Source organism: Pectobacterium atrosepticum, from assembly GCF_000740965.1.
GTDB lineage: Bacteria > Pseudomonadota > Gammaproteobacteria > Enterobacterales > Enterobacteriaceae > Pectobacterium > Pectobacterium atrosepticum.
Genome location: NZ_CP009125.1, coordinates 576,714 through 633,776 on the forward strand (window position 1 = coordinate 576,714; position 57,063 = coordinate 633,776).

Sequence of the window (57,063 nt, forward strand, 5' to 3'; positions counted from 1 at the left end):
TACTGCTGACCGCGTTGATCCTGTTTACCGGCTTGTTCTGCACGCTTGCGGCGCTATTGACGCTATACATGATTAAGTCTGCCTTGGGTATTGATATTTTCCCACATTTCCACTTAGGAATTTGGGATTGGTGGCTCAGCCTGAAGGATCACTGACCCCCGGTTTCTACTGATGTGGAAATAAGGAGTCATAAGTGAATTTTAAAATTATCGCCGTAGGAGGTTTGCTATTTTCTGTATTGGGTGTGGCCGAGGGCGCGATGACGACCGTCACCCCCAGAGGACTAACTGGCCCGCTAACGAACCCGGGCAATGGCGTTGCCAGCTTTAACAAGGGTAATGGCACAACGTTGTCACTGGCGAATTATCCGGATACTGGCATTGAATATGACCGCTTTTACTGGAGTGAACTGGAACCGGTAGAAGGCCAATATAATTTTCAAGCCGTGGACGCTATTTTCGAACTGGCTAGCCAGCATCAACCGCCGATGAACGTGGGGTTGCGCTTTATGACGCTTGATGAGCCAGCCAGTGGTTCGAAGATTCCTGACTGGCTCATCCAAAAAGGCATCAAGGGCGAGTGGACGCCGGACAAAAAAACCTTTGTGCCGGATCTGGACGACCTGGTGTTTATCGAATACAGCCAGCGTTTGCTTAATGCTTTTGGGCAGCGCTATGACGGTAATTCGAATTTGGCGTATATCGATATTGGGTTGGTAGGGTCATGGGGTGAATGGCACAACACCAATTTCCCAACCATTAAGCCGCTGCTTGAACGCTACACATCAGCCCAGTTGGATAAGTACGTGAAAATGTATTTTGCCGCGTTTCCCAACAGCCCAAAAATTATGCTCATTAGCGGCGGCGATGCTTTGGTCAGCGCAGTGAAGCAAGGTGCTGGATGGCGCGCGGACTGCTGGGGAGACTGGCATAATTTTTCGACCACATGGAGCCACATGCAAGGTGATTATCCGCAGCGACTGCAAAACGCGGAGGCTCTTTATCCAAATTTTAGCTCTGCGTGGCAACGCGCGCCGGTGAGCCTGGAAATCTGTGGTTATATGTCGGAGTGGCAGAGCGTGCAGCACTATACTCGTGCGCAAGTGCAGGCGACCTTTGACTGGGCGCTGGCACAGCACGCCAGCACCATTAATCTGAAATCGCGCAGCGTGCCGACGGAATATCGGGACATTGTGGATAACGCGCTGACCAAACTCGGCTATCGTTTCCGCCTGGCCTCTCTAACTCATGAGTCTGAACTGGCACAAGGGCAGAGCCTGACGTTAAACCAGCAGTGGTTTAACGACGGCGTAGCGCCCATTTATCTGAAATATGATGTGGCCTATCGGGTGGTGAATGATGCCAACACCGTAATGAGTATGGGAAAAACGCCTTATGACATCCGCACCTGGTTGCCGGGGCCGCATACCTCCGCCTACCAATTGACGATGCCGGAAGCGCTGCCAGCCGGGCAGTATCATATTGAAATGGCGATGCTGGATGCAAAGGGAGTATCGCGAATTAATCTCGCCAACGAGGGCAAGCAGGCCGACGGTTGGTATCGAATTTCCACGGTAACGGTGCGCTGAGCACGGAATTAAGAATAGATATTCATATGCTGAAAAATATCGGACATGTATGGTGTGAAATAAAAGCGGCGGGCAGTATTAAAGCTAAACTGGTAATACTGCTATTTCGCCTTTCAACCATTTACCAGTCACCAAATGTGCTGCTGAAAATGATCAGCGTTCCTTTTGTTGTCCTGAATAAAGTGATTAATGAGTGGCTGTTCTGTGTGGAAATTCCGCACAGAACTCAAATCGGTTTTGGGCTGAAAATATATCATCCGCACTGTATTGTGGTGAATTACGATGTAATCATCGGGGCGAACTGTACATTACGGCAGGGGGTCACCATTGGTAGCGTGATAAACCATGAAGGTCATGTCACCAAAAGCCCGGTGCTGGGCAATCAGGTGGAGCTTGGCGCCAATGCCATTCTGCTAGGCGACATTACATTAGGTGATAACGTAAAAGTCGGCGCTGGAACCGTGGTAACAAAAAGCCTTGCAGCCGGAAAAGTGGTCGTGGGGTATGGAATCAGGGAATTGAATTGAGTGTGTATGCTCATTTCTGTGCGAATGTAATGTGACAGCGGGTTGCCATTCTTGCTGTCTACTAAAATGATGGAGCCACACTCGCGAAAAAACGGCCAGTTCGTTCCTTCGGTTCGATTCCCATGCTATCTGTAAATCGTAATGAGATAAGCTTTATGCGAACGGTATAATTACTCTTCAGAGGGAACCGAGGGGGATAACATTATGCCGACAGCAAAAGACGTTTCTGCTAAACATGTGACATTAAATTTACGTATCAAACCCGCCGAACGCGACAAAACCATGCAAACACTCGCATGGTGGGAACAGAAAAAATGATATCTGCTCCAGAGCTTATCTAGGTCAAACATGCATTATCCTCATTCTATTGTGGCGTGGAGTCTAGCTACTATGATGTCAATGTGCTGGCGTATTACAGATCAACAATAAATTACACGATCACCCGTTTCTGTTTTCATCAGCAAAAAAAACATTCTTTGCGATAAATCTGGCGATGTCTTCCATCCTTTCACGGTTTTCCTTCTTCCATTCCTCAGCCTTTATACGGCGGGCTTTTCTGCCAATAGCATCATTCACCAAATCAGAAATATTGACTCCGGCAGCACTCAGAACCTGATAATCGTCTTTGTCCACGGCAATGCTAATTTGGTGTTTCATTGCAGTGTTCCTCTTCATTACCCAAGAGCGTTATATTTTGTAGGGATCTTAGCAATAATGCTGGCGGGGTCTAGAGAAAGTAAGTGGGCGATATGGATAAACTCTACGATGTCTAACCTTCTTTCTCCGTTTTCAACCTTGGCGATAAACGATTGAGGACGATCTAGCGCTAGGCTTCCCTGTGTGATCCCTTTGGCAATACGTGCTTCACGTAATGCCTTGATAACGATTTGATATTCATCAGAGTAAACAGAAGTCATCGATTCAACCCCATAAAATTTGGGATCAAATATCAGTCGCTCACTGATTTATCCAAAAACGGGATAATTTGGATTAATTCATCACAGGGAGAGGTAGATAAATGGATAAGCAAGATTGGTATCCGGCAGATGTTATTGCTGGCTTAAGGAAGAAGGGCACAACACTGGCAGCGGTATCAAGGGCGTCTGGATTAGCGTCTTCAACACTCGCTAACGCATTGACAAGACATTGGCCGAAAGGGGAGAGGTTAATTGCCAGTGCATTGGGAAAGCTGCCGGAAGAGATCTGGCCGTCGCGCTATCAGGGTATGACCCCGAATCATGGGGAAGGGGAGGCGGAATAGCACTCCCGTAGAGAATCGAACGTGCTTCGATAGAAAATCATAATCCCCAAAAGCAAAAAACCAGCCGTTAGGCTGGTTTCTTTAAATTAGTGGTGCCCGGACTCGGGATCATGTCATAAAATAACCTGCTGTTTACCAACGTTTTTATTGGTATTTCTCGCAAAAAGAGCCCCCTATAAAGCCCCCATAAAAAATTTCTTTTTTTTTGTTATGGTTGTCACGATGAATTGGTGTTTTGCGGTTAACGGCGCTAAAAACGTGGTTTCATCTCCCATGCAGGCAATGGTCTATTTCTCTCTGCATTGAAGATCTTTTAAACGTAGATTTGATATGTTGGATTTGTGACTTTTGAGATAGTAAAAAATGGTGTTATCTGTAATTTATGGATTATATTGGTATTTTCTCTATACTTTTGAGATGTCGTCATGCTCCATTTGAGATAACTACATATCATGGCTCAATTTAATCACTTTGAACTTTTGCTTCTGAACCCCAGCTTTGACTCCCCTTTGGTCGATGCGCTGACGGAACTGGAGTTACTCCGGCACCTGCGGCTGGAAACTGATGTTCACCCTATCCTGTTTGCGCAGTTGAAAGCCATTTTCCACATGCTGGAGAGCCTTGGCTCCGCAAGGATTGAAGGAAACCACACGACGCTTGCCGACTATGTTGAAAGCAAAGTTGAAGGAACACAGAGTTCAACGGATCAGCTCAAAGAAATCAACAATATTGAAGCTGCGATGGAATTCATCGACGAGTATCTAAATAATGGTGATGAGATAACGGAATATTTTATCCGCGAGCTACATAGTCTGGCGGTTGTCGGATTGCAACAGGAAGGTGATAAAACGCCCGGTGCCTATCGGCAACATAACGTCAGCATCGCTCAATCTGACCATTTACCGCCGGATCACATCCACGTTCCTGACTATATGTCAGAACTGACCGCCTTTATTAACCGTGCTGATAAACCAAAATATGATCTGATGAAGATTGCACTGGTGCATCACCGTTTTGGCTGGATACATCCATTTGGCAACGGTAATGGCAGAACGGTCAGACTGCTGACCTATGCGTTATTGATCAAGTATGGTTTTAATGTGCAGGCAGGTGGCCGTGTTCTTAATCCGACAGCGGTATTCTGTAATGATCGTGAGCGTTATTACTCCATGCTTTCGTTAGCGGATAAGGGAACAGAGCGGGGCTTAGAAGAATGGTGTTTATATGTACTTTCGGGAATTTCATCTGAGTTGAAGAAAGTCGATCAACTGACAAACCATGCTTTTTTGAGTACGAAAATACTGTATCCGGCGATCGACTTTTCATCTGAAAGAGGGCTAATAAACCCGTTGGAATCTAAAGTTCTGAAACGCGCTGTCGAGCTAGGGACAATAAAAGCGGGTGATCTACGCACAGCTTTACCTGACATGAAACCAGCGCAGGTGACTTATCAGCTCGGTAAATTGATTGACCGGGGACTGCTCCAACCAGTGGAAGAAGGAGCTCGTTCCTATACGGCGAAGTTTTCTAACTCATATCTGATTCGTGGGGTGATTAAGGTACTGCGTGAAGAAGGGTTTATTCCTGATTTGTGATGTGTTCTTACTCATTTGTCGTTCGATGGACATCCCATAATCCGAAAAGCAAAAAACCAGCCGTTAGGCTGGTTTCTTTAAATTAGTGGTGCCCGGACTCGGACAAACGCCGGAGGCGTTGAACAGCGCGCTTGTCGCGCTGGCCCTGAAAGGGTGAGTCGCTTGCGGCGAATAATCGAACGGTGTTCGATGAAGAGTCCACACGCCAGAAACGAAAAACCCCCGCCAAAGGCGAGGGTTAAGAATTAGTGGTGCCCGGACTCGGAATCGAACCAAGGACACGAGGATTTTCAATCCTCTGCTCTACCGACTGAGCTATCCGGGCAACGGGGCGCATTAAACCTTAATCCCGCATGATCGTCAACTCCATATTAGGGAAAAGCTGTTCAACTGCTTAACTTTACGGCAATCTGATAGCGGGACGTCGATTTTGCACAAATCTTCCAGATAGATGCGTATGAAGTGGTAATGCTGATAGTGAAAAGAGGGGGAGCAATATGGCGAACGACTGGCTTGAGCTACGTCAGCATGCAGATACGGGAATTGAAACGATCAAGGCGCACTTTGAGGGGCACGCCTACGATCCACATTGGCACGACAGCTACCTCGTGGGGTTGACCCTTTCCGGCACGCAGCAGTTTCACTGCCGCCGTGAGCGGCATCGTAGTCGCCCAGGTGACGCATTTTTGCTGGAACCGGGTGAAATCCACGACGGCGATGCGCCGGTAGATGGCGGGTTTACCTATCTGACATTTTACCTCGACGAGCAGTGGCTGACCAATGCGCTGCACGGCTTGTATGAATCCACTCCCGGAAGTTACTCGCTCCATTTTGCGCAAACACTAACGCGCGAGCCACAACTGGTTCGTTCGATTAGCGACTCGTTCACCACGCTTCACAACGATGAAATGAAAATCGTGCAGCAGAGCTCCATGGATAAGCTGCTCTCGCAGATTACCGCGCATTGTCACTGGCGAAAAAGGTTACCATCGCAACTGCAAAGTACTGCGGTAGCCCATCGCGCACGCGATTATCTTTATGCTCACATGGGCGAAAACATCGGCCTGTCTGACCTCGCTCGGGAGACAGGCACCGATCGCTTCACGCTGACACGTTGCTTTAAACGTGAATTTCATCTGGCTCCGCACGCCTGGTTTATCCAGCTTCGTTTGGCGAAAGCTCGGCAATTACTGGCGTACGGCGATCAGCCTGCCGACGTGGCTGCGGCCTTGGGTTTCTCCGATCAAAGCCATCTTGGTCGCTGGTTTCAGCGGGCATACCGGATCTCGCCTGCCCATTACCGTCGGTTATGCACAAACCTTCCAGACGTTTCCAGAAGATAGCGGCACAGTCAGGGCTCTTAAAAAAGGAGTGCCCTGTGAATTTAATGCCGTTTTTGCTGTTTGCGTTTGTCGCCTCGATAACACCGGGGCCAACTAATATCCTGATTCTGACCAACAGCCAGCGCTATGGCGTGAGAAACACGCTACCCGCTGTAGTCGGTGCCTGTATGGCAGCAAGCGCTATCGTGTTGATTTCGGGTGCCGGTGCGGGGGAGATGCTGCGTCAGTATCCGGTCGTACGTCAGGTGATGGGCTGGGCAGGAGTGTTGTGGCTAAGCTGGATGAGCTGGCAGTTATTCAGGGCGCCAGCGGTTAATCTCTCTGGCGAATCGCATAACCGTTTTACGGCTCGCGCAGCGGCGTTGTTACAGGTAATTAACCCGAAAACGTGGATGATGGCATTGGCCGTCGTCAGCCTGTTCGCCCCTGCGGGTGAGCAGGTATTGCGGGATGTATCGATAATGGCTCTGTGGTTTTTTATTATCTCGATTGCATGTTTGGTGTGCTGGGCATGGCTGGGGAAGGCTGTGAACAGGGTGTTTCGCACCAGCGTTGCGATGGTGCGATTTCAGCGCCTGATGGCGCTGTGTCTGTTCGTTTCCGCTTGGGGAGGAATGCTCGCTTAGGTCAACGCCCCACCCTTGCGGCACAACGCGAAGCGTAATACATCCTCTGCTAGCCGTTGTGCGGTGGCGATGCTGGCGGCCTGATGCTTGACAAGCAGGTTGCTCAGGCAGCCTTCCAGAATCAGTTCCATCTGTTGTGCGACCATCTCGGGATCGTCGGTTTCTAGCTCTTCCAGCAAATCGCGGGTGTAGCTGTAGGAAGCCAGCTTCTGTTGTTCCGCGATCTGGTGGATAGGGTGATTGATATCAGGGAAGAAGCTGCACGCTGCGATAAACAAGCAACCCGGATAACGCTGTTTGTTCACAGACTCATGCAGCACCTGATAGCGTGCCAGCAGCTTTTGTTCGATACTTTTCTCATCGTCCAGTAGCAACTGACGCCGCCAAGTATCGACCTGTTGGCTGTGGTGACGCAGGCCGTCGTACAGCAGCGCCTCCCGATCCGGCCAGAACGGTGTCAGTTCCTCGACAGGAACCCCCAGTTTCTCCGCCAGCATATCCAGCGTCGTCATGGCGAATCCGTGCTGCTCCAGCAGAGTAAGCGCATGTTCAAGAACATCTTCCCGTTGCATTATGTCTCCTCCAGAAGCGCAAAATCAGATAGAAAGTGTCGTTTATGGGCTGAACTTCTGCAAATGTGCCTGAAATTGTTCAGCGTTCATAAAGCCGGTGACGCGCGAGCCGGGGATCTCTTTCCCCTGAGTGTCAAAAAACACGATGGTCGGCAACCCTAAAACCTGTAGCTTTTTCAGCAGTGCGTTCTGTTCTTCGCGGTTAGCGGTAACGTCTGCCTGTAGCAGTGTTATGCGTGACAGATGGTTTTGCACCGCTGGGTCGCTGAATGTGTATTTCTCAAACTCTTTGCAGGCCACGCACCAGTCTGCGTAAAGGTCGAGCATAACAGGCTGAGGGCTCTTTGCCAGCGCGCTGTTGAGATCGGCAATATTAGCGACTGGAGCGAAGTTCAGTGCCGAGGTGTGGGTCTGCGCCGTGCCAGTTGGGGGGAATACCCAGTCTTGCAGCGGTTTGGCGCTGATCACCACGCCTGCCAGTAACAGCAACTGCACGCCACGCATCCAGCCTTTTTTGCTGCTCAGCGTCAGCATGAGCGCCCAGCCGAAGAAGGCGATGCCCAATGCGCTCCACAGGCGTATTCCCCAAGCCTCACCGAGAATGCGTTCGAGTAGGAAGACAGGCAGCGCCAGAATGATGAAGCCAAAGGCTTCTTTAACGTACTGCATCCACGGGCCGCTACGCGGTAGCAGTTTATTGCCAAACAGCGTGACCAGAATCAGCGGTAAGCCCATGCCCAGCGCGTAGAGATAAAGCGTGCCGCCGCCTGCCAGCATGTTACCGCTCTGCGCGATGTAAAGCAGGATGGCGCTGAGTGGGGCAGTGGTGCAGGGTGAACAAATCAGACCGGCCAGCGCGCCCATGCAGAATACGCCGGTGACCGAGCCGCCCTGCTGGCGGTTGCTCCACTCAGTCAGCCGGGTTTGTACCGATGACGGGAGCTGGAGCGTATAGAGGCCAAACATCGACAGTGCCAATGCGATAAACATCACCGACAGACCAATCAGAATGTATGGATGCTGGAGCGCTGCCTGAAAGCGTAATCCCGCGGCAGCGACAATCAGCCCGAGCAGCGTGTAGGTCAGCGCCATGCCCTGAACATAAGTCATCGACAGCAGCAGCGTGCGGCGCGGCGTCAGCTGTTCTTTTCTGCCCAGCACCAGACTGGCAATCAGCGGATACATCGGCAGGACGCAGGGGGTAAAGGCGACGCCGATGCCAATCAGTAACGCCCACCACGGTGAGAACGGCATGGGCGTAGTCTGCGGCGGTGCGGTCTGGCCTGATAACGTATTGATTGGTGAATCCGTGTTTGCGGTAGCAAGCACTTGGCTGAGAGGAACGGTTCGCGTTTCTGGCGGATAGCAGAAACCCGCATCGGCGCAGCCTTGATAGGTCACTTTGACGGTCGCACCGCTTTCGGCTTGTTCAATCGGAACCGCTAGCGCCAATCGATCCCGTAGAATAAAGACCTGACCGAAAAACTCGTCGTTATGGCTTTCGCCCTGTGGCAACTCCACCTTACCAAGCGTAGCGCCGTTCCCTTCGATCTTGATTTGCGCGCGGTACAGATAGTAATCGGGATGGATGTCCCAGCGCAGATTGAGCTGGTTTCCTTGCTGCTGAAACTCAAAGGCGAAAGCACCATCGACAGGTAGAAACCGTGATGTCGTGCTGTTGCCAAACAGTTTCTGACCAAAAGAAGAGGCGGCCACCTGGGGTGTGCCGACAGCTGTCCATAACAGGAAAATCAGCGTAAAGATGCGTTGAGCCATGTCAGATAATCGCTATCGCCCCCAGATACCGGCAGGACGAGCAGCTCCGGCGTATCATAAGGGTGTTGTTGTTTCAGATGAGTCAGCAGCGCTTGCTGATGTGAGGTATCGCTTTTTATCAGCATTTGTACTTCTGATTGCTGTTCGAGCTTGCCTTCCCAGTAATAGAGCGAACGGGCGCCGGGCAGCAGGGTGACACAGGCAGCAAGCCGCGTTTCCAGCAGCGAGTTGGCAAGCCGTTGCGCACAGGCATCGTCAGGTGCGGTACATAATATGACGACAGCATCGCAAAGCGGGCGGTCAGACATCATATCCTCCGTGTCAGATGAACAAAATCCCAGCTAACCAGAGCCACACTATACCTTGCTTTATTGTTTGAAGGGAATGAACAGCTCGAAGGGAAATGATACGGATCGACCTGTCAGGCCGATCCGCGAGTTACTGCTCGAAGGGCAATCTTTAGATCAGGATGCTGCCGAGGATAAAGCCAAATATCACCGACAGCGTAATGGCGATCACGCCGGGAATCAGGAAGGAGTGGTTAAACACAAACTTGCCGATGCGCGTTGAGCCGGTGTCGTCCATCTCCACCGCCGCCAGCAGGGTTGGGTAGGTAGGCAGAACGAACAGGGCAGAAACGGCAGCAAAAGAAGCCACCGCCGTGACCGGAGATACGCCCAGCAGCAGCGCGGCAGGCATCAGCGCCTTCGCCGTTGCCGCCTGAGAATAAAGCAGCGTGGCGGCGAAGAACAACACGACGGCCAGCATCCACGGGTAGCTTTGCAGCAGTGCGCCTGCGGTGTCCTGAATATCGGAAATATGCGCTTTAACAAAGGTATCGCCCAGCCAGGCAACGCCCATTACGCAGATACAGGCGCTCATGCCGGACTTAAACGTGCTGGCAGAGAGGATGCGTGAGGTATCGATCTTGCAAGTGATGCAAATCAGCGTGGCGATGGTCAGCATGAAGACTACGATCGCTTCATTACGTGGCAGAACCGGGTTCTGAATCAACCCAACGGTGCCGCTGATTGCCGTCGCATACAGAACGACCGCGATGATGCCAATCAGAAACAGCATCACGGACAGCTTGGCACCCGGTTTGATCTCATGCTGACTATTACTGCGCCGCGTGGTTTCCCCTTTTTTCAGACGTTCCTGATAAATCGGATCGTCTTTCAGCTCTTTGCCTAGGAAGTTAGTCACAATCGCCGTCAACATGATCGCTGCCAACGTGGTAGGAATACAGATCCCTAACAGCAGCAGGTAGCTGACGCCATGCGGTTCAAGAATACCGGCGACAAACACCACCGCCGCAGAGATTGGTGAGGCGGTAATGGCGATTTGCGACGCGACAACGGCGATCGAGAGTGGGCGAGAAGGGCGAATACCTTGCTCTTTGGCGACCTCGGCGATAACCGGCAGAGTGGAAAATGCGGTGTGCCCGGTTCCTGCTAGAATCGTCATGAAGTAGGTGACCAGTGGCGCGAGAAAGGTGACGTATTTCGGGTGTTTACGCAGCAATTTCTCCGCCAGACTGACCAAATAATCCATTCCACCCGCCACCTGCATGGCAGCGATGGCGGCGATAACGGCCATGATAATTTCAATGACATCAAAAGGGATTACGCCGGGCTTTATCTGAAACCCTAACGTAAGTACAAGCACTCCTAGGCCACCGGCGAAACCAATGCCGATGCCTCCTAGTCGTGCCCCCAAATAGATGGCGAGCAGAACAATGAATAACTCAAGACCAAGCATGACTATGCTCCTTAATTAATAATAAAAGTTTCATAACTTATTCTTATGGCTGTATGCGGCAAAAAATAAAGGCACGCTGTTCCTCATGAACGGACGTGCCTGAAAAAATTAAATGTCGGTGTTAAGGAAGCTCGTTTTCATCAGTGTAGCGTTTGGCTTTGTACGCTGGGTGCATCAGGTTCTGGATGGAGAAAATGTCATCCAGCTCAGCTTCTGTCAGCAGACCGCGCTCCAGTACGACTTCACGCACGCTCTTTCCTGTTTCCGCACAGATTCTGCCGACAATGTCGCCATTGTGGTGGCCGATGAACGGGTTCAGGTACGTCACAATTCCGATGGAGTTGAAAACATAGGCTTCGCAGACGCCCTTATTAGCGGTGATACCGCTGACGCATTTCTCCAGCAGGTTGTAGCAGGCGTTAGTCAGAATGTGGGTTGATTCAAACATTGCCTGACCGATAACCGGCTCCATCACGTTTAACTGTAATTGCCCGGCCTCCGACGCCATAGTGACGCAGGTGTCGTTACCGATGACCTTGAAGCACACTTGATTGACGACTTCCGGCACCACGGGGTTAACTTTGGCAGGCATGATGGAGGAACCCGCCTGCAACTCTGGCAGGTTGATTTCATTCAGGCCAGCGCGAGGGCCGGAAGAGAGCAAACGCAGGTCATTACAAATCTTCGACAGCTTCACAGCCAGACGCTTCAGCGAACTGTGTACCATTACATAGGCACCACAGTCTGACGTGGCTTCGATCAAGTCTTCTGCTGGCACACACGGCAGGCCGCTGACTTCCGCCAAACGCTGTACCGCCAGTTGCTGGTAGCCGTCTGGTGTGTTCAGGCGTGTACCGATCGCGGTGGCCCCCAGATTGACTTCAAGTAGCAGTTCCGCCGTGCGCAGCAGGTTTTTGATTTCCTCTTGCAACAGCACGTTAAACGCATGAAATTCCTGACCGAGCGTCATTGGCACGGCGTCCTGCAACTGGGTCCGCCCCATCTTCAGAACGTCTTCAAATTCTTTGGCTTTGTGCTCGAAGCCATCGCTCAACTTCGCTATCGCATCCGTCAATTTCAGTATGGCCGCGTAGACCGCGATACGAAATCCGGTGGGGTAGGCATCATTGGTGGATTGGCATTTATTCAGATGATCGTTGGGGTTCAGATACTGGTATTCGCCTTTCTGGTGGCCCATCAGCTCCAGACCAATATTGGCTAATACTTCGTTGGTATTCATGTTGACCGACGTACCTGCTCCCCCCTGATACACATCTACTGGGAACTGGTCCATGCATTTGCCGTTATTCAGAACTTCATCACAGGCGCGGATGATGACGTCGGCGATTTTTTTCGGGATAGTTTGTAGCTCTTTGTTCGCCAGCGCGGCGGCTTTCTTCACCATGACCATGCCGCGTACGAACTCGGGAATGTCACTGATTTTATTGTTACTGATATAGAAGTTTTCGACGGCGCGCAGCGTATGAACGCCATAATACGCGTCTGCGGGAACTTCTCGGGTGCCTAACAGGTCTTCTTCAATACGGATGTTTTCTGACATGAAAATTCCTATCCTGTTGTACGACTAGTGATGTGACTAGACGTTGTGGGCTGGTTTGTCGGATGGCCTTACTTCGGAAAACGCCTTACTTCGGAAAATAGCGCGACTACGGATAAACCGTCTTCTCTCGGCAATAGTATCGGGATGTTTGACCAACCATATATCCATTGCCGTGAGGATATGTCGTTACGACAGTGAAAAACAGGTGTTTAGATCACTATACTGGCGTTCTCTACCGTTACAGTAAATGAACTGTGATTGTAGTCACGAGTCATTATTTTAGAACAATAATCGTGGGGTGGCGGCTTGAAAATGTGCAAAGGCGCACCCATTTAACTAAATCATGATGTGCCGGATCGCAGAACAGTACGCGTGCCTTACCTACTCCATTAGGAGTAATACGTATCTGGATTTTCAATCGCGATGGCTTAACACGTTTTCATTAACACACGTTCTTATTAACGACAGTACGCGTAAAAAACACAGGAGAACCGGGTGCGCTGGTTACCGTTATTACTTATTTTTCTTTTAGCTTACATCGAGATATCGCTGTTTATTCACGTGGCTGAAGTGATGGGCGTCGCCATGACGCTGCTGCTGGTGGTCTTCACATCCTGTCTGGGCGTTTCGCTGGTGCGCAATCAGGGGATGAAAACGCTGGTGCAGATGCAGCAGAAAATGGCGGCAGGTGAAAGTCCTGCGGCCGAAATGGTAAAAAGCGTTTCGCTGGTGTTGGCGGGCTTCCTGCTCCTGATTCCGGGCTTCCTGACTGACTTTCTGGGGCTGTTGCTGTTACTGCCGCCTGTGCAGAAAAGCCTGACGTTAAAGCTGATGCCTCACTTGAACATCTGGCGTTCCGGTGCCGGTGCACCGCCTTCCGGCGGGAACACTTTTGAAGGTGAATACCAGCGCAAGGACGGTGGGCGCGGAAATATTGAACACCGAGACGATCGGGACGACCGTTAACGGCGCGACAATCTGAAAAGCAGCTAAGGATTATCATATTGATAATCCTTATTTATTATCAGATATCAGCGACAAGCGATCGCCTAACGCAAAAAAAATGAATTTTTTCCCTTGAAGGGCTAAGAAACGCCCCCATCTAGAACACCACAAGACCGATTATGAAAGCATAGTCGTTATGAAAACATAGTCGGTGTTTATCCTAAACCGATATGGACTTTCTCAAAGGAGAGCTATCAATGAATATTCGTCCATTGCATGACCGCGTGATCGTCAAGCGCAAAGAAGTCGAGTCAAAATCTGCTGGCGGTATCGTACTGACTGGTTCCGCTGCTGGTAAATCTACCCGTGGTGAAGTTCTGGCCATAGGTCACGGACGTATCCTGGAAAATGGCGAAGTGAAGCCGCTGGATGTGAAAGTGGGCGACATCGTTATTTTCAATGATGGCTATGGCGTGAAAGCAGAAAAGATCGATAACGAAGAAGTGTTGATCATGTCTGAAAGCGACATTCTGGCAATTGTTGAAGCGTAATTGCGCGTAATCATCTGAACTGAACGAATTTAAGGGAAGTACATCATGGCAGCTAAAGACGTAAAATTCGGTAATGACGCTCGCGTAAAAATGCTGCGCGGCGTGAATGTACTGGCTGATGCAGTGAAGGTTACCCTGGGCCCGAAAGGCCGTAACGTAGTTTTGGATAAATCCTTCGGTGCACCGACCATTACTAAAGACGGTGTATCTGTTGCGCGTGAAATCGAACTGGAAGACAAGTTTGAGAACATGGGCGCACAGATGGTGAAAGAAGTTGCCTCTAAAGCGAATGACGCAGCAGGCGACGGCACCACGACCGCAACCGTATTGGCTCAGTCCATCATCACTGAAGGCCTGAAAGCTGTTGCTGCGGGCATGAACCCGATGGATCTGAAGCGCGGCATCGACAAAGCAGTGATTGCTGCTGTTGAAGAATTGAAAAAACAATCTGTTCCTTGCTCTGATTTTAAAGCAATCGCACAGGTTGGTACCATCTCTGCAAACTCCGACGAAACCGTGGGTAAATTGATTGCAGAAGCGATGGAGAAAGTGGGTAAAGAAGGCGTTATCACCGTTGAAGAAGGCACAGGCCTGCAAGACGAGTTGGACGTGGTTGAAGGTATGCAGTTTGACCGTGGCTACCTGTCTCCGTACTTCATCAACAAGCCGGAAACCGGTTCTATTGAGCTGGAAAGCCCGTTCATTCTGCTTGCCGACAAAAAAATCTCCAACATCCGTGAAATGCTGCCAGTACTGGAAGCCGTAGCGAAAGCGGGTAAACCGCTGCTGATCATTGCAGAAGATGTTGAAGGTGAAGCGCTGGCGACACTGGTAGTGAACACCATGCGCGGTATCGTGAAAGTGGCTGCGGTGAAAGCACCGGGCTTCGGTGACCGTCGTAAAGCCATGCTGCAAGATATCGCGACGTTGACTGCGGGTACCGTGATCTCTGAAGAGATTGGTCTGGAGCTGGAAAAAGCGACGCTGGAAGATTTGGGTCAGGCTAAACGTGTTGTTATCAACAAAGACACCACCATCATCATTGATGGCGTGGGTGATGAAGTGGCAATTCAGGGTCGTGTGACTCAGATTCGCCAGCAGATTGAAGATGCAACGTCTGACTACGACAAAGAAAAACTGCAAGAGCGTGTGGCTAAACTGGCGGGCGGCGTAGCCGTTATCAAAGTTGGCGCCGCGACTGAAGTTGAAATGAAAGAGAAGAAAGCACGCGTTGAAGATGCGCTGCACGCCACTCGCGCCGCTGTTGAAGAAGGCGTTGTTGCAGGTGGTGGTGTTGCACTGATTCGTGCTGCGGCTTCTATCAGTGTATCTGGCCTGAAAGGCGATAACGAAGACCAAAACGTGGGTATCAAAGTTGCGCTGCGCGCAATGGAGTCTCCGCTGCGTCAGATCGTAATCAACGCCGGTGAAGAAGCCTCCGTGATCGCCAATACCGTTAAAGCGGGCGAAGGCAGCTACGGTTATAACGCCTATACCGAAGAATACGGCGATATGATCGCAATGGGTATTCTGGATCCGACCAAAGTAACGCGTTCTGCTTTGCAGTATGCAGCTTCTATTGCTGGTCTGATGATTACCACCGAATGTATGGTGACCGACCTGCCGAAAGGCGATGCGCCTGATTTAGGTGCTGGTGGCATGGGCGGCATGGGTGGAATGGGCGGCATGATGTAATGTGATCCCATTGTTGCCGGAAGCCGTTTTCCGGTGACTAGGGTCAAGTTACAGAAGCTCGTCTTTCTGTCCTTCAAAGAGCACTATCCGGTTGTGTACTGGGTAGTGCTTTTTTTATGCGTCAGCATTTCTGGAATGTTGCCACATCGGGGATGAATTGGTTTATAGCGTGTTATCAGGCGAGCATTCTGCGCTACAATAGGGACGCTTACTTTATTTACGAATGCTTTTATTTGCAAAGTAACCCTGTTCGGAGTAGGGAAATGTCTGACGATGCGTCAACGCTTCTGCGCACCATATCCTGGTTTACTGAACCCCCTTCGGTATTGCCTGAGCACATTGGTGACTGGCTGATGGAAACCAGTTCCATGACGCAGCGGCTTGAAAAATACTGTGCCCAACTGAGGGTCACGCTTTGTCGTGAGGGTTTCATTACGCCGCAGATGCTGGGCGAAGAGCGGGATCAACTACCGGCTGACGAACGTTACTGGCTGCGTGAAGTTGTGCTGTATGGTGACGATCGCCCCTGGCTTTTCGGCCGAACGATTGTCCCGCAACAGACGCTCGAGGGTTCTGGCGCGGCTTTGACGAAAATAGGCAATCAGCCGTTAGGTCGCTATCTGTTTGAGCAAAAATCGCTGACGCGTGATTATATTCATACCGGATGCTGCGAAGGCTTATGGGCGCGGCGTTCCCGCCTGTGTCTTTCGGGTCATCCGTTACTGTTGACTGAGCTTTTCTTACCGGAATCACCGGTTTATTACACACCTGGTGATGAAGGTTGGCAGGTAATTTGAGGAGATAAATCCTTGGAAAGAAGTGTTACAGCAGGGAAATGGCTGGCTTATTGTCGCTTGATGCGGATTGATAAACCGATAGGTTCTCTGCTACTGCTGTGGCCAACGCTATGGGCGCTGTGGTTGGCGGGAGGGGGAGCACCTGCACCGTGGACGCTCTTTGTTTTTGTCGCTGGTGTTTTCTTAATGCGTGCGGCGGGTTGCGTCATCAATGATTATGCCGATCGACATTTTGACGGCCATGTAAAACGCACGGCTTCTCGTCCGTTGCCCAGCGGTGAAGTGAGCGAGCAATCTGCTAAAATTCTGTTTGTTGTGCTGGTTTTGCTGGCGTTTGGTTTGGTGCTGACGCTGAATAAGATGACTATCTGGCTGTCCGTGGCGGGGCTGGTTCTGGCATGGGTCTATCCGTTTATGAAACGTGTGAGCCATCTGCCTCAGTTTGTGCTGGGTGCCGCATTCGGCTGGTCGATCCCCATGGCCTATGCTGCGGTGAGCGAAAGCCTGCCAGCAACCTGCTGGATGATGTTTCTGGCGTATATTTGCTGGACGGTGGCTTACGATACGCAATATGCGATGGTCGATCGTGATGACGACCTGAAGATCGGCGTGAAGTCTACGGCGATCCTGTTTGGCCGCTTTGACAATATCATCATCGGATTATTGCAGTTTAGTATGCTGGCGTTATTGCTGGCTTTAGGGAATATCACCGGGCTGGGAATTCCCTACACTATTTCGCTGCTGGTCGCTGCTGGGATGTTTATCTATCAGCAAATACTGACTGCCGGGCGTGAACGTGATGCCTGCTTTAAGGCATTCCATAATAATAAATATGCGGGTATGGCGATATTTATTGGCGTGCTGTTTGGCCTGTAGGCCAATCATCGGATACAAAAAAGCAGCGATTTATCGCTGCTTTTTTTATGACGGAATGTTCTGATGCGTTTGTCATGCTAAATGCATCCACGGTTTGATGATGGTATTTCCCCACCATCTTCCCGCGACTTTCTGCTGGGCTATCCCTGCGTTGTCTCTTCCGCCGTTTGACTACTACTTGTACTTGCTTCCATCTCAGTAGATGAGCTGGCGCTTTCAATAGTTAACCGAACCTCCGGGGTGATCAAATCACCGAGGATGTTGTAGATTGTCACGATATCGCCTTGCGCCGCTTCCGCACTGTCGGTGATATACCCTTCTGTACGTAAGGTCGCTACCAGCGTTGAGAACACCGCTTTATCAAAGAATTCCGGCGCGTTGATACCGTGCAGGACGGACAAGCGCTGTGCCATGTTTCGGCTTTCTTTCTCCAACGTCCCACGGTTGATTTCTGGATTTGCGCACAGCAACGACAGCGTAATCGCATAACGTTGCAGCGTTTCACGCACGCCTGCCGATAGCAGTTGTAGCGTACGGATACGTGGCGGGTTAATCGCCAATTGACCATCACGGCTACACAGTAATTCTTGTCGAGTCAGCTCATTCGCTAGCGTTTCCAGTACTCTTGGCAATTGCTCATTGGAATAGTGTAGGAACAGCTCGGCTTGCAGCAGCGGATAGATCAGCGTGATTTGTCGCACGACTTCGGCAAGTGTAATCCGACGATGATGGATGACGATGCTGGCGATCAGCGACGGTAATATCAACAGGTGCTGGATATTATTGCGGTAATACGTCATCAGAACAGCCTGCTCGCGCGGCAGAATGATGATGTCACCAATACTGTCCTTCTCCACTTCGAACTTGTTCATGCCCAGCGCGTGTTCCAGTAGTTCATCCGCAGTCTTCTTGGGCGCTGTAATATCTTTGTGGTAAGGAACCTGACGCAGCAGTTGCAGGTAGCAATCCAACTGTTCGTGCATTTGTTCACGTGTGAGCGAACGCTGGCGTGATGCTAATAGGGCAGTGGAACACAGGTTCATCGCGTTTGCTGCCGCAGAATTATTGATGCGCACCATGATATCCATAGAGATATCCTGCACCGTCGGTGTTAGCCAGCTTGGACGCTGCGCCTCGATGGGATCAATCGCGTCACGCCATTGCGGTACATGTTGATTCAGATAGGTTGTTAGCGGGAGCGGTTCGCCGAAGTTCACGTACCCCTGACCCAGATTACGTAGCTTACGTAAACCACGCACCATCTGCATAAAGCCTTCTTTTTCCTTCACCGCGCCGCGCAACTCTTTCGCATAGGTGCCGACTTCCATCACATGCTCGTAACCGACATAAATCGGCACCAACGTGATAGGGCGCGTGCCGCCTCTGAGCATGGCCTGAATGGTCATGGCTAGCGTGCCGGTTTTGGGATCCAGAAGACGCCCTGTACGTGAACGCCCGCCTTCCATGAAGTATTCAACCGAATAACCACGGGCAAACAGCTCGCCCAGATATTCGCGGAAAATCGTGGAATAGAGCTTGTTGCCCTTGAAGGTTCGGCGAATAAAGAACGCGCCAAGACGGCGGAAGATGGGTCCCGCCGGCCAGAAATTAAGATTGATACCTGCGGCGATGTGCGGCGGTACTAAGCCTTGATGGTACAGGACGTAGGAGAGCAGCAGGTAATCCATATGGCTGCGGTGGCAGGGCACATAGACAATGCCGTGGCCATCCTGCGCCAACTGACGAACGCGTTCGGCGTTATGGACGTTAATCCCCTGATAAAGGCGGTTCCATGTCCAGCTTAATACGCGATCAGACAGACGCACGGCCTCGTAGGAGAAGTCAGCGGCGATTTCTTCCATGAGCGCAATGGCGTTTTGCTGCGCTTTCTCATGAGAAATTTTCTTACTGCGAGCCTCATCATCTACCGCTTTCTTGATCGCTTTGGAGTCCAGCAGCTTGTTAAACAGTTCCTGACGCACCGGTAAGCGTGGGCCAACTGCTGCCAAGCGCTGGCGAGAGAAGTGCATACGCGCGACACGTGCTAGTTTGTGGGCTATGGTTTTGTCAGTGCCATGCTCGGTCGCCATATAGCGCAGCGACACTGGGCTTGAGAAGCGGACAAAACTGTCACGGCCTAGCCACAGAACGGCGAAGAATTTCTCAATGCCGTTGAGCAATCGCAGGTGTGGTGCAGCCTGAGTGTGACCTTCCCGACCAGGGGATCGCCCAAACATCACGGAAACTGGCACCATCTGTACGTCTAAATCTGGATTGGCGCGATGCAGGTCCAGATAATCGTGGAACAGCTTGACGGATTTCTGCTTGGGAACGTAATAACGGAAGACGCGCGGCCCGTCATTAATAAAGACGTGGCTAGGGAGTTCTACGCCATTGAATTCGAACGATTGCGAGGGGTCGGGTAAGCCCAATGCCAGACATTTCGCACGTAGCGTCAAGAGATCCGCCTGAGAGTTATAAGGCAGAACATAGAGTATAGGACGTGAGGGATCTAACCCCAACTCGACCACTGGATCTGCGGGAATAACTTTGCTTTTCACCAGCAGTTTCAGCGGGAGATTCAATAATTTATAGTAAATTTTACGCCAACCTGACATAACAACTTGGAGCCTCTTGTTAGCAATTCGCCGCAAGGATACCAGAAACTGCGTCGGAGATCTGTGGTGATGAGACAACGCAGGTAGGTTAAAATGCGAATTATGTAGAGTAAAAATAACGGAGGATAAATGAATAAAGCAACGGGGATGACCCGGATTATTAAAGCTACCGGTTATTCCTTTAAGGGGTTGCAGCAGGCGTGGCAGCATGAGGCCGCATTTCGTCAGGAAACCATATTGACGATTGTCGGCGTTATTATTGCGTGTTTACTGCCGGTTACGCTGGTCGAGAAACTGCTGCTGATTGGGTCTGTGGTATTGATTATGTTGTTTGAACTGGCCAACAGCGCTATTGAAGCCGTCGTCGACCGCATTGGCCTTGAACACCACGAATTATCCGGTCGGGCGAAAGATATTGGGTCGGCGGCCGTCTTTGTTGCCATCTTGTTAGCCGCTGTCGTATGGGGCAGCATCCTCTGGCAACATTTTGCCTGATGGCGCGCATAAACGAATAAAAGTCAGGGGCTTTGCCTATATCCCGATTCCCAATTGTGCGTTACCTGTATATACTCACAGCAAGACTGTATAAACAACCAGGGGGCGGAATGAAAGTATTAACAGCAAGGCAGCAGCAGGTTTATGACTTGATCCGCGATCATATTGCGCACTCCGGAATGCCGCCAACACGCGCGGAAATTGCTCAGCAGCTGGGATTTCGCTCTCCGAATGCGGCTGAAGAACATCTGAAAGCGCTGGCGCGTAAAGGCGTGATTGAAATTGTGTCGGGCGCTTCTCGTGGTATTCGTCTGTTAATGGAAGAAGAAACGGGTATTCCTCTGGTTGGCCGCGTAGCGGCTGGTGAACCTCTGCTGGCACAGGAACATATCGAATGCCGCTATCAGGTTGACCCTGCGATGTTTAAACCTAGCGCTGATTTCTTGCTGCGAGTCAGTGGTATGTCGATGAAAAATATCGGTATTATGGATGGCGATTTGCTGGCCGTACATAAAACAGAAGACGTGCGTAACGGGCAGATTGTGGTGGCACGTATTGACGATGAAGTGACAGTTAAACGACTGAAAAAACAAGGTAATACTGTGCATCTTCTCGCTGAAAATGAAGAGTTCGCTCCCATCGTTGTCGACCTGCGTCAGCAAAGTTTTTCGATAGAAGGCTTAGCGGTTGGCGTTATTCGTAACAGCGACTGGAGCTAATCGTCCGCACTGATGCACTGCTTGCCTATCTGGATCAGTGCATCATGTTCCGTGTGTTAATTCGCTAGTAATATATATTTAGTTACATTTGGCGTGTGTTTTCTACGACTCCCATTACCCCCTGTTTTTTCACTGCTTTTTTGCGGTGATTTCCCCTTTCTTTGTGCCATTCTAGTTACAGATACTTGGTTTTTTATTTTTAGTGAAATATTCGACTATAATTTCCACCAAGGTAAGCATTTTTATCTTGATTGGTCGTTTGGCGATTGATCATTAGCCACCACATTTAGGTCAGCCCAGTAATCAAGGGAGACAGTGGCGAAGAGCACCGTGGTGGCTCACATATTTATGATGCTGCTTACTGAATAATCTTATTTATCTGAAACTGACGCATAAGTCGGTAGTTACGATTTTTTTATGCGCAATGCACCTAAGGTATGGAGATTCTTATGAATAAAGACCAAGCCAGCGGTAACTGGAAACAGTTTAAAGGTAAAGCGAAAGAGCAATGGGGCAAATTAACTGATGACGATCTGACGGTCATTGAAGGTAAACGTGACCAACTGGTGGGTAGGATCCAGGAGCGTTACGGGTACGAAAAGGAAGCGGCGGAGAAAGAAGTGAAACACTGGGAAGATCACCACAAATATCACTGGTAGCAAACGCGATATCTCCCCGTAGAAAAGAAACGATAGCCTCTCAGGGCTATCGTTTTTTAATGGGAACGGTGTGGTCGTGATCGCAATGATCCGGTTGCTCGCATGTCGCCACTTCCTGACAGCCGCCACACAACCCGTGTGCTTCCACAACGCTGTGACGCAGTGTGAATCCCGATTGCTGCGCGAGGCTGCGTAGCGTTTCTTCCACACCTTCGGTTTGACGTTCCGTGACCTGTCCGCAGCGATCGCAGATGAAAAGGGCAGACGTATGGCTGTGGTCTTCGATGTGGTGACACAGCACGTAGCTGTTGTTTGATTCGACTCGATGAATGAAGCCTTGTTCCAGCAGAAAATCCAGCGCGCGATAGACGGTCGGTGGTTTAGCCTGAGGCTCAGAAACTCGCAGCAGATCCAGCAGATCATAAGCGCTGATAGCACCGGACTGCTGTGCCATAAGGCGTAAAACCTCTAACCGCTGTGGAGTTAGGCGCACAGCGCGCTGCTGACAAATCTGTTCAGCCTGGGCAAGAAGTTTGTCCTGATTGGTTGAATCCATTGTCATATCACCCTGACGCATTGAGGAACAAGGCGGATAGCTTACCACGACTGAGTAAAAACGCCGAGTGAGTGGCGTTTTCCTGCGAATACAACGGACAGAGGAACTACACGACCAGATCGATGAGCAGTGCCCGCAACGGTGATTCTGCCTGGAGCGTCAACGTCGTTTCTTCCTTGATGAAGGCTCCGTCACCACAGTGTAATGTTTCACTGTGCTGGCTGCCTTTCACTGCCATTGAACCGTGGATCAGCTGGAGGTAAGCCTGATTTCCCTGTAGGGCGATCGTGCTTTGCTCATTCGGCTGGAGATCGACATGATGGATCCAGACCTGCTGGCGCAGTTGCAGACTATCCTGCTCGCCTTCCGGTGAGGCAAGCAGCGTGTGGCTTGATGAACTCAGCCCCATGCGCTGCAGCGGGCTGTTTTCTCGGGTCTGGCAAGCATTCAGCCATAATTGCAGACGTGTCAGTGGCTTACTGGCATTGGTGTTATGTTCGCTATAGCTGACGTTCGGTTGAGTGGCGAGCAATAGCACATCTCCAGCTTTAGCCTGAATGTGGCAGCCGTTGCTGTCGCGGTATTCCGCTTCGCCCTGAAGAATAATATTCAGGATATCTACACGTGGGTAGGTTCGAGGCTGGAATGAGGCTCCCGGCGCTAACACTTCCTGATTGAGCACGCGAAGAGAAGCGTAGCCCAGTAACTGTGGGTCAAAATAGTGACCGAAAGAGAATGTATAGCGTGCCTGCAACCAGCCATAGTCGGCTTGACCGCATTGCCCTGCTGCTCTTCGTGTGATCATAATTTTTATCCCCAGAGAATTATTTATTAAACTGATAGTAATTGTGTGGACGTTGGATTGTTAGCTAGTTAATCTGGTCGGTATATTCAAAATTCCTGAATGAGTATGAAGATGGCGAGAGAACGAGCATTGACGCTGGAAGCCTTGAGGGTGATGGATGCGATCGATCGTCGTGGCAGCTTTGCCGCTGCGGCAGACGAGTTGGGTAGGGTGCCTTCGGCACTGAGCTACACCATGCAGAAACTGGAAGATGAGCTGGATGTAGTATTGTTTGATCGTTCCGGACATCGTACGAAATTCACGAATGTCGGACGAATGTTGTTGGAACGTGGACGTATCCTGCTGGAAGCCGCAGATAAACTCACCACGGATGCGGAAGCACTGGCACGTGGTTGGGAAACGCACCTGACGATTGTGACAGAAGCTCTGATTCCGACTCAGCGGATTTTCCCATTAATCGATAAACTGGCGCTTAAAGCGAATACGCAGGTATCGATCCTGACGGAAGTGCTGGCGGGCGCGTGGGAACGTCTTGAGCAAGGGCGCGCTGATATCGTGATTGCACCGGACATGCATTTTCGTGCGTCTTCCGAAATGAATACCCGCAAACTGTACACGATGAATAACGTTTATGTTGCCAGCCCAGAACACCCTATTCACCAAGAGCCAGAGCCGCTGTCGGATGCGATTCGTGTAAAATATCGTGGGATTGCCATGGCGGACACCGCGCGTGAGCGTCCAGTGCTGACTGTACAACTGCTGGATAAACAGCAGCGTCTGACGGTGAGTTCTCTAGATGATAAACGGCGTGCGCTGTTGGCTGGGCTAGGTGTCGCGACGATGCCATATCCTATGGTCGCGCAAGATATTGCCGAAGGACGTTTACTGGTGATTGGGCCAGAGCATCAGATGGAAAGCCAGATTATTATGGCGTGGCGGCGAGACAGCATGGGCGAAGCGAAATCCTGGTTCCTGCGTGAAATTCCAAAACTACTGAACCAGCCCTAAATCCTGCGCTTTCTGAGGCAAGGTGTGGAGCCACACCTTGCCTCAGCACTTCATGCTTTAAGTGTAAATCGACAAAACCTTAGTATAAATCGACAAACTTTTTATCACGTTGGTGAGGCTGGTTCAGATCTTGCTCTGGGCCCAGCGAAATCACCCCGTGCGGATTAATCGTGCCGTGGCTACGATAGTAGTGGTGACGAATATGCGCCATATCGACAGTTTCGGCGATGCCGGGCATCTGATAAATATCACGCAGAAAACCGAACAGATTGGGATAATCACTCAGGCGATATTTATCGCACTTAAAATGCGTGTGATAGACCGGATCGAAACGGATCAGCGTCGTCCACAGCCGCAGGTCGGCTTCGGTTAACTGCTCACCGGTCAGGTAGCGCTGTTTTGCCAGTATGGTTTCCAGATCGGATAACGCAGCGAAAACGGTGGTTGCAGATTCATCATAGGCTGACTGAGTCGTCGCAAAACCGGCTTTGTAAACGCCGTTGTTGACCTTGTCGTAAATCCAACTGTTCAATTCATCAATCTGAGTACGTAGTGCTTCTGGGTAGTAATCTCCCGCGATTGCACCTACGCCATCAAACGCGCTGTTCAGCATGCGGATGATATCGGCGGATTCGTTACTGACGACAGTGTGTTGCTCGGTGTCCCACAGGACGGGCACGGTTACCCGACCGCTGTAGTCTGGTTTGGCGTGCAGATAGAGTTGATAGAGGAATTCATGCTGATAGAGCGAATCACCCGTTGCGGCCTCAAAATCGGTACCGAACGTCCAGCCGTGATCGAGCATGAGTGGGTGAACCACTGAAACGGCGATGTGATCCTCTAACCCTTTCAACTGCCGCATTAGCAGCGTGCGATGTGCCCACGGGCAGGCGAGCGAAACATAGAGATGATAACGGCCAGACTGGGCGGGAAAGCCGCCTTTGCCGGTGAGGCCGGGTGCGCCATCGGGCGTTACCCAGTTGCGGAATGCAGATTCCGAGCGCTTAAAGTGACCGCCGGTAGATTTGGTTTCATACCAGGTATCGTGCCATACGCCGTCAACCAGTTGTCCCATAAATCCTCCCGTTAGTGAGTGATGATAAAACGACAGCAAGCCTTGTATGCTTGCCGTCGCTATTTTGAGTGTATTCGTTATTCGACTATTCAGTGTAGTACAGGCTGGAGAAGGCTCGTCTTACCACTTTTTGCCCAGCAGGCGGTCGATGCTGAATGCGCCTGGACCCGTTACAGCCAGCAGGAGGTAGCCACCAGCGATGGTCAGGTTTTTCAGGAACATCAGTTGGTTCATGCCTTCCGCAAAGTTAGAGTGGAAAAGCAGCGCGGTCAGCAGCGTAAAGCCCGCGGTGAACAGCGCGACGGTACGAGTCAGCAGTCCGAACAGAACCGCCAGACCACCACCCAGTTCCAGCAGAATGGTCAGTGGCAGCAGGAAGGTCGGTACGCCCATCGCCTGCATGTATTGTTGTGTGCCTGCATAGGCATCGCCCAATTTACCGTAACCTGCAACGATAAACAGAATCGGCATTAAGATACGAGCAACCAGCAGTGCAGTGCTTTCTAAATTTTTCATCATCTCTCCAATTAATTTTATTGTGGGCTATATCGCCCTGTTGTGTTTGTTATAGCAGGTGTTGTCTGAAAACTTGCCCCGCCATCAGGTTATGGGCAGATAGTATAGAGAGATGATTTGCGCTACCAGCGAGTATAATTGTTGTTTTATTTCAGAAAAATTGATGTTGGGTTAAATGTACAAGAACGCGCGGCAATGACGTGAGAGCGTTAGGCAAAAGTGAGATGAAAAGTGGCGTACAGGAAAGGTAGATAACCGATGCGATAGAATAGGTTACGTACGTTGGTCAAATGTTTTGCGGACGAGCCTGAATGTCCCCCACAGCCCGACGAGGCGGCGTCCCCAGCGAATCATACGGCTGGGGTGGCGTACGCCATAGAGCGCCACGAGGCTGGAGCCAACGATCCAATATTTACGCCACTGCATCAAGCTTTGCCAGCTGCGATCGTAACGGGCGGTGGTACCCAGCCAGTGTTTCTTACCTGCTGATAAATCCAGCCGCTGCTGCTGTATCCGGCGCAGTAGCTGGGTTTTTTCTCTGTCTCGTTGCTGACGCTGGTTCATTTGGGATCGTCCTCCAGCAGCGATCTGTCGGTCGCCAGCTCCTTACGCGTCGCTTTGAGCAAGGTAGAACGTCGTACCTTCAGGAGTGTCCATATGCCGCCTATCAACGCTAATCCAAGCAATGTGGCGGTAATACACCCCAGCGCAAAGAGACGATATTGCGGGTCAATGCCCCAGATGATCAGCGCAATCAGGCTCATAATGCCAAAAGCGGCAAAAAGTAGCGTCAGGCCGACCATGATCAGTAACTGAATTAGATTGGCTTTTTCTTCCTCTAATTCGATTACAGCCAGTCGAACGCGGCTTTCCACCATGCTGACAATAATGGAGATGATGCGCTGAGCAGAAGCCATGACCCCGCTCGCGGGGCCTTGTTGTGATTTATCCGTCATAGCCATCCGCTAATTAGCGACGAGACAGTAGGACGCCAAGCACGACACCGACTGCTGCGCCAATGCCGACACCGGTCCACGGGTTCTGACGTACATAATCGTCGGCAGATTCAACCGCTTCTTTGGTTTGCGAAGCGATGCGCTCACCGGTATCGCTCAGGCGGCTGCGAGTTTCTTTCAGCGCGCTTTCTGCCTTATTGCGCAGTTTGTCGAGTTCCGCTTTAGATTTGTCGCTGGAGGTGCTTAATACTTCTTCCAGCGTGTCCGCCAGTGATTTCAATTCGGCGCGTAGGTACTCGGAATTTTGATCTTTAGCCATATTAATAACCCTTCATGTTATAAACCTGAACGTTAACTATAGCTGAAGCTGAGATTTATGCTGCCCTAAACGGGTACGGACAATTCTGATAACTCGCTGTAAATTTTAGTGATTTGGTTTTTGAATACAAAATGAACAGTTATTGTGTGTTTTGTATGGACAATGTTTTATAGGAGCCGTGTGGTGATGGGTTATTGCGACGCGCCACTTTCCGCTGCACGTAATTCCTGCTCGGCTTCAGCTAACTTTCTTTCGCGTTTGAGGATCTTCTCTGCGTCATCCCGTTTCTGGCGACTTTCGCTCAGTTCCTGCTGCCGTTCAGCGACGTCTTTGCGTTTTTCCGCAATGGCTTCCTGACGTTTCTCTGCTAGTCCGGCATCCGTACAGTGGTTTTTTACACCATCCAACGCCTTTTCTAACCCATTGATGCGGTTCTGGTTGCCGTGCTTGTGTGCTTCATCGATTTGGCGCTGAATATCCTGTGCTTTTTGTTGACAGGTTTCCACCTGATCGGCGGTATTAGCAAGAGTATGACCGGAAAGCAGGACAGATAATGCGATAACGGATGGAGACAGTTTCATATTCGTCACCCCAGTTTTGATTGTTTTTGTGTCAGTTTCTGCTGCCAAAACGGTGTCGGGCTTGTCGCCTGCTGCGCGGTAATCGTGACTTTAGGCAGAGACAAACGGAGGACGTCTCTGGCAGCGATACTCTGTTCCGGCGAAGCAAGACGAACGATCAGGCTATCTTGCTCTGGCGTAATGCTTTTGATCGCAATCCCTTTTTCATTGAGACGCTGATACACGTAAAAGCCATCTGGCAATGCCGCACCATCATAAGGCTTGATGTGTAGCATAGCATCGTCTTGGGAGTGACGTTGCGGCTGAGACTGCGTCAATGCAATAATCGGCAAGGCAAGCAATAGCAATATGCGGCCTATTTTCCTGGGGGATAACGTGAGGGATAACCAGCGGATTGACACGGTTAGCTCCCTTTTTCTGCATTATTTGCGTTAGTGTCGCGTTTTTTACGCCAGAGTACAAAGAGCGATCCAAACAGGCCGACAAACAGCAGTACCAGTGGCAGCATCATAAGGCAGAGCATGAGTTCGTCTTCATATTTCAGGAAGATTGTCGTTTTTCCTAAAGCGAAGCCCAGCGTAACTAGAATAAATACCCACAGGAACCCGCTCATCCAGTTAAAGAACTGAAAACGTGCGTTATTCAGGCCTGACAAACCTGCAATGGTGGGTAATAGCGTTCGGACAAAAGCCAGAAAGCGGCCAACTAAAAGCGCGGACAAACCATGACGGTGGAAGAGCTGGTGGGCACGTTGGTGATAGTGTGCGGGTAAATGTGATAGCCAGCCCTGAACAATTCCCGTATTGCCAAGCCATTTCCCTTGGATATAGCTTGCCCAGCAGCCGAGGCTAGCGGCCGTCGTCAGTAGAAATATCGTAAAAGGGTAATTCATTGTGCCTTTGGCGACGAGAACGCCGACCAAAATGAGCAGGCTATCGCCGGGCAAGAAAGCGGCTGGGAGCAGGCCATTTTCCAGAAAGATAATCAGAAACAATAATATATAGATGGTCCACACCAGCTTTGGGTCGGCTAAAATATCGAAATCCTGATGCCAGAGTGCGTTTAACAGTTCTTTGATTAATTCCATCCGGTATTCCTAATACTGCTGTTGCATTTTAGCCTTGGCGACGATCACGCTTCTAGACATAACAAGAGTGAATAGTGTTATCAGGGCACAGGATTATGATTTTTTGATGATCTCTGTTTTTTCCGCCCGATAGTGGCGCTGGTGTCTGACTTGATGCTCGCTTTTCGCTGCGAACCCGATAAACAGGCAGCTTAGGGATTGTTTGGTCTTGGCAGACTTTGCATCCAAAGCGGCGGATTAAGCGTAAGAAAGACGCGTTAACTGTAACAAAATAGGTGTTGCTGAGACAGAAAAATATTACGACAACTTGGGCGGTTTAGGGGGATTTTTCGAGGAAGAGTTGGGATTTCTGCGATATTTTACACTCGCTGACAGAAATCAACGTTTTCTGACCTTTTTCCTCTGGTGCCAAAATTTCCCCCTTCGCTCAAAACGAGGGGGAAGATGCACATCTTAGGACTTGCCAGTGTGTATTTGGTCGAGATGAACGACTGGGTTTTCGGCGAACATATAGCGATCGACGTTAAACTCGAAATCATCTGTCGTAGCGCGAAACAGCATCTGTTTGGTGTTTTCCAGATGTTGCCACATTGCCAGTTTTGCAGCGTAAGGATCTTTGCGAATCAGCGCCTTAAGGATGCGGTCATGCTCTTCGCACCAGCTTTCAATGGACTTGTCGTCAATGTGCTCATGCAGTTTGCGCCAGTAGGGGTTGTGAATCCGTTGGCTCCACATTTTCTCGACGATAGTTGCCATTGCTGAATTTTGCGTTGCGAGCGCGACCTGAACGTGGAATTTGAGATCCCACTGAGAATCACGGAAGCGATCTTCCTGACGCGCATATTCCTGAATTTCCATCAGTTGGACGATGTCCTGACGGGTTACCTGCGTGGCAGCAAATTCAGCAATATTGCTTTCAATGAGTTGGCGTGCCTGAAGCAGCTCAAACGGACCAGCTGCGACGAATTCGATATCACCGCTATTAATGAACGTGTTCTTCTGCTGGTTGGAAATAACGTGGATGCCTGAACCCTTGCGGACTTCAACGTACCCTTCGACTTCCAGCATAATGATGGCTTCACGCACCACGGTGCGACTGACGTTCATTTCTTCAGCAATATAACGTTCTGCCGGTAATTTTTCGCCGACCTGATACATACCGCTTTCGATACGCTGTTTTAATTCTGCGGCTAACTGCTGGTATAGCCGTCGGGGTTCAGTGAGTGCCATGATGATGTCTACTCTCGATAGATGACGGTCCATGTGCCACGTCAGGGCCTGAGGGTCTATCTCGTTAATCTTTGAGGGATGATTTGTTATACCACTTAATAATAGCAGCAACCAATGTCGTGGTCACAGTTATTGCAGTGTGTTACTGGGGAGGTGGCTCACCCGGTAGCAGATCATACCGGATGAGCCAGGATAATGCAGGAATTATCAGTGCTCGTTGGCTTCTTTCAATGTTTCAGCCGCTGCAGCGACTTCTGAGGCGGGTTGGTTTTTCAACACTGTCCAGATCACGACCGCGCCTAATAGATCAAAGACCGCCAGTGCAGCAAACAGCGGGCTGAAGCCCATGGTATCAGCCAGTGCGCCTACAACCAGTGCAAACATAGTACTTGCCATCCAGGCAGCCATACCTGTTAAGCCGTTCGCCGTGGCGACTTCATTACGGCCAAACACATCGGATGACAGGGTAATCAGTGCGCCGGACAGCGACTGGTGCGCGAAACCACCCACACACAGCAGTGCAATGGCGACATAAGGGCTGGAGAACAGCCCGATCATCCCCGGAGCAATCATCAGTACCGCACCCATAGTGACAACCAGTTTGCGAGAAACGATCAGGTTCACTTTGAAATGCTTCTGGAACAGCATTGGCAGGTAACCACCCAAGATACAGCCGATATCGGCGAACAGCATTGGCATCCAGGCGAACATGGCGATTTCTTTCAGGTTAAAGCCGTAGGCTTTAAACATGAACAGCGGGATCCACGCGTTGAAGGTTCCCCACGCTGGCTCAGCCAGGAAACGTGGCAGCGCGATACCCCAGAATTGGCGGTTATGCAGAATCTGCCAGGCAGACATTTTCTTTGCGTTATTGGTTTGGTGCTGTGCTTCTTGCCCGCTAAGAATGTAGTCGCGCTCTTCGTCGCTGAGTTTTTTCTGATCTTTCGGGTGTTTATAGAAAATGAGCCAGCAGATGGCCCAGACCATGCTTAATGCACCGGTAATGATAAAGGCCATTTCCCAGCTGTGCGCCACAATGGCCCACACCACCAGCGGCGGAGCGATCATCGCGCCGATGGATGACCCCACGTTGAAGTAGCCGACGGCGACTGAACGCTCTTTTGCCGGGAACCACTCACTGCTGGCTTTCAGGCCAGCAGGAATCATTGCCGCTTCCGCCATGCCGACCGCACCGCGGGCGATAGCCAGACCACCCCAACTGTTTGCCAATGCGGTGCCCATGCAACAGATAGCCCACATAATGGCAAACATGGCATAGCCGATTTTTGTGCCAAGCAAATCCAGTACATAGCCGGCGATGGGCTGCATAATGGTATAACAAGCTGAGTAGGCAGCAACGATGTAAGAATACTGCTGTGTGGTGATGTGCAATTGATCTTGTAGCGTCGGTGCGGCGACAGAAATTGCATTACGCGTCAGATATCCCAGCACGGTGCCAATTGTCACCAGGCCGATCATATACCAGCGTAATCCTTTGATTTTACGCATTTAACTTTCTCTCCGAGTCAATAAAAAACACGGTGATGGCTCTTGAGTAGCGTCACGGTGTGATGTGTCTTATATGTAGTGCGACACGTTTTTTTGTTGTGCCTGGCAGGAAAACCCTTCTCTTTATGAGATAGCGATTGAATCCCTGCTTAAGGCAGCGCTACAATAATTTGTCATACAACTTTAAAAGTTGAGTGATATCACAAAACCATTATTTTTATGCGGAATAACGAATTCCTCGTTTAAACCGAGAGAGTAGGGCGGTATAACGCCTTAAATGCTGCGTTATTGTACTGCTTGTTAGATTTTTGCGATCATGACCTCACAAATCCTGTGAGATATTGCGCATAATTGGTGTGATATCTTTTAACGACCAACCCATTTGGTGCACAAGAAGCACGGTAAGGAAGAAAACATGCCCCAGTTTCTGAGTGAAGATTTTCTGTTAGATACTGAATTTGCCCGTCGCCTTTATCATGAGTATGCCGTCGACCAACCCATATTTGATTACCACTGTCATTTACCGCCTGAGCAGATCGCGGAAAACTATCGTTTCAAAAATTTGTATGACATCTGGTTGAAAGGCGATCACTACAAATGGCGGGCGATGCGTACCAACGGCGTGCCTGAGCGCTTGTGTACGGGCGATGCCAGCGATTGGGAAAAATTTGAAGCCTGGGCTGCAACCGTGCCGCACACCATCGGCAACCCGCTTTACCACTGGACACATCTGGAACTACGCCGTCCGTTCGGCGTGACTGGTACGCTGCTGTCGCCGAGCACGGCAAAAGACATCTGGGATCGTTGTAATGCCATGCTGGAACGCGATGACTTTACTGCGCGTGGCATCATGCAGCAGATGAACGTGAAAATGGTCGGTACGACAGACGATCCGATTGACGATCTGCGCCACCATAAAGCCGTTGCTCAGGATTCCAGTTTTTCTATCAAAGTGTTGCCGAGCTGGCGCCCAGATAAAGCGTTCAACATTGAGCAGGCAACCTTTAATGACTATATGGCGAAGTTGGGTGAAGTCTCCGATACCGACATTCGTCGCTTCAGCGATCTGCAAACAGCGCTGACCAAGCGTCTGGATCACTTCGCGGCGCACGGCTGTAAAGTGTCTGACCACGCGCTGGATGTGGTGATGTTTGCCGAAGCGGATGACGCAACGCTGGACAAAATTCTGGCGCGTCGCCTTGCTGGCGAAACGCTGAGCGAACATGAAGTAGCACAGTTCAAGACTGGTGTTCTGGTTTGGTTGGGGGCGGAATACGCGCGTCGCGGCTGGGTTCAGCAGTATCACATTGGCGCACTGCGCAACAATAATCTGCGTCAGTTCAAGCTGCTGGGGCCGGATGTGGGCTTCGACTCCATCAACGACCGTCCGCTAGCTCAGGAACTGTCTCGCCTGCTCAGCAAGCAGAATGAAGAAAATCTGCTGCCGAAAACCATCCTTTACTGCCTGAACCCGCGCGATAACGAAGTGCTCGGCACGATGATCGGCAACTTCCAGGGTGAAGGTATGCCGGGCAAGATGCAGTTCGGTTCCGGCTGGTGGTTCAACGATCAGAAAGATGGCATGCAACGCCAGATGACCCAGCTAGCGCAGCTTGGTTTGCTGAGCCGCTTTGTCGGTATGCTGACCGATAGCCGCAGCTTCCTGTCTTATACCCGCCATGAATATTTCCGCCGCATTCTGTGCCAGATGATTGGCCGCTGGGTGGAGGATGGCGAAGCGCCAGCCGATCTGCCGTTGCTGGGCGAAATGGTGAAAAACATCAGTTTCGATAACGCTAAAAACTATTTTGCTATCGAGCTGTAATTCCACCGCGTTGTAGGGTGTGAATTGCGCGAGAGGCGCGGTAGTAAGATTCCTAAAGGGGCTTACACCGCGGCTCTCGATTCTCGGTCTTTTGTCATCAGCACGCGTGGTTATTATACGGTGCTGGTGAATATGAATGCAGGGCAAGGATGACGGTGATTGATCGGTCGTGCCCTGAATGTGAGATTCGTCCTGAGGTAGCCTGTTAATGCAAACGTTAAATCGTCGTAACTTCCCCGGTCGTCAACATCCGGATCGTGTTATTCAGTTTGGTGAAGGCAACTTCCTTCGCGCCTTTGTTGATTGGCAACTGGATTTGCTGAATGAGCACACCGATCTGGATGCGGGTATTGTCGTTGTTCGCCCGATCGATTCCGATTTTCCGCCCGCGCTGGACACTCAGGATGGGCTTTACACCACCATTATCCGCGGCCTGAACGAGCAGGGTGAGGCAGTTCGCGAACCGCGTCTAATCCGTTCGGTAAACCGTGAAATCAACGTGTACCGCCAGTTTGATGAATATTTGGCTCTGGCGCACGATCCAAACATTCGCTTCGTTTTCTCTAATACCACCGAAGCCGGTATCAGCTATCACGCAGATGATCGCTTGAGTGATGCTCCACCCGTTAGCTTCCCGGCGAAATTAACCCGCCTGCTGTATGAGCGCTTCTGTCATTTTGACGGCGCGGCAGATAAAGGCTGGGTACTGCTGCCGTGCGAACTGATTGATTACAACGGCGTGGCGCTGAAAGAGCTGGTGCTGCGCTATGCCGCACAGTGGGAACTGACATCAACGTTTACCGCTTGGCTGAACGATCACAACACTTTCTGTTCGACGCTGGTGGACCGCATTGTCACAGGTTACCCGCGTGCCGAAGTTGAGGCGCTACAGCAGGAAATGGGCTATCAGGATACATTCTGGGATACGGCGGAACACTTCTATCTGTTCGTGATTCAGGGGCCACTGTGGCTGGCAGAAGAATTACGCCTGAACAAGCTGGATCTGAACGTGCGTATCGTTGATGACATCAAGCCATATAAAGAACGCAAAGTGGCGATTCTCAACGGTGCCCATACCGCGCTGGTGCCGGTCGCGTTCTTGGCGGGTCTGGATACCGTTGGCGAATCGATGAATGATGCCCTGATTGGCAAATTTGTGGAAAAGACCATTGCCGAAGAGATTGTGCCGGTATTGGATTTACCGCATGACGAGCTGACCTCGTTTGCTCAGGCCGTGCTAAGCCGCTTCCGCAACCCGTTCATTCAGCATCAGCTGTTGTCTATCTCGCTGAATGGCATGACCAAATTCCGCACCCGTATTCTGCCGCAGTTGCTGACTTACCGTGAGCGTCACGGTGAACTGCCAGCGCGCTTGACGTTTGCGCTGGCGGCTCTGATTGCATTCTATCGCGGCGAGCGCAGCGGTGAAGGCGATGCATTACAAACTTATCCGTTGCAGGATGACGCACACTGGCTGGAGCGTTATTCCACGCTGTGGGCGGGCGTAAAAGAAAACACCGTCAGCCTGGCTGAGTTGGTGAATGTAGTACTGCGCGATGCAGATCATTGGGAACAGGATTTAACACAAGTTCCTGGCCTAGCTGCGCAGGTGACTGAACAGTTGCAAACCATTGTTGAGCGCGGCATGCGCGCAGCTGTGGAAGGTTATTGCTAATCAGTAAGAAGGGTTATCCATGCAAAGTATTATAAAAATTCATTCTCTGGACAATGTGGCTGTCGCCCTGCGTGATGTCGAGCAAGGTGAGACGGTGTCGGTGGATAGCCATACGGTGACACTTCAGCAACCTGTCGTGCGTGGACATAAGTTCGCGCTAGAAACCATCGCACCGGGAGAAATGATTACCAAGTATGGCCTGCCGATCGGCCATGCATTGGTGTCTATTGCTCCCGGAGAACATATTCACTCCCAGAACGCGAAAACCAATCTGAGCGATCTGGATGAATATGAGTACCAGCCTGAATTTCTCGAATTACCGTCACAGATGGGCGATCGGGACGTGCAGCTTTATCGCCGCAAAAATGGCGATGTCGGTATCCGTAATGAACTGTGGATCCTGCCAACCGTCGGCTGTGTGAACGGAATTGCACGCCAGATTCAGCAGCGTTTCCTGAAAGAAACCAATGATGCTGAAGGTATCGACGGCGTTTACCTGTTTAGCCATACCTTCGGCTGTTCACAGCTCGGTCAGGATCACGAGAATACCCGCACGATGCTGCAAAACATGGTGCGTCACCCGAATGCGGGTGCGGTGTTAGTGATCGGTCTGGGCTGTGAGAACAATCAGGTTGACGCGTTCCGCAGCACATTGGGTGGTTTTGATTCTGACCGCGTCACGTTCATGGTATGTCAGCAGCAGGACGATGAGGTTGAAGCTGGTCTGGAGCGTCTGCACACGTTGTATGAAGCTATGCGCCATGACAAACGCGAGCCGGGTAAGCTGAGCGAGCTGAAGTTTGGTCTGGAATGCGGCGGTTCCGATGGGCTGTCCGGTATTACTGCCAACCCGCTGTTAGGTCGTTTCTCCGACTATCTGATCGCCAATGGCGGCACCACCGTGCTGACCGAAGTACCGGAAATGTTCGGTGCGGAACGTATTCTGATGAGCCGCTGCCGTGATGAAGCCACGTTTGAGAAAACCGTGCACATGGTTAATGACTTTAAACAGTACTTCATCGCGCACAACCAGCCGATTTATGAAAACCCATCGCCGGGTAACAAGGCGGGTGGGATCACTACGCTGGAAGAGAAATCACTAGGCTGTACGCAAAAAGCGGGTCAGAGCAAGGTGGTGGACGTGCTGAAATATGGTGAGCGCTTACACACTCCAGGGCTTAACCTGCTCAGCGCGCCGGGGAATGATGCCGTAGCAACCAGCGCGCTGGCGGGCGCGGGTTGTCATATGGTGCTGTTCAGTACCGGGCGCGGCACACCTTACGGCGGATTTGTCCCTACCGTAAAACTGGCGACCAACAGCGAGCTGGCGAAGAAGAAACCGCACTGGATTGATTTCGATGCGGGACGTCTGATCCACGACATGCCGATGGATGAACTGCTGAGTCAGTTTGTAGAACTGATTGTGGAGACTGCTGACGGTAAGCAGACGAAGAATGAAGTAAACGACTTCCGCGAATTAGCCATATTTAAGAGCGGCGTAACGTTGTAAATATTATTCATTCCAATTAAAATAAAACGGCGTTTCATTTTTATAATGGCGCCGTTTTTTTTCGCAGCAACTTTTTAGAGGCAGGGATCATGACACAGTATTGGATTGCCCAGTCTGTTGGTGTACTGGCGTTTCTGGTCGGTATCACCATGTTTTTCAACCGTAACGATAAAAAATTCAAAATACAGCTATCGGCATACAGCGCCGTGATTGGCCTGCATTTCTTTCTGATGGGAGCAAATGCGGCGGGCGCCAGCGCAGTGTTGAACTCGGCGCGTACGCTCATTTCACTGAAAACACATAATATTATTGTGATGTTTGTCTTTATTTCGCTCACGCTGCTGTTTGGTTTGTCGGGCATGCGTCATGCGATGGAACTGTTGCCGATAGCCGGTACGGTCGTCAGTACCTGGGCGCTGTTCCGCACCTCTGGGTTAACGACTCGCTGCGTGATGTGGTGTTCAACTGCTGGCTGGGTTGCGCACAATATCTGGCTGGGCTCGATTGGTGGATCGCTGATCGAAGGCAGCTTCCTGCTGATGAATGGCTTTAACATCATCCGCTTCTGGCGCATGCAGCAGCGCGGTATCGATCCTTTTAGCGTAGAGAAGAAAGCATAATTTCAGGTTTTGCTCGTAGCATAACGCCGCTCGTTCTTAAGCGAACGGCGTTAAAGGCTAGGGGATAATCAATCCCTTTAATATTGCCTTGAAAAGCTGTAAACCAAAGTAATGACGTGGTTAGTTACTATCTGAATTCCTTACTTCTAGTTCAAAAACTGTCATTATCAGTATGTTTTTAAACGATGAAGCATGCTTACGCCTGAACCGTCACTTTGATGGCTCTACCAGGATTCTACCATTGCAAAGTATGAAGTTAGGGGTACTCTTTGACCGTAAGATCTATGATAAACTTTCCGGCATTAGAATTGTATGTTCTCTAAACCTTCAAGGACGGACATAACCCATGAGCAAAAGAGAGTTTGTCGGTACAACAAACATTACTCATGCTGGTATCAAGAAGCTTTTTACTCGCTGGAAGGATGAACCTTCTCAGGCGATCGTTGAACTAGTAGCCAATGGATTTGATGCAGGAGCCAGTAAGGTTGATGTCCAAATCAAACGGAATGATCTAGGGGGGCTGGAATCTGTATCTGTGTTGGATAATGGTTCCGGTATTAATATTGATAAATGTGAAGAGCATTTTTCAAGATTTAATGAGTCCCTTAAACAAGGAAATGATGATTTACAAGGCGCTCATGGTAAGGGGCGCTTATCTTTTCATCTGTTTAGCAAGGAAGCAATTTGGTTTACCCGTTATCAGGGGCACGACTTTAAGATTACTATAAATAGCGAAAGCCTTCGAGATTTTAAGGTTGTAGAGCTTGTTGAATCAGAGCAACATGCATCCCTAAGAAATTTGCAAAATGGAACATGTGTTGTTTTACGTCATTTCATAAAAAATTTGCCTGGAAAAGATTCTATTATCAAGAAGTTGCAAAATAATTTCGGCTGGCGGCTATCATTAAACAAAAATAGAAAACTTTTTCTAAATGATTTTGAAATTAATGTTCCATTGAATGTATCGATTGAAAAAAATATTGAAGTTGATAAGTTCACCTTTAATGTCTTATTTATACGCTGGATAAGCAAGCCAGGCGTAGAAAAATCATTCAATTATCTTGTTAATAAACAGGGAAGAATTGTCTTCCGTGAGCTAAGTAGTTTTAACCATAAGCAAAATTTTTATCTTAGTACCTATACTCGTTCTGATTGGGTGGATTTTTTTGACATTCATGATTCTAGTTTGAATTTTAATGATGAAAAAAAAGTCAGTATTAGTTCTTATGAGTATAAAAAGTTAAAATCAGAAATTCAAAAGATAGGGAAAGAAATTTATGAAACTTTCCTTAAAGAATTTGTGGATGAAAAAATATGTGAGTATGAAGAAAAAGGATATTTTCCATCTTATTCTGATCTCTTAGAAGTGGATGCTAAATGGAGAATGCAGACCATAAAAAAGACAATAAGTAGTATTTATTATGCTGATCCATCAATATTCTCAAATCTAAAGTCAAAGCAAGCTAAAATTCTTATACACCTTATCGATAAATTAATAGTATCTAATGAAAATAGTGAGCTTTTCGACGTGTTAGAAAGCATCCTTGAATTAGATCATAAAAGCTTATGTGAATTACAGTCTCAAATAGAAAAAACATCACTTCAGAATATAATTTCTACTATTGAAGTTTTGCAGCGTAGAGAGTCTTCTGTTCAGAAATTAAAGGAAGTTATAGTAAGCCATTATGATAAGGTAAGAGAAACACCTGATCTTCAACTTGTCATCGAAAATAATACATGGTTATTCGGCAATAAATATACTATGTTAGGGGCTGAGGAAGATGATTTTCAGAGAATAGCATATAATTTAAGAAATCATGTTAAGGGTATAGATACACTCACATTAGATGATCTTTCTGATGGGTTGGATATTGAAGGAGTCCGCAGACAGGTAGATCTTTTTCTTGCAAGACGACGTATTGATTTTAATGGCCGTGGTGAAAGCTACTTCCAATGTACGATCATAGAGATAAAAAAGCCGAGTATTTCTTTAAATGAAAAGCATCTTCAGCAGTTGAAGGATTATGCAAAAATAATCCTCCAGCACCCTGGTTTTTCAATGGAAAATATGAGATTCGAATTAATTCTCGTTGGAAGAAAAATATCTAATTCTGACTTTGAGATTGGTGCTGCGTTAGAAACTGCAGAAGCACGAAACGAACCTGGGTTAGTGTTTGATGTGAAAAATGGTCGTATAAAAGGATATGTTAAAACTTGGGGTACTATATTTTCTGAATTCGAGTTGTCTAATAGCTATTTGCTAAATAAACTAAAATTGAGAAGGGATTATTTTGATGCTGAAGAGTTAATAAATGATCTGCATGAATCTACTGAATAATATTAATGGGCAGTATATTTAGATGAACATGAAAGACAGTGATTATTGCGATATTAAAAAGGATATAAGATTCTACGCCAGAGATATGAATCAATGGTGGAAAAACCTACAAAAAGATTCTGTGGCAGAATGGTTATTGCTTACGACTATTGGCTGCTGGGGTATACCTAATCACTTATTTCAAATGTTGGCATTCATTCTTACAATTTTGTTTTTTACTGGTAAACTTAAAACTCTTCAGCGGAAATATTCATTTGTTAAGTCAGAGAAGATGATTTTTGGCAAGATCATGGGGAATGATTTTTCTGTAAAGGAACGAGAAATTCTTCTCTATCGGCTAGATAAAATCAAGAAATTCAGACGTAATAGAAATATTATCTTCATTCTTAAAAGAAATTGGCGTTTTATTTTTGGATACACCTTCTTGATGGTTTCTTTTGTCTATAATTTATAAAAATATAGAATGTCTTACATTTTTTATTGCAAAGTAGACCAATCAATTAGATTATGTTGACTGGCCATTTTTATAATATCACAATTTAAACTGGTTGTTTTCAGTATTGGTTACGTTATTTATGCATCTGAAAAATTGACGACTCGGTTTGTGCTTTTCATGTTAATGTGATTTAACCATCACTAATAATATGCTGTGATTCTAATTGTGATTATTTTCTGATTTTGTTCCCGCAATGAATTATATAATGAATAATGTTCATGTTAGGTAACACTTCCATAAAGTCAGACTGTTCAATCAGCGAAATGAGGCATTATCGATTTCAAAAGTCATATCCGGTAATACTTCAACCAGCTTGATTCGGGACAGGGAGATAATGAACACGGTCGATGATCTGGTGTTCGGTAAGTCGGGCTTTGCGCATAGCGATCTCCTCAACGGGACATAATGAGTATGTCGGAAGACCTCTAAAAGTGAATGGTTCGCTTTACCGGGATACTTACATAACGACCAGAAACCTACCTGAGCCAGAAAAGGAAAAAGCCCCGCTTTGCAGCGAGGCCTTATGAATAGTGGTGCCTGGACTCGGGATCGAACCAAGGGCTCGGGGATAATCAATCCCTGATCTGTTACAGCAGATTCAAACGCTCTTTTTCTGCTAGTTTGGCATCTTCCGCGTGACACACGGCGGCGATGAACATCACATCTGTTGAGGAGTTCACCGCGGTTTCTGCCGAGTCCTGCAAGACGCCGATGATGAAGCCAACCGCAACGACCTGCATAGCGATATCGTTGGAAATACCAAACATGCTACACGCCAGCGGAATCAGCAACAGTGAGCCACCTGCTACGCCCGATGCTCCACAGGCACACAGCGATGCCACGACGCTGAGCAGAAGCGCCGTCGGCACGTCGATCTGAATGCCCAGCGTATGCGCGGCGGCCAGCGTCAGTACCGTGATGGTAATCGCCGCACCTGCCATATTGATGGTGGCACCTAGTGGGATGGCGACAGAGTAGGTGTCTTCATCCAGATTCAACTTGCGGCATAGCTCCATATTGACCGGAATATTAGCGGCGGAGCTGCGGGTGAAGAAGGCGGTCACGCCGCTCTCACGCAGGCAGCGCAGCACCAGTGGATAAGGGTTGCTGCGAATCTTCCAGTAAACGATCAGTGGGTTGACCACTAACGCGACCAGCAGCATGCCGCCGATCAGTACCATCAGCAGATGGGCATAGCCCCATAGCGCGCCGAAGCCAGTTTCCGCCAGCGTTGACGCCACCAGACCGAAAATCCCCAGCGGTGCGAAGCGAATCACCACGCGTACAATCATGGTGACCGCGTTGGAGGCATCGTTAATCATGCTCTTTGTGCTGTCCGAACCTTGGCGGAACGCAATACCTAGCCCAACGGCCCAGACCAGAATACCGATGTAATTCGCATTCAGCAGCGCGTGAATCGGGTTGGCGATGACGCTCATCAGCAACCCCTCCAGCACTTCGACAATACCTGATGGCGGCGTGATGTCGGCGGCCTGCGCGTTGAGCGCCAGCGTGGAAGGGAAAAGAACGCTCAGCACCACGGCAATCAGTGCCGCAGAGAAGGTGCCGATGAGGTAGAGAAACAGCACAGGGCGGATATTGGTTTTCTGCCCTTGCTGGTGGTTGGCGATAGAGGCCATGACCAGTACCAATACCAGAATGGGCGCGACGGCTTTCAGTGCGCCGACGAACAGCGTTCCCAATAAACCGGCAGCCAGCGCGGCCTGCGTAGACAGAGAGGCCAGAATAATACCGGCCGCAAGCCCTAGAAGGATCTGTTGAACCAGACTACCGCGAGTAATGTACTGCAAAAAACGAGACTGTTGAGTTTCCATAATTTTGACGGTGTAACCGTTCCGTTTAGTGATTGTGTGCACGGAATTGACACCTCTGGCATGTACCGGGTGGCTTTTTCTTTCCGTAACTAAATGTGTTTGCATGTATCAGTATATGAAAATTTGCTTTTGAGAAAAGCGGTGATGTGGTTTTTTATGACGGACATCCTTGTCCGTCACCCTGCGGGCTGTTACTGCGCAGCGCTGCTATTCGCGCAGAACGTGCGTGGGAATGATTGAATATAGAAACGATTGAATGAGGAAAGACATCTCCGCACAGCGGGAACCGTGCGGAGAGGGAGTGAGGGAGTAAAGAATTAACGCTCGGCGCGTTTGTTCACCCAGACGTTGATCAGCATGGTAATGATCAGAATGCTGGCAACGACGCCCAGAGAAATCGCCACTGGAATATGGAAAATGTCGATGAGCATCATCTTGGTACCAATGAAGATCAGGATGACGGCCAGACCATATTTCAACAGCGAGAAGCGTTCAGCCACACCAGCCAGCAGGAAGTACATCGCACGTAGGCCCAGAATAGCGAACAGGTTAGACGTCAGCACAATAAAGGGATCGGTCGTAACGGCGAAAATAGCCGGGATACTGTCAACGGCGAAAATCACGTCGCTGATTTCAACCATAATCAGCACCAAAAACAGCGGCGTGGCAAACAGTATGCCGTTACGACGGACAAAGAATTTATCGTTCTCGATGCTATCCGTCATGCGCAGATGGCTACGCAGCCAGCGCACCAGCGGTTTGTCACCGATCGCTCCATCACCTTCTTTAGCCAGTGCCATTTTAAGACCGGTGAACAGCAGGAACGCGCCGAACACATAGAGCAGCCACTGGAATTGTGTGACGAGCCAACTGCCGCCAAACACCATCAGCGTTCTGAGAACGATGGCACCCAGCACGCCGTAAATAAGCACGCGACGTTGGTATTGCGGAGGAACGGCGAAGTAGCCGAAGAGCATCAGCCAGACGAAGACGTTATCGACGGCTAGCGCTTTCTCGATCAAATAACCGGTCAGGAAGGCCAGCGACTGTGCGTTAGCGACTTCGCGGCCTACTGTGCCGTCCAGATACCACCAGAAACCGGCGTTGAACAGCAGAGAAAGCGTGACCCAGATGATCGACCAGACGGCAGCCTGTTTGAACGTCATTACCGTCGACCCTTTGCGCCCTTGATAGAGCAGGTCGATGGCCAGCATCACTATAACAATGGCAGCGAAGCTGCCCCATAACCATGGCGTGCCGATGGTGTGCATAGCAAGATCCTTAAATAGAAACAAAAACGGCCAACATCGGAAGGACGCTGGCCGCTTGTTATTAAAGCTGCAAATGCACCTCGCCTCCCGGCAAGGTCTCACTTACAACGTTAATGAAGCTGTTTCATTAAGAATCAAGCTTTTCATCAAAGTTGCCCAGTAACCGGATGCGGTAAGCATCGTAATGACGATTAGCTGGCGGAAAAGTTACTCCCCTTTGCCTGACAGAAGATAGGTGAAAAGATGATCTTGGTCAAATAATTATCACCGTCTTATTCCGCATTTCCCGGCGTCGCGGCATCGGCAGGAAACACGACACCCGTTTGGCGGCGAATTTCCGTCAGCAGCCCGGCGACGGTGCGTGAGCGCGCCAGTTCCGCATGGTTGATGTCGTTATCGTTCACCCGCGCTGCAAAGACTTCCGCTTCATACAGCATGCTGTTGATATGCTGCGGCTGGCTGAGATCCAACTGCTTGCCTTCACGCGGGATGAATTTCACGTTATGGCATTCAGAGACTTTTTCAATCACCAGCGAACCATCTTCCCCCTGAATTTCGCTGGGAATGGCGGAGTGGCTGACTTTGGAATGGACTATGGTGACATCGAAATCACCGTAATTCAGGATGATGCTGCCGTGTGCGTCCACACCGCTTTCCAACAGCGTCGCGCTGGCCTGCGTAGTACAAGGCTCTCCCCACAGCGCCACGGCGAAGGCCAGACAGTAGTAGCCGATATCCATGATGGAACCGTTGGAAAACGCCGGATTGAAGGTATTCGGGTTCTCGCCAGCCAGATAGCGCGGGTAGCGCGAGGAATATTGGCAGTAGCTCAGTACCACTTTACGCAATCTGCCTACTTTCGGCAGTGCCTGCTGCACCACGCTAAAGTTAGGCAGGCTGGCAGTTTTAAACGCTTCAAATAGCACCACCTGATTTTCTCTGGCACAGGCGATCATTTGTTCGACTTCATAGCGGTTGGTGGCCAGCGGTTTTTCACAGATGACATGCTTACCGTGGCTCAGGAAGAGCAGGGCCTGTTCGCAGTGTAGTGAGTTAGGGCTGGCCAGATACACTGCGTCGATAAGATCGGATTTCGCCATGGCTTCCAGCGAATCAAATAGCGTATCCACCATGTAATCGGCTTGAAACGGCTGCGCTTTTTCTACCGTTCGGGAATAGATGGCGGTGAGCTTCAGCTTGCCGGTTTCATGGGCGGCATCAACAAACTGACGGGTGATCCAACTGGTTCCTACAATAGCGAAGCGAATCATAAGCGTTTGGTATCCTGAGGGCATCGGTGATGAATAGGCAGATTATCACGGTGAAATAACAAGGCAACGTCAATCATTTCCCTTTCTGGCAGAGAAAAGCATTTACTGATGAGCTATTTTAAGGGATAAACAGCGCAAATTTTATGATGTAGGAGAGGCTAATGAGCCAACTCGAATTGGAAACGTGCAACCTGACGTTGGTGCGTTACCCTCAGGTCGCTGAAAACTCGGCGCTACAGGCTTGGGATGCCGCAGATGAATACTTGCTGCGTGAGCTGTCTACCATGGAAATCGCGCCGGGCCCGCGCCTGATTTTCAATGATACGTTTGGTGCATTGGCCTGCGGTTTGCAGGCGCAATCGCCCGTCAGTATCAGCGATTCTTATCTCAGCCAACTGGCGACGCGGCATAATCTGGAACTGAACGGCTATGATGCCGATGCGGTAACGCTGTTGGATAGCATGGCGGATCTACCCGATGCGCCAGCGCTGGTAGTGATGAGGATCCCCAAAACGATCGCGCTGCTGGAACACCAGTTGAGAATGTTACGTAAGGTTGTCACGCCGCAAACACGCATTATTGCCGGGGCGAAGGCGCGGGATATTCATACTTCTACGCTGCAACTGTTTGAGCGCGTGATGGGGCCGACGAAAACCTCGCTGGCCTGGAAAAAGGCGCGTCTGGTTCACTGTGAGTGGGCGGAGCTCAAAGTCAGTGAGCAGTCACTTACTACTGAGTGGGAGCTGGATGGCTACGGCTATCGTATCCAAAACCATGCCAACGTCTATTCGCGTAATGGGCTGGATATCGGCGCACGTTTCTTTATGCAGCATTTGCCGGAACAGATAGACGGTAAGATCATCGATCTCGGTTGTGGCAACGGTGTCATTGGGCTGGCGGCGCTGGAAGCCAACCCAGACGCCACCGTCGGTTTCTTTGATGAATCCTACATGGCGGTAGCATCGAGCCAGATGAACGTTGAAGTCAACCGCCCGCAGGATGTTGAGCGCTGTAGCTTTGTGGTGAACAACGGATTGTCCCGCGTTAGGCGCGATACGTTGCAGGCCGTGCTGTGTAATCCGCCATTTCATCAGTTACAGGTCGTGACCGATGAAATCGCCTGGCAGATGTTTATGGATGCTCGCCGCTGCCTTCAGGTTGGTGGAGAGCTGCGCATTGTGGGTAATCGCCATCTGGATTACTTCCACAAGCTGAAGCGTCTGTTCGGTAACTGTGAAACCATTGCCAGCAACACGAAGTTCGCCGTACTGCGTGCGGTTAAAACGAATTCGTCTCGCTAAGCTGTTCCTGTATAAATTACAACGTTAACGCTAGCCGGGTGGCCTGATCGATTGCCCGGCGAGCGTCTAATTCCTGCGCCACATCAGCACCGCCAATCAGATGAACATGACACCCTGCGGCCAGTAAGGGGTCATACAGTTTTCGGTTGGGTTCCTGACCGGCGCAAATAATGATGTTATCCACTGGCAGACAGCGTATTTGCTGATCGTGGATAATGTGCAGCCCCTCATCATCAATATGGTGATATTCCACGCCGCCTAGCATCGTCACGCCGTGGCGCAGCAGCGTAGTGCGGTGTATCCAGCCTGTCGTTTTCCCCAAATTTTCGCCGGGCTTGCCCGTCTTCCGCTGTAATAAGGTAATGTCCCGTGAGTGAGGCAGCTCATTAGCTTGGTGGGGCAACAGACCACCTCGGTGCTGTAACTGCTTATCAATCCCCCATTCCGTATAAAAGTCGCCGTCCGGCTGAGAAGAGAGGGGATTAAGGCGGTGATTGTGATTAAGAAGATGATTGTGGTTAAGAAGATAGTGCGCAGTATCAAAGCCGATGCCGCCTGCGCCGATGATCGCGACGCGTTTGCCGACCGGCTTTTTGTCACGCAGTACGTCCAGATAGCTCAGCACGCTAGGGTGATCAATACCAGCAATCGGGGGGATACGTGGCACGATGCCAGAGGCCAGAATGATGTCATCAAAACCGAGTAAATCAGCGGCGGTTGCCTGCGTGCTCAGGCGAAGCGTGACGCCGTGAAGTTCTAGCTGTCGACGGTAGTAGCGCAGTGTTTCATAAAATTCCGCTTTGCCGGGAATCTGTTTGGCAATATTGAATTGTCCGCCGATATAGGAAGACGCTTCAAACAGCGTGACTTGATGGCCGCGTGCAGCGGCGTTGACGGCAAAGGCCATACCCGCCGGCCCTGCGCCGACCACGGCAAAGCGTTTACTGACTCGCGCGGGCTGGATAGGCAATTCGGTTTCATGGCAGGCGCGTGGGTTGACCAGACAAGACGTGACCTTGCCAGCGAAAATCTGATCGAGGCAGGCCTGATTGCAGCCGATGCAGGTATTGATTTCATCCGCACGCCCCGACTGTGCTTTTGCCACCAGTTCGGCATCAGCGAGAAAAGGACGTGCCATCGATACCATGTCGGCGCAGCCCTCGGCCAGCAACTGTTCCGCCACGCCAGGATCGTTAATGCGGTTGGTGGTAATCAGTGGGATGCGGACTTTCCCCATCAGCTTCTTTGTCACCCAGCCGAATGCGCCGCGTGGCACCAGCGTGGCGATAGTCGGAATTCGCGCTTCATGCCAGCCGATACCAGTATTGATGAGGGTGGCACCCGCTTGTTCAATTGCCTGTGCCAGTTGAACAATTTCCTGCCAGCTTGAGCCTTCTTCTATTAGGTCGAGCATGGACAAGCGGTAGATCAGGATGAAATCAGGCCCCGTTCGTTCCCGTACGGCACGGACAATTTCAAGCGCGAAACGGCAGCGGCGTTGAAAGTCACCGCCCCATTCGTCATCGCGATGATTGGTATGCGTCACCAGAAACTGATTAATCAGGTAACCTTCCGAGCCCATAATTTCCACGCCATCGTAGCCTGCTTGCTGCGCCAGCCCGGCGCAACGGGCAAAGTCGTCGATGGTTTGCACAATATCCTGCGAACTCATTGCACGTGGCGCAAAGCGGTTAATCGGTGCCTGAATCGCTGATGGTGCAACCGGATCGGGCTGATAGCTGTAGCGGCCGGCGTGGAGAATTTGCAGCGCGATTTTCCCACCTGCATCGTGTACCGCTTGCGTCAGAACCTGATGATGCGCCAACTGCGCGTTGTCGTGCAGAGTCGCGCCCCCTTTGGCGACGGCGCCTTTTTCATTTGGCGCAATACCGCCCGTAACAATCAGACCAACGCCGCCCCGCGCGCGCTCGTGGTAAAATGCCGCCAGCCTTTCGGTGCCATCTGGGTGTTCCTCCAAACCGGTATGCATGGATCCCATCACAACGCGGTTCTTTAACGTCGTGAAGCCAAGATCGAGTGGGGAAAGCAGCGTGGGGTAGGCAGTCATTACACTCTCCGGCGAAGTTAACTGGTCTGATGAGTCATGGTGTTCAATCTAGCCGTAATTGAGTGAGTTGTGAAATTTATGTTTATTTATTGTGATTAATGTCATTTCCGATTGTAGGGGGAACCGCGTGTACGCAAGGGATCGTGCGCTGGAATGTTTGTTGTCAGGGGCGTGTGACATTATAATCCGCGGGTTTATTGGGCAAAGGTATCGTTATGCGGGTGGAAGAGTTGGAATATCGGCTGGATAGCGCGCTTCAGGCGTTAGAGCAAAGCGTTCAGCGTCAGCAGCAGACATGGCGGCAGGAACATCAGTCCCTTCAGCAGCAGTTGCTTCAGGCTCAAGAGCGTGATGCTTACCTTTGTACGCAGATTGAACGGCTTTCTGCACAGCTTAGCTCAATGGATAGTTCGCCGGAGCGAAATCCGCTGATTCAAAAAATGAAAGTCATTCATGCCCACCTTGATGCGTTGGCACAAGACGCTACCGCCTTTAGGTGTTCACTTCCGTAAGCGCACTGCCAGCATTTTTACGCTATTGGCTCGTGGTGCTGTAAAAAAGCACCAAGGGTAAAGCAGTAATATCGTGCCACGTTGTTCACGTAATACTCCTGTTCCTTACACAATTCCTCCTCATTCTCCACAATTGCCGTAAATGTGGAGCCGACACTTGCAGAGATTTACCCTTACTCTAATTAACTGAAGGTGTCGGGCCTATACTTTCTCTCGTAGCACGGCACTCGCCGTCGACAAGTCAATTCAGAGAGAGGAATAAAATATGCGTAAACTCACTGCAATGCTGGTTGCTTCTTCTTTGGCATTGGGCGCGGCAGGTCTCGCGCATGCTAATGAAGCACCGAAAGGTCCTGGCTCGGAACACAAGATGATGATGAAAGAGGGTCGGGAGCATCGTGGCATGATGGGGCCCGATGCGATGTTTAAGGAGCTGAATTTGACGGAAGCGCAGAAGCAGCAAATTAAAGACATCATGAAAGATTCCCGCGAGAAAATGCACAAAGCTATGCAGGATGATCGTCGTGATATGCATAGTCTGGTCGCATCAGATACGTTTGATGCCGCGAAAGCACAGGCTCAGTTGGATAAAGCCGATGGCGCGCACAAGGCCAGAATGCTGAGCGGGCTGGAAACCAAAAACAAAATTTACAATGTTCTGACGCCAGAGCAGAAGAAGCAGTACAACGACAGTTTTGAAAAACGACTGACTCAACCGCCAAAACCTGACGGCAAGCCCGTTCCTGCGGAATAATTCGTTCACACGATACCTGAGATACCTAAGTTAGTAAGACCATCGGATTGACGTATTACCTCACGGGGAATGCATCGGTCCGGTGGTTTTTTTATTTATTTTCCCCTCATCCATCACACTGTGAGTAGGGAAATGATTAATGTTATTCTCACGGGAGACAGCAGGCGGGACTATTGGATAGTGGGCGGTAAAGGACAGATGAATAACGATTTGACGTTGAAAACTATAAAATTCATGCCGCTTCTGTTTCTGACCACCCTAATAGTGAGCTGTCTGGGATTTCGGTTTCGAGTGCTGGATGAACTGTCGCTGTTTTGGCCCGCTAATATGCTGGTTTTTTGTCTCATGATTAGTTTCAGGGCCAGAAAAGGGACGATAAAAGGTAAAACATTCTCGATCGGTATGGGTTTTTTAGTGGGCTATGCGGCGATGCTGTCGGCAGCGTTACTGATGGATAATAATTCACCGTTAAAAACCAAGGTACTGTTATGTTTGTGCAATATTATCTTTGTGGTGGCGGCCTGGTGCGCCTTTTACCTGATGTGCCGGTTTACCGGAAAGTGGTCGACATTTGAAAAATTCAGCAAGTATTACGTCTATATTATTTTCGCTTCGACGTTTGTAGGCGCGTTCTCATCAGGTGTGGCTTATGGATTCTATGCGTATGTCTACGATGTTGGGAATCACTATGATGAATTTATGGACTGGTTCAGTGAACAACTGGGAACTGGCATTATTCTCGCGTTCTTTTTCCTGCGGGGTAAAGACATCCTGCGAGCGCTACGGAATATTCCGCTTTGTCCTAAGCACATCAGAGAAAATATTTTTCCCTTTCTGGTCTTCATTATTTTCTTATTGGTTAGCCTGTTTTTTCTGGACGCCAGTCTTATTACACTGTCCGTTATTCCACTTACGCTGTGCGCGTTCAATTACTCTTTCCCGATTATGTCGCTGCTCTGTGCAATTACGGGCGTAATACTGAATTATCTCTATATTAATCAGGTCGGTATACTCATAGATTCAAATTCTGAAGCGTACATTAATTCGTTTCTCACCACGGCACGGCTGAATATAGCGATGCTCATTATGGCGATGTTAAGCGTCTCGCATTTTGTCTCGATGAACCGGCGACTGATTAAAATCATCGAAAGTAACAGTCTGAGGGATGCACTTACGAATACCTTCAATCGTCGCGCTTTTCTCAGTATGTTGAACGTGAGACAGGGCGTGCTGATGAATAAGAGAAAGCGTCAAATAACACTGCTATTTCTGGATATCGATTATTTTAAGCAAGTCAACGATACCTACGGCCATGCCTGCGGTGATGAATTGATCGCCAGCTTTGCCCGTATGCTGAGCGCCAATATTCGACCGAGCGACATTCTTTGCCGCTGGGGCGGGGAAGAGTTCATTATTGCGGCTTACGACCTGACGGATGAGCAGTCTGAAGCCATGGCTGAAGCGCTGCGGCGTCTTACGGAATCCACCCCGCTTATGCTGTCCGATGGTCGGGAAATTTACTTTACTGTCAGCATTGGCGTTGCCATTTTTTCCCAGTATGAAGGCGGCAATATTTACGATCTCATCGGGCTGGCGGACGAGCAACTCTATAAAGCGAAGGCTCAGGGACGTAATTGCGTTTGCATGCGCTTGGCCGAGGGCGTCTGAATCTTTTCTTGACCTTCCCCTTACTGGAACGTCTACCCTCAAAAAGCACTGTGACTGATTGAGAGGTTGTGATGAAGAAAGTTCATTTGTTATTAACGGCGGCTTTGCTGGTTCCATTTCTCTCGTTTGCTGCTGACAGCGCCCATAGCGGCCATGGTTCAACGAACGGCGAGTCGTCTTCCCAACAGGCATATACGAAAGGCATGGATGCGATGCATACCGAGATGATGGAAGGTATGAAGTCCAGCGACCCTGATATTGCCTTCGCCAAAGGGATGATTGCGCATCACCGTGGCGCAATTGATATGGCGAAGACGGAACTGCAATACGGCAAAGACCCGGAGCTGCGTAAGCTGGCGGAAGAGATTATCAAAGCCCAGCAGCCGGAGATCGACCAAATGGAAGCCTGGCTGAAGAAGCAGGGCAAACAGTAAATTTGCCGATGGCGTTTCTTTGAGAAGCGCCATTTTGTTTTTACGGCGTCGTCGAGTCGTGGATTAGGCTGCTTTGCCTGATTGGCAGAAATTTAGTGACTGTTTTCACAGAATAAAACGTAGAGATAGCTTTCTCTGCGTTAACTTGTTAGAAAACAGGAAAGGACGTCACCAGAATTTTCTGGGCGAGACCTGGATAAAGCAGCGTAGGTAACACGCTGCTTTATCCAGGTTTTTTTTTGCTTATTTTCCAGCTGGCCAGCGGATAACAAGCGGGATGACGTGTATTAGGCAGTCGCAGCCATTGACGAAACGGGAAGTCATTATGAATAGCAAAGTGCTCGCTGAAAATATTCTGGAGTTAGTCGGAGGGGAAACCAACGTTTCTACTCTGGTGCATTGTGCAACACGCTTGCGCTTTAAGATTGTTGATCACGGTAAAGTGGATGTGGCTGCGCTGGAGGCGTTAGAAGGCGTCATTACGGTAATCAATGCTTCCGGGCAGTTGCAGGTGGTTATAGGGAATCGGGTGCCGGAGGTTTACCGCGCCTTTGGGCCGATCTCCACATTGCTGGAAGACGGCGACGGAAAACGCCAGACGGCGGAAAGTGATCAATCGACGTCTGCGATGGGACGATTGATCGATCTGGTTGCCGGCATCTTCACCCCCTTACTGGGAGCGATGGCGGCAGCGGGGGTGCTGAAAGGGGTGCTGGCTATCGTGATTGCGCTCGGCTGGCTCAATACCAAAGAAAGTACCTATGTCATCCTGCATGCGGCGTCCGACAGCCTGTTCTATTTTTTGCCGATGCTGTTGGCGATTACTGCTGCGCGTAAATTCGAAACCAACATTTTTGTGGCGGTGTCGATTGCTGGTGCACTGGTTTACCCGACGATTCAGGGGTTGTTTGATGCTGGTCAGCCTGTGACATTCTTCGGCCTGCCTGTCGTGATGATGAAATACACCTCCTCGGTGATACCGATTATCTTCAGCGTGTGGTTAATGTCGTATATCGAGCGTTTCCTGAATCGCCATATTCACGAAAGCGTGCGCAATATTCTGACGCCGTTCTTCCTGCTGGTGCTGATGGTGCCGCTAACGCTGATGACTATCGGGCCGATTGGGATTTCGGCCAGTAAGCTCATTGCGTCGGTGTTCGTCAATATCTATGAATTCAACCCGATTATTGCCGGGGCGCTTATGGCGGCGTCATGGCAGATCTTAGTGATATTTGGTGTGCACTGGGGCTTTGTCACCGTCTTTATTAACGATCTCTCGGTTATGGGTCACAGTTATCTTAAAGCGGCTTCCAGTCCGTCTGTCTTTGCCCAGTCCGGTGCACTGTTGGGCGTGATGGTGCGAACCAAAGATAAAAAGCTCAAAGCGCTGGCGGGTAGTACCTTTATCGCGTCGCTGTTTGGCATCACGGAACCTGGTGTTTACGGCGTCACACTGAAGCTGAAAAAACCGTTTATCTGCGCTGTGATAGCTGCTGCACTGGGTGGTGCTATCGTTGGCTATGCGAAAAGTTCGGCGGTCTCGATGGGGATGCCCGGTTTGCTGACGTTGCCGATTTTCTACGGTGAAGGCTTTGTTGGATTCCTCATCGGCTGTGCCATTGCGTTCGTGGCAAGCTTTGTACTGACGGTTATCGTCGGGTTTGACGATCCCGTCCCGCCAGTTGAGAAAGCATCAACGCCACCGCGTTCGCCATCTACGACACCTGCTGCGCCAGTAGTACGCCAGAACACAAATTCCTTACCGCTGAAAGAGGCTCCGGCGACGGCTGAACAGCTGGGATCGCCAGCAAAAGGTGAATTGATCCCATTGGAAGAGGTGAACGACAAAGTGTTCTCTTCCGGCGTCGTCGGGCAGGGTGTTGCTATTCTGCCGCAGGAAGGCCGTATCTATTCGCCAGTGGACGGCATGATTGCCAGCACGTTTGCCAGCGGCCATGCCGTCGGTATTCTTTCGCAGAAGGGGGCGGAGATCCTGATTCATGTCGGTATCAATACAGTACAGCTGGAAGGTCAGCATTATCAGATGCACGTTGCAGAAGGTGACAAGGTGAAAAAAGGCCAACTGCTGCTGGAGTTCGATCTGGAAGCGATCCAGAAGGCAGGCTACGACACGGTGACACCTATGGTCATCACGAATGCGGAAGAATATCGCGTATTCAGCCTTGGCGCTGCACGCCAGCCGCAGGCCGGAGAGACGATCATCGTGCTGGCTCATGTTTAATTAGCTAATAAACCAGACGGCGCGGTGTGAACGTGCCGTCTGGTTTTCTCGACAGTTACAACGATTTCCCGTTACTGCTAATCACATCCTGATACCAGTAGAAGCTGTCTTTGCGCCGACGTTCCAACGTGCCTTTGCCTTCATCATCACGATCGACATGAATAAAGCCGTAGCGTTTTGACATCTGCGCCGTGCCTGCGCTGACTAGATCGATCGGCCCCCAACTGGTGTAGCCAAGCAGTTCGACGCCATCGTCGATGGCTTCACGTACTTGAATCAGATGACGACGCAGATAATCAATGCGGTAGCTGTCGTGAATGCTGCCATCCTCTTCCACCACGTCGCGTGCGCCTAACCCGTTTTCCACGATGAACAGCGGCTTCTGATAGCGGTCATACAGCTCATTCAACAGGAAACGCAGGCCTTCGGGGTCGATCTGCCAGCCCCATTCGGACGCTTCAAGATGCGGGTTAGGAATCAGGCGGATGATGTTGCCGCGTGAAGACTGGTATTTTTCTGGTTCGAAGGTCGCACAGCCACTCATGTAATAGCTGAATGAAACAAAGTCTACGGTGTGGCTCAGATCGTCTTTGTCCTGCGCGGTAATCGTGAGTTCGACATCATTTTCCCGGAAATAACGCTGAATCCACGCCGGATAGGTGCCGCGAACTTGCACGTCACCGAAGAACAGCCATTCCCGATTCTTGTTCTGCGCTTCCAGTACGTCTTTCGGATGACAGGTCATGGGGTAGCGCACCGCGCCCAGCAGCATATTGCCGATTTTGGCATCAGGGATGATGTCGTGACAGGCTTTCACCACGCGTGCACTGGCAACCAACTGATGGTGGATGGCCTGATAAATATCCTGTTTTGAGGGTTCGCCGCTTAGCCCGATACCCGTAAAAGGCGAGTGCAGCGCCATGTTGATTTCATTGAAGGTCAGCCAGTGCTTCACCTTGTCTTTGTAGCGGCTAAAGACGGTACGGGCATATTTCTCAAAATGGTCGATGACGGCGCGGTTGCCCCAGCCTCCCAACTTTTTCACCAGACCGTACGGCATTTCATAGTGCGACAGCGTAATCAGCGGCTGAATATGATGCTTTGCCATTTCATCAAACAGATGATCGTAAAAGGCCAGACCCGCTTCGCAGGGTTCTGCTTCATTGCCTTCGGGATAAATACGCGTCCAGGCGATGGAGGTGCGTAACACCTTGAAGCCCATTTCGGCGAATAGCTGTATATCCTGCGGATATTGATGATAAAAATCGATTGCCCGATCTTTGATGCAGCTAATGCTCTCATCGCGTTCTGTCACCGGACCATGCACGCCCTTTAGCTGAAGATCGGAGGTCGACACGCCTTTGCCGTCTTCATTCCATGCCCCTTCAACCTGATTTGCTGCGACTGAACCGCCCCATAAAAATCCGTCGGGGAATGCTTTCATAGTATTTCTCCTCATCGTTTTCTACATCATTACGCTGCGCCGGACGGTGGCCTCGCGCTGTCGCGCAGGGAATTACCTGACAACAGGCAAAAAAAAACTTGGGCAGAAGAGAGTAATGCTACTCACCTCTGCCCAAGTCTCGCCCGCCATTGGCGGTAACGTCTTGTTGGAACACTATACAATCCTGAATTTCTGCGGCAATGCCCCCGTCTGGTTATGTGACTCCGGTCACGACATCTCTGTGGGCGTGATGTGTTGTTGCCAGCGTTAGGTGCTTTACCCTCTAACGTCGTTTCTTAGCCTTCGTTTTCAGCGCGCTGAAAACAGCTTCGCCGAGAACTTTAGCGGATACAGGGTTGCGACCTTTAATCAATAGCTCGCCGTTGCTGAGCTTCACATTCAATAATCCTGTTGGGTCGTGGCAGACCGCGCTGACGATGCCGTTGTTTTCATACATCGTACGTACGATTTTGATCAACTGAGGATTGTTGACGAAATCCCACATCGGTCCATATCCACCGACGAGCAGGTTCGTGGTGTATTTAACGGGATCGACCTTGGCGTGCTACTTTTCCACCGTACGACGCGAAAGATGGCATTGACGGAGGCGGGAGAAGAGCCGCTTCTGAAAATTAGGCCTACGGCACAAGCGATTGCAACAGGTTTTGAAGATGTGGCTCAATGGACTGAAAAATCATAGCCATTTTATCGCCATCATTATTTATAAACAAAAAAGCCACCTTGCGAAAGGTGGCTTAACTGTATGATTTTAAATATAAAATTTGGTGGCCCCTGCTGGACTTGAACCAGCGACCAAGCGATTATGAGTCGCCTGCTCTAACCACTGAGCTAAGGGGCCGAATGGGCGGTGATTATACGGTAATGTGCAGGGGAAGGTCTATAGCCTATCTGCCGGGTGGTGGTTTTATACTCAAGATAGCTTGTTGTTATTCTTATCAGAATTTACGATGGGGGTAGTCAACAGTGGTAGGGAAAGACATGATTACCGATATTCTCGCTATGAACCTTCAGGTTGTTTTCTGCGGTATTAACCCTGGGTTATCGACGGCCCATCACGGTTACCACTTTGCTAATCCCAATAATCGCTTCTGGAAAGTGATTCATCAGGCGGGTTTTACTGAGCGTTTGCTGACACCTGCGGAAGAGCAGCATCTGCTGGACACCGGATGCGGAATCACCATGCTGGTAGAGCGTCCAACGGTTGAAGCAACCGAGCTGGGACGAGATGAGCTGCTACAAGGCGGGAATGCGATCGTTGAGAAGATGACGCGCTATCAACCACGAGCGCTGGCCGTGCTGGGTAAGCAGGCGTTCAGTCAGGCATTTGGTATCAAAAAGGTTTCATGGGGGCGTCAGGAGCGGCGTATTGGTGAGACGCAGGTTTGGGTACTGCCGAACCCTAGCGGGCTGAATCGTGCGACGCTGGAGTCGCTGGTGGCGTCATATCAGGAACTGCATCAGGCGTTGCAGGATAACGTGTAAGCGTGGGCTTAGTTTCTGACAGGCAAAAAATAACCCCAGCGAGCCGGGGTTATTTAGAGTTTGCATTAGCTGAAAGATGAATTAATCATCCAGGAAGCTACGCAGCACTTCGGAACGGCTTGGGTGACGCAGTTTACGCAGCGCTTTCGCTTCGATCTGACGAATACGTTCACGCGTAACGTCAAACTGTTTGCCCACTTCTTCCAGTGTATGGTCGGTGTTCATATCGATACCGAAACGCATGCGCAAGACTTTCGCTTCACGCGCGGTCAGGCCAGCCAGTACGTCGTGTGTCGCAGAACGCAGGCTTTCCGACGTGGCGGAATCCAGCGGCAGCTCCAGCGTCGTATCTTCGATGAAATCGCCCAAATGTGAATCTTCATCATCACCAATCGGGGTTTCCATTGAGATCGGCTCTTTCGCGATCTTCAGCACTTTGCGGATCTTGTCTTCTGGCATCAACATACGTTCAGCTAGTTCTTCCGGCGTCGGCTCGCGACCCATTTCCTGCAACATCTGACGAGAGATACGATTCAATTTGTTGATCGTCTCAATCATATGTACCGGAATACGGATGGTACGCGCCTGATCGGCGATAGAACGGGTGATCGCCTGACGGATCCACCATGTGGCATAGGTCGAGAATTTGTAGCCACGGCGATATTCGAACTTATCTACCGCTTTCATCA

The 57,063-nt window shown here is 50.1% G+C and carries 56 protein-coding genes, 2 tRNA genes and 1 pseudogene (2 of these 59 running past the window's edge); 30 read left to right on the plus strand and 29 right to left on the minus strand.

Features of this window, described 5'->3' with window-relative positions; translation table 11 throughout:
* The 3 genes in view from GZ59_RS02545 to GZ59_RS02555 are tightly spaced (at most 38 nt apart) and all read left to right on the plus strand, a layout consistent with a single transcriptional unit that may run on beyond the window.
* Positions 1-155, plus strand: partial view of a hypothetical protein gene (locus GZ59_RS02545; protein ID WP_011092128.1) — the final stretch only. 253 nt of this gene lie to the left of the window's left edge; 155 of the gene's 408 nt are visible here — the last part of the coding sequence; the start codon falls outside the window, past its left edge; it ends in the stop codon at positions 153-155.
* Positions 156-193: 38 nt separating this feature from the next.
* Positions 194-1,588: a DUF4832 domain-containing protein gene (locus GZ59_RS02550; RefSeq protein ID WP_011092129.1), complete on the plus strand. Its 1,395-nt coding sequence runs from the start codon at positions 194-196 to the stop codon at positions 1,586-1,588.
* Positions 1,589-1,614: 26 nt separating this feature from the next.
* Positions 1,615-2,115, plus strand: a complete 501-nt coding sequence (locus GZ59_RS02555; RefSeq protein WP_011092130.1) for a serine acetyltransferase — start codon at positions 1,615-1,617, stop codon at positions 2,113-2,115.
* A gap of 438 nt (positions 2,116-2,553) precedes the next feature.
* Here the strand turns inward: GZ59_RS02555 and ccdA are convergent, their stop codons facing one another.
* Both ccdA and GZ59_RS02565 read right to left on the minus strand, forming a co-directional pair.
* Positions 2,554-2,772, minus strand: coding sequence for a type II toxin-antitoxin system antitoxin CcdA (ccdA, locus tag GZ59_RS02560; RefSeq protein WP_011092131.1), 219 nt, complete (start codon positions 2,770-2,772; stop codon positions 2,554-2,556).
* Positions 2,773-2,789: 17 nt separating this feature from the next.
* Positions 2,790-3,032, minus strand: a complete 243-nt coding sequence (locus GZ59_RS02565) for a helix-turn-helix domain-containing protein (protein WP_011092132.1) — start codon at positions 3,030-3,032, stop codon at positions 2,790-2,792.
* A 101-nt stretch (positions 3,033-3,133) separates the two neighbouring features.
* On the opposite strand from GZ59_RS02565, the gene GZ59_RS02570 reads away from it, so the two are divergent.
* Positions 3,134-3,376: a helix-turn-helix domain-containing protein gene (locus tag GZ59_RS02570; protein ID WP_011092133.1), complete on the plus strand. Its 243-nt coding sequence runs from the start codon at positions 3,134-3,136 to the stop codon at positions 3,374-3,376.
* A 452-nt stretch (positions 3,377-3,828) separates the two neighbouring features.
* Positions 3,829-4,971 (plus strand): Fic family protein, encoded by a 1,143-nt coding sequence (locus tag GZ59_RS02575; RefSeq protein WP_011092135.1) that lies wholly within the window; start codon positions 3,829-3,831, stop codon positions 4,969-4,971.
* A 249-nt stretch (positions 4,972-5,220) separates the two neighbouring features.
* Here the strand turns inward: GZ59_RS02575 and GZ59_RS02580 are convergent.
* Positions 5,221-5,296 (minus strand) — tRNA-Phe (locus tag GZ59_RS02580).
* A 172-nt stretch (positions 5,297-5,468) separates the two neighbouring features.
* On the opposite strand from GZ59_RS02580, the gene GZ59_RS02585 reads away from it, so the two are divergent.
* Both GZ59_RS02585 and GZ59_RS02590 read left to right on the plus strand, forming a co-directional pair.
* Entirely contained in the window at positions 5,469-6,314 is an 846-nt protein-coding gene (locus GZ59_RS02585; RefSeq protein ID WP_011092234.1) for an AraC family transcriptional regulator, read from the plus strand.
* A 35-nt stretch (positions 6,315-6,349) separates the two neighbouring features.
* A complete protein-coding gene (locus GZ59_RS02590) occupies positions 6,350-6,940 on the plus strand; it encodes a LysE family translocator (RefSeq protein ID WP_011092235.1) in 591 nt (196 codons plus the stop codon).
* Here GZ59_RS02590 and GZ59_RS02595 read toward each other — a convergent pair.
* From GZ59_RS02595 to aspA, 5 genes are all read right to left on the minus strand, one after another.
* Positions 6,937-7,512 carry a transcriptional regulator gene (locus GZ59_RS02595; protein WP_011092236.1) on the minus strand — a complete coding sequence of 192 codons (576 nt, stop codon included), beginning with the start codon at positions 7,510-7,512 and terminating at the stop codon, positions 6,937-6,939. The two genes, GZ59_RS02590 and GZ59_RS02595, sit on opposite strands and share 4 nt — an antisense overlap.
* Before the next feature lie 42 nt (positions 7,513-7,554).
* A complete protein-coding gene (locus GZ59_RS02600; protein ID WP_011092237.1) occupies positions 7,555-9,288 on the minus strand; it encodes a protein-disulfide reductase DsbD in 1,734 nt (577 codons plus the stop codon).
* The gene (gene cutA, locus GZ59_RS02605) at positions 9,264-9,596 is read right to left on the minus strand and encodes a divalent cation tolerance protein CutA (protein WP_014914061.1); all 333 of its coding nucleotides are present in this window, start codon (positions 9,594-9,596) and stop codon (positions 9,264-9,266) included. The genes GZ59_RS02600 and cutA overlap by 25 nt, the downstream gene beginning before the upstream one ends.
* 151 nt (positions 9,597-9,747) lie before the next feature.
* Positions 9,748-11,049 (minus strand): anaerobic C4-dicarboxylate transporter, encoded by a 1,302-nt coding sequence (locus GZ59_RS02610; RefSeq protein WP_011092239.1) that lies wholly within the window; start codon positions 11,047-11,049, stop codon positions 9,748-9,750.
* 121 nt (positions 11,050-11,170) lie between these two features.
* Positions 11,171-12,610, minus strand: coding sequence for an aspartate ammonia-lyase (aspA, locus tag GZ59_RS02615; protein ID WP_011092240.1), 1,440 nt, complete (start codon positions 12,608-12,610; stop codon positions 11,171-11,173).
* Positions 12,611-13,105: 495 nt separating this feature from the next.
* On the opposite strand from aspA, the gene GZ59_RS02620 reads away from it, so the two are divergent.
* The 5 genes from GZ59_RS02620 to ubiA all read left to right on the plus strand — a co-directional run bounded on the left by GZ59_RS02620 (position 13,106) and on the right by ubiA (position 17,474).
* Positions 13,106-13,576, plus strand: coding sequence for an FxsA family protein (locus GZ59_RS02620; RefSeq protein ID WP_011092241.1), 471 nt, complete (start codon positions 13,106-13,108; stop codon positions 13,574-13,576).
* 236 nt (positions 13,577-13,812) lie between these two features.
* On the plus strand, positions 13,813-14,106 hold the full coding sequence (locus GZ59_RS02625; protein WP_011092242.1) for a co-chaperone GroES: 294 nt from the start codon (positions 13,813-13,815) through the stop codon (positions 14,104-14,106).
* Positions 14,107-14,151: 45 nt separating this feature from the next.
* Entirely contained in the window at positions 14,152-15,801 is a 1,650-nt protein-coding gene (groL, locus tag GZ59_RS02630) for a chaperonin GroEL (RefSeq protein WP_011092243.1), read from the plus strand.
* Positions 15,802-16,064: 263 nt separating this feature from the next.
* Positions 16,065-16,598: a chorismate lyase gene (ubiC, locus tag GZ59_RS02635; protein WP_011092244.1), complete on the plus strand. Its 534-nt coding sequence runs from the start codon at positions 16,065-16,067 to the stop codon at positions 16,596-16,598.
* A gap of 12 nt (positions 16,599-16,610) precedes the next feature.
* Positions 16,611-17,474 carry a 4-hydroxybenzoate octaprenyltransferase gene (gene ubiA / locus GZ59_RS02640; protein WP_011092245.1) on the plus strand — a complete coding sequence of 288 codons (864 nt, stop codon included), beginning with the start codon at positions 16,611-16,613 and terminating at the stop codon, positions 17,472-17,474.
* 140 nt (positions 17,475-17,614) lie between these two features.
* Here the strand turns inward: ubiA and plsB are convergent, their stop codons facing one another.
* Positions 17,615-20,092, minus strand: coding sequence for a glycerol-3-phosphate 1-O-acyltransferase PlsB (gene plsB / locus GZ59_RS02645; protein WP_011092246.1), 2,478 nt, complete (start codon positions 20,090-20,092; stop codon positions 17,615-17,617).
* A 129-nt stretch (positions 20,093-20,221) separates the two neighbouring features.
* Between plsB and GZ59_RS02650 the strand changes: the two genes are divergently transcribed.
* From GZ59_RS02650 to GZ59_RS02660, 3 genes are all read left to right on the plus strand, one after another.
* Positions 20,222-20,587 (plus strand): diacylglycerol kinase, encoded by a 366-nt coding sequence (locus GZ59_RS02650; RefSeq protein WP_011092247.1) that lies wholly within the window; start codon positions 20,222-20,224, stop codon positions 20,585-20,587.
* 110 nt (positions 20,588-20,697) lie between these two features.
* Complete coding sequence (gene lexA, locus GZ59_RS02655) at positions 20,698-21,306, plus strand: transcriptional repressor LexA (protein WP_011092248.1); 609 nt, start codon at positions 20,698-20,700, stop codon at positions 21,304-21,306.
* Positions 21,307-21,755: 449 nt separating this feature from the next.
* Positions 21,756-21,965, plus strand: coding sequence for a CsbD family protein (locus GZ59_RS02660; protein ID WP_039289892.1), 210 nt, complete (start codon positions 21,756-21,758; stop codon positions 21,963-21,965).
* Between the two features lie 46 nt (positions 21,966-22,011).
* On the opposite strand, the gene zur is transcribed toward GZ59_RS02660, so the two are convergent.
* Positions 22,012-22,521: a zinc uptake transcriptional repressor Zur gene (zur, locus tag GZ59_RS02665; protein WP_039289894.1), complete on the minus strand. Its 510-nt coding sequence runs from the start codon at positions 22,519-22,521 to the stop codon at positions 22,012-22,014.
* Between the two features lie 106 nt (positions 22,522-22,627).
* Positions 22,628-23,326: a pirin family protein gene (locus GZ59_RS02670; protein ID WP_011092251.1), complete on the minus strand. Its 699-nt coding sequence runs from the start codon at positions 23,324-23,326 to the stop codon at positions 22,628-22,630.
* Between the two features lie 111 nt (positions 23,327-23,437).
* On the opposite strand from GZ59_RS02670, the gene GZ59_RS02675 reads away from it, so the two are divergent.
* Positions 23,438-24,334: a LysR family transcriptional regulator gene (locus GZ59_RS02675; RefSeq protein WP_011092252.1), complete on the plus strand. Its 897-nt coding sequence runs from the start codon at positions 23,438-23,440 to the stop codon at positions 24,332-24,334.
* A 79-nt stretch (positions 24,335-24,413) separates the two neighbouring features.
* On the opposite strand, the gene GZ59_RS02680 is transcribed toward GZ59_RS02675, so the two are convergent.
* From GZ59_RS02680 to GZ59_RS02725, 10 genes are all read right to left on the minus strand, one after another.
* On the minus strand, positions 24,414-25,409 hold the full coding sequence (locus GZ59_RS02680) for a glutathione S-transferase family protein (RefSeq protein WP_039289898.1): 996 nt from the start codon (positions 25,407-25,409) through the stop codon (positions 24,414-24,416).
* A 120-nt stretch (positions 25,410-25,529) separates the two neighbouring features.
* On the minus strand, positions 25,530-25,925 hold the full coding sequence (locus tag GZ59_RS02685; protein ID WP_039289902.1) for a DoxX family protein: 396 nt from the start codon (positions 25,923-25,925) through the stop codon (positions 25,530-25,532).
* Between the two features lie 273 nt (positions 25,926-26,198).
* Positions 26,199-26,489, minus strand: a complete 291-nt coding sequence (locus tag GZ59_RS02690) for a YqjK-like family protein (protein WP_039289905.1) — start codon at positions 26,487-26,489, stop codon at positions 26,199-26,201.
* A complete protein-coding gene (locus GZ59_RS02695) occupies positions 26,486-26,881 on the minus strand; it encodes a phage holin family protein (protein WP_011092256.1) in 396 nt (131 codons plus the stop codon). The genes GZ59_RS02690 and GZ59_RS02695 overlap by 4 nt, the downstream gene beginning before the upstream one ends.
* A 13-nt stretch (positions 26,882-26,894) precedes the next feature.
* A complete protein-coding gene (locus GZ59_RS02700) occupies positions 26,895-27,200 on the minus strand; it encodes an ElaB/YgaM/YqjD family protein (protein ID WP_005971326.1) in 306 nt (101 codons plus the stop codon).
* Between the two features lie 191 nt (positions 27,201-27,391).
* Positions 27,392-27,781 carry a DUF1090 domain-containing protein gene (locus GZ59_RS02705; RefSeq protein ID WP_039289910.1) on the minus strand — a complete coding sequence of 130 codons (390 nt, stop codon included), beginning with the start codon at positions 27,779-27,781 and terminating at the stop codon, positions 27,392-27,394.
* Between the two features lie 5 nt (positions 27,782-27,786).
* Positions 27,787-28,182: an EnvZ/OmpR regulon moderator MzrA gene (gene mzrA, locus GZ59_RS02710; protein ID WP_039289913.1), complete on the minus strand. Its 396-nt coding sequence runs from the start codon at positions 28,180-28,182 to the stop codon at positions 27,787-27,789.
* Positions 28,183-28,184: 2 nt separating this feature from the next.
* Positions 28,185-28,868 (minus strand): DedA family protein, encoded by a 684-nt coding sequence (locus GZ59_RS02715; protein ID WP_011092259.1) that lies wholly within the window; start codon positions 28,866-28,868, stop codon positions 28,185-28,187.
* A gap of 453 nt (positions 28,869-29,321) precedes the next feature.
* Positions 29,322-30,098 (minus strand): transcriptional regulator ExuR, encoded by a 777-nt coding sequence (exuR, locus tag GZ59_RS02720; protein WP_011092260.1) that lies wholly within the window; start codon positions 30,096-30,098, stop codon positions 29,322-29,324.
* Between the two features lie 207 nt (positions 30,099-30,305).
* On the minus strand, positions 30,306-31,607 hold the full coding sequence (locus GZ59_RS02725) for an MFS transporter (protein WP_039289914.1): 1,302 nt from the start codon (positions 31,605-31,607) through the stop codon (positions 30,306-30,308).
* 415 nt (positions 31,608-32,022) lie between these two features.
* On the opposite strand from GZ59_RS02725, the gene uxaC reads away from it, so the two are divergent.
* The 6 genes from uxaC to GZ59_RS02755 all read left to right on the plus strand — a co-directional run bounded on the left by uxaC (position 32,023) and on the right by GZ59_RS02755 (position 40,029).
* Entirely contained in the window at positions 32,023-33,432 is a 1,410-nt protein-coding gene (uxaC, locus tag GZ59_RS02730) for a glucuronate isomerase (protein ID WP_039289918.1), read from the plus strand.
* 208 nt (positions 33,433-33,640) lie between these two features.
* Complete coding sequence (locus tag GZ59_RS02735; protein WP_039289920.1) at positions 33,641-35,107, plus strand: tagaturonate reductase; 1,467 nt, start codon at positions 33,641-33,643, stop codon at positions 35,105-35,107.
* 19 nt (positions 35,108-35,126) lie between these two features.
* A complete protein-coding gene (locus tag GZ59_RS02740; protein ID WP_039289922.1) occupies positions 35,127-36,617 on the plus strand; it encodes a UxaA family hydrolase in 1,491 nt (496 codons plus the stop codon).
* Positions 36,618-36,706: 89 nt separating this feature from the next.
* Positions 36,707-37,237 (plus strand): YgjV family protein, encoded by a 531-nt coding sequence (locus tag GZ59_RS02745; RefSeq protein ID WP_039289925.1) that lies wholly within the window; start codon positions 36,707-36,709, stop codon positions 37,235-37,237.
* Between the two features lie 346 nt (positions 37,238-37,583).
* Positions 37,584-39,575 (plus strand): ATP-binding protein, encoded by a 1,992-nt coding sequence (locus GZ59_RS02750; protein ID WP_011092266.1) that lies wholly within the window; start codon positions 37,584-37,586, stop codon positions 39,573-39,575.
* A gap of 28 nt (positions 39,576-39,603) precedes the next feature.
* Positions 39,604-40,029 (plus strand): hypothetical protein, encoded by a 426-nt coding sequence (locus GZ59_RS02755; RefSeq protein ID WP_226302320.1) that lies wholly within the window; start codon positions 39,604-39,606, stop codon positions 40,027-40,029.
* Between the two features lie 629 nt (positions 40,030-40,658).
* Here GZ59_RS02755 and sstT read toward each other — a convergent pair.
* From sstT to GZ59_RS02770, 3 genes are all read right to left on the minus strand, one after another.
* Positions 40,659-41,906 carry a serine/threonine transporter SstT gene (sstT, locus tag GZ59_RS02760; RefSeq protein WP_039289928.1) on the minus strand — a complete coding sequence of 416 codons (1,248 nt, stop codon included), beginning with the start codon at positions 41,904-41,906 and terminating at the stop codon, positions 40,659-40,661.
* 317 nt (positions 41,907-42,223) lie between these two features.
* The gene (locus GZ59_RS02765; protein ID WP_011092269.1) at positions 42,224-43,177 is read right to left on the minus strand and encodes a TerC family protein; all 954 of its coding nucleotides are present in this window, start codon (positions 43,175-43,177) and stop codon (positions 42,224-42,226) included.
* Positions 43,178-43,449: 272 nt separating this feature from the next.
* Positions 43,450-44,448: a Gfo/Idh/MocA family protein gene (locus GZ59_RS02770; protein ID WP_039289931.1), complete on the minus strand. Its 999-nt coding sequence runs from the start codon at positions 44,446-44,448 to the stop codon at positions 43,450-43,452.
* A 161-nt stretch (positions 44,449-44,609) separates the two neighbouring features.
* Here GZ59_RS02770 and rlmG point away from each other — a divergent pair, with 161 nt between their 5' ends.
* The gene (rlmG, locus tag GZ59_RS02775; RefSeq protein WP_039289934.1) at positions 44,610-45,749 is read left to right on the plus strand and encodes a 23S rRNA (guanine(1835)-N(2))-methyltransferase RlmG; all 1,140 of its coding nucleotides are present in this window, start codon (positions 44,610-44,612) and stop codon (positions 45,747-45,749) included.
* A gap of 16 nt (positions 45,750-45,765) precedes the next feature.
* Here the strand turns inward: rlmG and GZ59_RS02780 are convergent, their stop codons facing one another.
* The gene (locus GZ59_RS02780; protein WP_039289937.1) at positions 45,766-47,817 is read right to left on the minus strand and encodes an NADPH-dependent 2,4-dienoyl-CoA reductase; all 2,052 of its coding nucleotides are present in this window, start codon (positions 47,815-47,817) and stop codon (positions 45,766-45,768) included.
* 215 nt (positions 47,818-48,032) lie between these two features.
* On the opposite strand from GZ59_RS02780, the gene GZ59_RS02785 reads away from it, so the two are divergent.
* The 5 genes from GZ59_RS02785 to GZ59_RS02805 all read left to right on the plus strand — a co-directional run bounded on the left by GZ59_RS02785 (position 48,033) and on the right by GZ59_RS02805 (position 53,427).
* Positions 48,033-48,329 carry a hypothetical protein gene (locus GZ59_RS02785; protein ID WP_039289940.1) on the plus strand — a complete coding sequence of 99 codons (297 nt, stop codon included), beginning with the start codon at positions 48,033-48,035 and terminating at the stop codon, positions 48,327-48,329.
* A 265-nt stretch (positions 48,330-48,594) separates the two neighbouring features.
* On the plus strand, positions 48,595-49,083 hold the full coding sequence (gene spy / locus GZ59_RS02790) for an ATP-independent periplasmic protein-refolding chaperone Spy (protein ID WP_039289945.1): 489 nt from the start codon (positions 48,595-48,597) through the stop codon (positions 49,081-49,083).
* A gap of 198 nt (positions 49,084-49,281) precedes the next feature.
* On the plus strand, positions 49,282-50,751 hold the full coding sequence (locus tag GZ59_RS02795) for a GGDEF domain-containing protein (protein ID WP_039294672.1): 1,470 nt from the start codon (positions 49,282-49,284) through the stop codon (positions 50,749-50,751).
* A 71-nt stretch (positions 50,752-50,822) separates the two neighbouring features.
* Complete coding sequence (gene copM, locus GZ59_RS02800; protein WP_039289948.1) at positions 50,823-51,185, plus strand: CopM family metallochaperone; 363 nt, start codon at positions 50,823-50,825, stop codon at positions 51,183-51,185.
* 325 nt (positions 51,186-51,510) lie between these two features.
* Positions 51,511-53,427, plus strand: coding sequence for a beta-glucoside-specific PTS transporter subunit IIABC (locus tag GZ59_RS02805; RefSeq protein ID WP_011092277.1), 1,917 nt, complete (start codon positions 51,511-51,513; stop codon positions 53,425-53,427).
* Positions 53,428-53,482: 55 nt separating this feature from the next.
* On the opposite strand, the gene GZ59_RS02810 is transcribed toward GZ59_RS02805, so the two are convergent.
* Together GZ59_RS02810 and GZ59_RS02815 are read right to left on the minus strand one after the other, a co-directional pair.
* The gene (locus GZ59_RS02810; RefSeq protein WP_039289952.1) at positions 53,483-54,871 is read right to left on the minus strand and encodes a glycoside hydrolase family 1 protein; all 1,389 of its coding nucleotides are present in this window, start codon (positions 54,869-54,871) and stop codon (positions 53,483-53,485) included.
* A gap of 283 nt (positions 54,872-55,154) precedes the next feature.
* A complete protein-coding gene (locus GZ59_RS02815) occupies positions 55,155-55,376 on the minus strand; it encodes a type 1 glutamine amidotransferase family protein (RefSeq protein WP_051122319.1) in 222 nt (73 codons plus the stop codon).
* A 51-nt stretch (positions 55,377-55,427) separates the two neighbouring features.
* Here GZ59_RS02815 and GZ59_RS23790 point away from each other — a divergent pair.
* Positions 55,428-55,565: pseudogene (locus GZ59_RS23790) on the plus strand (LysR family transcriptional regulator); the annotation flags it as partial.
* An 89-nt stretch (positions 55,566-55,654) separates the two neighbouring features.
* Here the strand turns inward: GZ59_RS23790 and GZ59_RS02820 are convergent.
* Positions 55,655-55,730 (minus strand) — tRNA-Ile (locus tag GZ59_RS02820).
* 140 nt (positions 55,731-55,870) lie between these two features.
* Here GZ59_RS02820 and mug point away from each other — a divergent pair.
* The gene (gene mug, locus GZ59_RS02825; protein WP_011092295.1) at positions 55,871-56,374 is read left to right on the plus strand and encodes a G/U mismatch-specific DNA glycosylase; all 504 of its coding nucleotides are present in this window, start codon (positions 55,871-55,873) and stop codon (positions 56,372-56,374) included.
* 81 nt (positions 56,375-56,455) lie between these two features.
* On the opposite strand, the gene rpoD is transcribed toward mug, so the two are convergent.
* A protein-coding gene (gene rpoD / locus GZ59_RS02830; RefSeq protein WP_011092296.1) for an RNA polymerase sigma factor RpoD crosses the window boundary here: on the minus strand, positions 56,456-57,063 show its end. 1,228 nt of this gene lie beyond the right edge of the window; 608 of the gene's 1,836 nt are visible here — the last part of the coding sequence; its start codon lies off the right edge, out of view; the stop codon is at positions 56,456-56,458.

What these genes read in the sequence shown, in the direction of transcription:
- GZ59_RS02555 (WP_011092130.1), top strand. Translation starts at nt 1,615, where the DNA reads ATGCTGAAAAATATCGGACATGTATGGTGTGAAATAAAAGCGGCGGGC.
- ccdA (WP_011092131.1), bottom strand. Translation starts at nt 2,772, where the DNA reads ATGAAACACCAAATTAGCATTGCCGTGGACAAAGACGATTATCAGGTT.
- GZ59_RS02565 (WP_011092132.1), bottom strand. Translation starts at nt 3,032, where the DNA reads ATGACTTCTGTTTACTCTGATGAATATCAAATCGTTATCAAGGCATTA.
- GZ59_RS02570 (WP_011092133.1), top strand. Translation starts at nt 3,134, where the DNA reads ATGGATAAGCAAGATTGGTATCCGGCAGATGTTATTGCTGGCTTAAGG.
- GZ59_RS02575 (WP_011092135.1), top strand. Translation starts at nt 3,829, where the DNA reads ATGGCTCAATTTAATCACTTTGAACTTTTGCTTCTGAACCCCAGCTTT.
- GZ59_RS02585 (WP_011092234.1), top strand. Translation starts at nt 5,469, where the DNA reads ATGGCGAACGACTGGCTTGAGCTACGTCAGCATGCAGATACGGGAATT.
- GZ59_RS02595 (WP_011092236.1), bottom strand. Translation starts at nt 7,512, where the DNA reads ATGCAACGGGAAGATGTTCTTGAACATGCGCTTACTCTGCTGGAGCAG.
- GZ59_RS02600 (WP_011092237.1), bottom strand. Translation starts at nt 9,288, where the DNA reads ATGGCTCAACGCATCTTTACGCTGATTTTCCTGTTATGGACAGCTGTC.
- cutA (WP_014914061.1), bottom strand. Translation starts at nt 9,596, where the DNA reads ATGTCTGACCGCCCGCTTTGCGATGCTGTCGTCATATTATGTACCGCA.
- GZ59_RS02610 (WP_011092239.1), bottom strand. Translation starts at nt 11,049, where the DNA reads ATGCTTGGTCTTGAGTTATTCATTGTTCTGCTCGCCATCTATTTGGGG.
- aspA (WP_011092240.1), bottom strand. Translation starts at nt 12,610, where the DNA reads ATGTCAGAAAACATCCGTATTGAAGAAGACCTGTTAGGCACCCGAGAA.
- GZ59_RS02625 (WP_011092242.1), top strand. Translation starts at nt 13,813, where the DNA reads ATGAATATTCGTCCATTGCATGACCGCGTGATCGTCAAGCGCAAAGAA.
- groL (WP_011092243.1), top strand. Translation starts at nt 14,152, where the DNA reads ATGGCAGCTAAAGACGTAAAATTCGGTAATGACGCTCGCGTAAAAATG.
- ubiC (WP_011092244.1), top strand. Translation starts at nt 16,065, where the DNA reads ATGTCTGACGATGCGTCAACGCTTCTGCGCACCATATCCTGGTTTACT.
- plsB (WP_011092246.1), bottom strand. Translation starts at nt 20,092, where the DNA reads ATGTCAGGTTGGCGTAAAATTTACTATAAATTATTGAATCTCCCGCTG.
- GZ59_RS02650 (WP_011092247.1), top strand. Translation starts at nt 20,222, where the DNA reads ATGAATAAAGCAACGGGGATGACCCGGATTATTAAAGCTACCGGTTAT.
- lexA (WP_011092248.1), top strand. Translation starts at nt 20,698, where the DNA reads ATGAAAGTATTAACAGCAAGGCAGCAGCAGGTTTATGACTTGATCCGC.
- GZ59_RS02660 (WP_039289892.1), top strand. Translation starts at nt 21,756, where the DNA reads ATGAATAAAGACCAAGCCAGCGGTAACTGGAAACAGTTTAAAGGTAAA.
- zur (WP_039289894.1), bottom strand. Translation starts at nt 22,521, where the DNA reads ATGGATTCAACCAATCAGGACAAACTTCTTGCCCAGGCTGAACAGATT.
- GZ59_RS02670 (WP_011092251.1), bottom strand. Translation starts at nt 23,326, where the DNA reads ATGATCACACGAAGAGCAGCAGGGCAATGCGGTCAAGCCGACTATGGC.
- GZ59_RS02675 (WP_011092252.1), top strand. Translation starts at nt 23,438, where the DNA reads ATGGCGAGAGAACGAGCATTGACGCTGGAAGCCTTGAGGGTGATGGAT.
- GZ59_RS02680 (WP_039289898.1), bottom strand. Translation starts at nt 25,409, where the DNA reads ATGGGACAACTGGTTGACGGCGTATGGCACGATACCTGGTATGAAACC.
- GZ59_RS02685 (WP_039289902.1), bottom strand. Translation starts at nt 25,925, where the DNA reads ATGAAAAATTTAGAAAGCACTGCACTGCTGGTTGCTCGTATCTTAATG.
- GZ59_RS02690 (WP_039289905.1), bottom strand. Translation starts at nt 26,489, where the DNA reads ATGAACCAGCGTCAGCAACGAGACAGAGAAAAAACCCAGCTACTGCGC.
- GZ59_RS02695 (WP_011092256.1), bottom strand. Translation starts at nt 26,881, where the DNA reads ATGACGGATAAATCACAACAAGGCCCCGCGAGCGGGGTCATGGCTTCT.
- GZ59_RS02700 (WP_005971326.1), bottom strand. Translation starts at nt 27,200, where the DNA reads ATGGCTAAAGATCAAAATTCCGAGTACCTACGCGCCGAATTGAAATCA.
- GZ59_RS02705 (WP_039289910.1), bottom strand. Translation starts at nt 27,781, where the DNA reads ATGAAACTGTCTCCATCCGTTATCGCATTATCTGTCCTGCTTTCCGGT.
- GZ59_RS02715 (WP_011092259.1), bottom strand. Translation starts at nt 28,868, where the DNA reads ATGGAATTAATCAAAGAACTGTTAAACGCACTCTGGCATCAGGATTTC.
- exuR (WP_011092260.1), bottom strand. Translation starts at nt 30,098, where the DNA reads ATGGCACTCACTGAACCCCGACGGCTATACCAGCAGTTAGCCGCAGAA.
- GZ59_RS02725 (WP_039289914.1), bottom strand. Translation starts at nt 31,607, where the DNA reads ATGCGTAAAATCAAAGGATTACGCTGGTATATGATCGGCCTGGTGACA.
- uxaC (WP_039289918.1), top strand. Translation starts at nt 32,023, where the DNA reads ATGCCCCAGTTTCTGAGTGAAGATTTTCTGTTAGATACTGAATTTGCC.
- GZ59_RS02735 (WP_039289920.1), top strand. Translation starts at nt 33,641, where the DNA reads ATGCAAACGTTAAATCGTCGTAACTTCCCCGGTCGTCAACATCCGGAT.
- GZ59_RS02740 (WP_039289922.1), top strand. Translation starts at nt 35,127, where the DNA reads ATGCAAAGTATTATAAAAATTCATTCTCTGGACAATGTGGCTGTCGCC.
- GZ59_RS02745 (WP_039289925.1), top strand. Translation starts at nt 36,707, where the DNA reads ATGACACAGTATTGGATTGCCCAGTCTGTTGGTGTACTGGCGTTTCTG.
- GZ59_RS02750 (WP_011092266.1), top strand. Translation starts at nt 37,584, where the DNA reads ATGAGCAAAAGAGAGTTTGTCGGTACAACAAACATTACTCATGCTGGT.
- GZ59_RS02755 (WP_226302320.1), top strand. Translation starts at nt 39,604, where the DNA reads ATGAAAGACAGTGATTATTGCGATATTAAAAAGGATATAAGATTCTAC.
- sstT (WP_039289928.1), bottom strand. Translation starts at nt 41,906, where the DNA reads ATGGAAACTCAACAGTCTCGTTTTTTGCAGTACATTACTCGCGGTAGT.
- GZ59_RS02765 (WP_011092269.1), bottom strand. Translation starts at nt 43,177, where the DNA reads ATGCACACCATCGGCACGCCATGGTTATGGGGCAGCTTCGCTGCCATT.
- GZ59_RS02770 (WP_039289931.1), bottom strand. Translation starts at nt 44,448, where the DNA reads ATGATTCGCTTCGCTATTGTAGGAACCAGTTGGATCACCCGTCAGTTT.
- rlmG (WP_039289934.1), top strand. Translation starts at nt 44,610, where the DNA reads ATGAGCCAACTCGAATTGGAAACGTGCAACCTGACGTTGGTGCGTTAC.
- GZ59_RS02780 (WP_039289937.1), bottom strand. Translation starts at nt 47,817, where the DNA reads ATGACTGCCTACCCCACGCTGCTTTCCCCACTCGATCTTGGCTTCACG.
- GZ59_RS02785 (WP_039289940.1), top strand. Translation starts at nt 48,033, where the DNA reads ATGCGGGTGGAAGAGTTGGAATATCGGCTGGATAGCGCGCTTCAGGCG.
- spy (WP_039289945.1), top strand. Translation starts at nt 48,595, where the DNA reads ATGCGTAAACTCACTGCAATGCTGGTTGCTTCTTCTTTGGCATTGGGC.
- GZ59_RS02795 (WP_039294672.1), top strand. Translation starts at nt 49,282, where the DNA reads ATGAATAACGATTTGACGTTGAAAACTATAAAATTCATGCCGCTTCTG.
- copM (WP_039289948.1), top strand. Translation starts at nt 50,823, where the DNA reads ATGAAGAAAGTTCATTTGTTATTAACGGCGGCTTTGCTGGTTCCATTT.
- GZ59_RS02805 (WP_011092277.1), top strand. Translation starts at nt 51,511, where the DNA reads ATGAATAGCAAAGTGCTCGCTGAAAATATTCTGGAGTTAGTCGGAGGG.
- GZ59_RS02810 (WP_039289952.1), bottom strand. Translation starts at nt 54,871, where the DNA reads ATGAAAGCATTCCCCGACGGATTTTTATGGGGCGGTTCAGTCGCAGCA.
- GZ59_RS02815 (WP_051122319.1), bottom strand. Translation starts at nt 55,376, where the DNA reads ATGTGGGATTTCGTCAACAATCCTCAGTTGATCAAAATCGTACGTACG.
- mug (WP_011092295.1), top strand. Translation starts at nt 55,871, where the DNA reads ATGATTACCGATATTCTCGCTATGAACCTTCAGGTTGTTTTCTGCGGT.